The following is a 45227-nucleotide window of genomic DNA, read 5'->3' as shown; positions in this document are numbered from 1 at the left end:
CGTGCTGGAGTGGGCGCTGGAGCTGGCGGCCTCGCCGTGGATCTTCGTCGCGCTGTTCGCGTTCGCCGTCGTCGACGGGTTCTTCCCGCCGGTCCCCAGCGAGTCCGTGGTGATCGCGCTCGCGTCGCTCTCGGTGTCCACGGGGTCGCCCGCGCTCTGGGCGGTGGTCGTCGTGGCGGCGCTCGGGGCGTTCGTGGGCGACCAGGTCGCGTACCAGATCGGCACCACCGTGCAGGTGCGCCGGTTGCGCGCCTTCCGCGGCCGCCGCGGTCAGGCCGTGCTCGACTGGGCCGAGCGGGCGCTGCGCACGCGCGCCGCGTCCTTCATCATCGCCGCGCGGTACATCCCCGTCGGGCGCGTCGCGGTCAACATGACGGCCGGCGCGCTCGGGTTCCGGCGCCGCCGGTTCGTCCTGCTGACCGGGATCGCGGCCGTCACCTGGGCGGGCTACTCCGTGCTCATCGGGGTCGGCACGGGTGCGGTGCTGGGGCATGCGCCGCTCGTCGGCGTCGCCGTGGGGGTCGTGGGCGGGGTCGTCGTCGGGCTCGTGGTCGACTGGGCGCTGCGGCGTTGGCTGCGGCTGGACGACCCGCTGCCCGCCGTGGCGCCGGAGGCGGCCGTCGTGACGGTCGAGGCCTTCGTCGAGCCGGTGCCCGAGCCGGCGCCGAGGCGGGAGGGCACGGCCGCCTGACGTCTCCCCGACGGTGCCGCGACGACGCCCGGCGCTGTCGAGGTCACGATGACCTCACGATGTGCGACGTGTGACAACGATCCGGTATCGGCCGACCGGGTGACGCCGTCGCGGTGCCGCGAGCGGCTTACGCTCGAGCGCAGGACGACGTCGACGTCGTCCTCCCCGCACCCGCGAGGCCACGGCGCCGCCGGGGTCGGACCGTCGTGCCCGGGGACGGGAAGGGCGACGAGAGGCAGACGTGCGGGTGGCAGCGGTACGGGCGACGACGGCGCTGGCCGCCGTGCTCGTGGTGGCCGGCTGCGCCGCGACCTCGTCGTCGGACGGTTCGCCCGCCCCCACCGCCGAGGTGCGCACCGGGGCCGGGTGCCTCGACCCGGGCGTCCTGGAGGCCCTCGGCCTGCGGCTCGACGCGACGCTGCACACCGGTGCGCCGACCCCCACGTCCCGCGGCCTGCCGCCGGCCGGGTTCGTCGCCGACAGCGTGCTCGTGTGCGAGCGCGGCGAGACGCTGCGCGACTCCGCGGGGACATGGTGGTCCGTCACCGCCACGCGGCTCGAGGGCGACCTGACCGGGCTGGTGGACGACGTCACGGACGCGGCCGACGGAGCGGGGTGCGCCGACGGCGCGGACGTGCCGCAGGTGTGGCTCGTCGACGCGATGGGCTCGGCGGTGCTGCTGCCGCGTGACGCCGCGTGCGGCGGCGCCGACGGGCTTCCGGCGGCCCTCGAGACGCTCGAGGTCGTCGAGCGCACCGAGCACCCCGTCGAGCTCGCCCGGCCCGTCACGGCGCAGGCGTCCGCGCCCTGACGCTCAGATCTTGCGGAGCCGGACGCGCTGCACCGTGTGGTCCGGGCCCTTGGTGAGCACGAGCGTCGCGCGGCTGCGGGTCGGCAGGATGTTCTGCTCGAGGTTCGGTGCGTTGATGGAGTCCCAGATGCTCTCGGCACGGTCCGCGGCCTCGTCGTCCGACAGCGACGCGTACCGGTGGAAGTACGACTCGGGACGCGCGAAGGCCGTCCGGCGCAAGGACAGGAAACGGTCGACGTACCACTGGCGCACGTCGGACGTGCGCGCGTCGACGTAGATCGAGAAGTCGAAGAAGTCGCTCACGGCCAGGTTCGACGTGCCCTCGGGCGTCGGGCGCGCGGGCTGCAGCACGTTGAGACCCTCGACGATGAGCACGTCGGGCTGCCGCACGACCACCTCGGCGCCGGGCACGATGTCGTACGTGAGGTGGTCGTAGACGGGCACCGCGACCTCGGGCCGCCCGGCCTTGACCTTGGACACGAAGCGCAGCAGCGCGCGGCGGTCGTACGACTCGGGGAAGCCTTTGCGCTGCAGCAGCCCGCGACGCTCGAGCTCGGCGTTCGGGTGCAGGAACCCGTCCGTCGTGACGAGCTCGACCCGCGGCGTGGCCGGCCAGCGGGCGATCAGCTCACGCAGGATCCGTGCGGTGGTCGACTTGCCCACCGCGACGGACCCCGCGACGCCGATGACGTAGGGCGTGCGTCCGACGTCCTCGTGCAGGAACGTGCTCGTCGCCCCGTGCAGGCCCTGGGTCGCCTGGATGTAGAGGTCGAGCAGCCGCGACAGCGGGCGGTAGGTCGCGTCGACCTCCGCGAGGTCGATCGGGTCGCCGAGCCCGCGCAGACGCTCGATGTCCGCGTCGTCCAGGGGCTGGGGCGTCGAGGCGGACAGTCGCGTCCAGGCGTCGCGGTCGAGATCGACGTAGGGCGTGGCGGGGACCTGGGGCGGCACGACGACGATCATCGCGCATGGTCGGACCCCTGCGTGACCGCGCGGCCCTCCGCGTCGCCCCGGAGGGTGCGGCGGGCACCCACTACGATCGGGCCCATGTGTGGAATCGTCGGTTACGTGGGCAGTGCTCAGGCGAGCGACCGCCCTCTCGAGGTCGTCCTCGAGGGGCTGCGGCGTCTGGAGTACCGGGGGTACGACTCCGCCGGCGTCGCGCTCGTCGTGCCGGGCGGGCGTCTCGTGACCGCCAAGAAGGCGGGCAAGCTCGCGAACCTCGTCGCCGAGCTCGACGCGCACCCGCTCCCGGCGGGCACGGCCGCGATCGGGCACACGCGGTGGGCGACGCACGGCGGCCCGACGGACGCCAACGCGCACCCCCACGTGTCGGGGGACGTCGCGGTGATCCACAACGGCATCGTCGAGAACTTCGCGGTCCTCAAGGCCGAGCTGCTGGCCGACGGGGTCGAGTTCGTGTCGGAGACCGACACCGAGGTCGTGGCGCACCTCGTCGCGCGCGAGCACGCCCGCGTGGGCGACCTGACCGCCGCGCTCACGGCCGTCTCGCGCCGGCTCGAGGGCACCTTCACGCTCCTCGCGGTGCACGCCGACGCGCCCGACACGGTCGTCGGCGCCCGGCACGACTCGCCGCTGGTCGTCGGCCTCGGCGACGGCGAGAACTTCCTCGGCTCCGACGTGGCGGCGTTCATCGGCTCGACGCGTGACGCGCTCGAGCTCGGGCAGGACCAGGTCGTCACGATCACGCCGACCTCCGTGGCGGTGACGGACCTCGACGGCAACCCCGTCGAGGCGACGCCGTTCCGGGTGGACTGGGACACCGAGGCCGCCGAGAAGGGCGGCTTCCGGTCGTTCATGGACAAGGAGATCCACGACCAGCCGCACGCGGTGGCCGACACCCTCCTGGGTCGTACCGACACCGCGGGCAACCTCGTGCTCGACGAGCTGCGCATCGACGAGGCGGTGCTGCGCGCGGTCGACAAGATCGTGGTCGTCGCGTGCGGGACCGCCGCGTACGCCGGGCACGTCGCGAAGTACGCGATCGAGCACTGGTGCCGCATCCCGGTCGAGGTCGAGCTCGCGCACGAGTTCCGCTACCGCGACCCGGTGGTCGACGAGCGGACGCTCGTCGTGGCCGTCTCGCAGTCCGGCGAGACGATGGACACCCTCATGGCCGTGCGGCACGCGCGCGAGCAGGGGGCGACGACGCTCGCGATCGTCAACACCCACGGGTCGACCATCCCGCGCGAGTCCGACGCCGTGCTCTACACGCACGCGGGCCCGGAGATCGCCGTGGCGTCCACCAAGGCGTTCCTCTCGCAGATCACCGCCGCGTACCTGCTGGGCCTGTTCCTCGCGCAGCTGCGGGGCAACAAGTTCCCCGACGAGATCGCGTCGACGCTCGCGGAGCTGCGCGCGATGCCGGACAAGATCCAGGAGGTCCTGGACCGGTCGGGGCGTGTGCGGGAGATCGCGCGGTGGATGGCGGACACGCAGTCGGTGCTGTTCCTGGGCCGGCACGTCGGCTTCCCGATCGCGCTCGAGGGGGCGCTCAAGCTCAAGGAGCTCGCGTACATCCACGCCGAGGGGTTCGCCGCGGGCGAGCTCAAGCACGGGCCGATCGCGCTGATCGAGCCCGGTCAGCCGGTGTTCGTCGTGGTCCCGTCGCCGCGGGGCCGGCACTCGCTGCACTCGAAGGTCGTCTCCAACATCCAGGAGATCCGCGCGCGGGGCGCCCGCACGATCGTGATCGCCGAGGACGGTGACGAGGCCGTGCGGCCGTACGCCGACGAGGTGTTCTACGTGCCGCAGTCGCCGACGCTGCTCGCGCCGCTGCTGACGGTCGTGCCGCTGCAGGTCTTCGCGTGCGAGCTGGCCACCGCCAAGGGCCTCGACGTCGACCAGCCGCGCAACCTGGCCAAGTCCGTCACGGTCGAGTGAGCCGCGCGGGCCGCGCCCTGTGGGGCGCGTGGTGATCGTCGGCGTCGGGATCGACGTCGTCGACGTCGCGCGGTTCATGGCCACGCTGCGGCGCGTGCCCCGGCTGCGTGAGCGGCTGTTCACGCCCGCGGAGCGGGACCTGCCGGACGCCTCCTTGGCGGCGCGGTTCGCCGCCAAGGAGGCGATCGCGAAGGCGCTCGGTGCGCCCCCGGGGATGCGCTGGCAGGACGCGACGGTGCGACGCGTGACCGGTGCGCAGCCGGTCGTCGAGGTCACGGGCACGGTCGCGGCGCGCGCCGACGCGCTGGGCGTCGCGCGGTTCCACCTGTCGATCTCGCACGACGCGGGCATCGCGTCGGCGATGGTCGTGGCCGAGCGCGACGTCTGACCGACGTCGCGCCCGGCGCGCGCTCAGCGCAGGTGCGGGACGACCTCGCGTGCGAAGAGCTCGATGCCCGACCGGTCGTACGCGGCCTCGGCGAAGTACGTGATGGCGTACGTCATGCCCAGGCCCTGCAGCTCGCGCAGCGTCTCGACGATCTGGTCGGGCGTGCCGACGAGCGGGCCGCTGCGGAACTGCTCGGCGACCTCGGGGGCCTTGTCGGGCACCGTGGTCGCGTAGTGCTCCTCGACCCACGCGATGCGGTCGTCGACCTCGGCCTGCGTCGCGCCGATGACGACGTTGTAGTTGGCGGACCGCGTGATCTCGTCGAAGTCGCGGCCGATGGCCTCGCAGTGCCCGCGCAGGATCTCGGACTTGTGCGCGAAGCCCTCGGGCGACCCGTCGAAGTTCGTGTACTGCGCGTGCTCGGCGGCGATGCGCAGCGTCTTCTTCTCGCCGCCGCCCGCGATCCACAGCGGCGGACCGTCGACCTGCAGCGGCAGCGGCGAGAGCTGCGCGCCGTCGACCTGGTAGTGCGTGCCGTCGAGCGTCGCGGTGCCGTTGGTCCACATCTGCTTGAAGATCTGCACGCCCTCGTCGAGCATCGCGATGCGCTCGCCGGCGCGCGGGAACCCGTAGCCGTAGGCGCGCCACTCGTGCTCGTACCAGCCGGCGCCGATGCCCATCTCGACGCGGCCGCCCGAGATGACGTCGGCGGTGGTGGCGACCTTCGCGAGGTAGGCGGGGTTGCGGTAGGCCATGCACGTGCACATCTGGCCGAGCCGCACGCGCGACGTCGACGCCGCGAACGCGTTGATGAGGCTCCAGGCCTCGTGCGTGGCCTCGCCGTTGGGCTCGGGCACGGCGTGGAAGTGGTCGTAGACCCAGATCGACTCGAAGGCGTCGCCGTCGTCGGCCCACGACGCGAGGCCGTGCATGACCTTCCAGTGGTCGCGGGCGTCGATGCCCGTGAGGTCCTGCCGCCAGCCCTGGGGGATGAAGAGTCCGAAGCGCATGCCTCGCACGCTACCCGCGGGTCGGGCGCGCGTCCGGGTGGCGCGGCGAGCCCGTGCACCGGGTCCCCGCGACGTACGTGCGCGTCGCGCCCGCGGGCGGGCCCGGGCAGGATGGGCGGGTGCTGCTCTCGTGGGACGCCGCCGCCGTGCGCGCGGCCGAGGAACCCCTGCTCGCGGCCGGCGTGCCGCTCATGGACCGTGCGGCCTTCGGTCTCGCGACGCACGTCGCGCGCGTCCTGCGGGGCGTGCGCGGGCGCGTCGGCGGCGCGCACGTCGTGCTGCTCGTGGGCCCCGGCAACAACGGCGGCGACACGCTGCACGCGGGTGCGCGGCTCGCGCGCCGCGGTGCGCGCGTCACGGCCGTCCTCGCGTCGCCGCGCGTGCACGGCGACGGTCTCGCGGCGCTGCGGGCCGCGCACGGCCGGGTCGCCGTGGCGCACGACGACGCGGCGGCGGACGCGCTCGCGGGCACGGTGCTCGCGGCCGACGTGGTGCTCGACGGGCTGCTGGGCATCGGCGGACGGGGCGGTGTGCGTGGGCCGGGTGCGCGCCTGGTCGGTGCGCTCGCGGCCGCGGACGTGCGGCCGGTGGTCGTGGCGGTCGACGTGCCGTCGGGCGTGGGCGTCGACGACGGCACGCGCACGGGCGTCGTGGCGCGGGCCGACGTCACGGTGACGTTCGGCGCGTGCAAGCCCGCGCTGCTGCTGCCGCCGGCGGCCGACGCGGCCGGGCGCGTCGAGGTCGTCGACCTCGGCCTCGACCTCGCGGGGCCGCCGGCCGTGGCGCGGCTGGCGGGCACCGACGTCGCCGCGCTGTGGCCGGTGCCGGGGCGGACGTCCCACAAGTACGCGCGCGGCGTGCTGGGCGTCGTGGCCGGCTCGGACCGGTACCCGGGCGCGGCGGTGCTCGCGTCCGGCGGTGCGCTGCGTGCCGGCGTCGGCATGGTGCGGTACGTCGGCTCGGCCGGGTCGCAGGTGCTCGCGGCGCACCCCGAGGTCGTGGTGGGGGAGGGCCGCGTGCAGGCGTGGGTGGTCGGGCCGGGTGTCGCGCCCGACGACGACGCGCAGCGGGCCCGCGCGCGCGACGCGCTGGTGCACGCGCTCGCGCATGACGAGCCGGCGGCCGTCGACGCGGGCGCGCTCGACCTGCTGCCGGACCGCGTGCCGCCGCACGTCGTGCTCACGCCGCACGCGGGCGAGCTCGCGACGCTGCTGTCCGCGCGGGGCGCGGCCGTCGACCGCGCCGACGTCGAGGCGGCACCGCTCGCGCACGCGCGCCGCGCGCACGAGCTCACGGGGGCGACCGTGTTGCTCAAGGGCGCGACGACCGTGGTCGTCGGTGCGTACGGCGCGGTGTACGCGCAGGCCGACGCGCCCGCGTGGCTCGCGACCGCGGGGGCGGGTGACGTGCTCGCGGGCGTGCTCGGGGCGCTGCTCGCGGGGCGGGCGGCCGACGCGGTCGACGACCCGACGCTGCCGGTCGCGCTCGCGGCCGCCGCGGCCGCGGTGCACGGGCGCGCCGCGCACGCCGCGAACCCGGGCGGCCCGGTCACGGCGTCCGACGTCGCGGCCGCGGTGCCGCGCGTCGTCGCCGCGCTGGTGACGGCGTGAGCGGGGCCGGCGCGCCCGGGCCCGGCGGCGCCGCGGCGCCGGCGCCGAGCGGCACCGCCGGTGCGCGGGACCGGTCGGTCGCGCCGCCCGCCGTACCGCTCGCCGCCCCGCCCGCCGCGCCGCCCGTCGCCCCGCTCGCCGCACCGCTGGCGGACCGGGTGCGGGCGCTGCTCGCGCGCGGCGGGCGCGTCGTGCTCGGCGTCGCGGGCGCGCCGGGCGCGGGCAAGTCGACGCTCGCGGCGCAGGTCGCGGCCGCGTTCCCCGGCGTGAGCGTCGTCGTGCCCATGGACGGGTTCCACCTCGCGCAGACCGAGCTCGAGCGGACCGGCCGCGCCGGCCGCAAGGGCGCGCCCGACACGTTCGACGCCGACGGGTACGTCGCGCTGCTGCGGCGGCTGCGCGCCCCCGAGCCGGGCCGCGTGGTGTACGCGCCCGAGTACCGCCGCGACCTGCGCAACGGCGTCGCGGGGGCGATCGCCGTCCCCGCGGACGTGCCGCTGGTCGTCACCGAGGGCAACTACCTGCTGCTCGAGGACGACGGGTTCGGACCCGTGGCCGACCTGCTCGACGAGGCCTGGTTCGTCGCCCCGCCGGACGACCTGCGGCTCGCGCGGCTCGTGGCGCGGCACGAGCGGTTCGGCAAGGGCCCCGACGCGGCGCGCGCGTGGGCGACCGGCCCGGACGAGGCGAACGCGCGTCGCGTCGCGCCGACGGCCCGGCGTGCCGACGTGGTCGTCGGGTCCGAGCTGCTCGGCTGATCACCCCCCCGGCGTCCGCGCGCCGGCCCCGGTGTCGTCGCGCGCCGGTGCGTGCCGGTGCGTGCCGGTGCGTGCCGGTGCGTGCCCCGACGCCGTCGGCCGCGCGGGCGGCCGGGCGCGCCCGGGTGAGACACTGGCGCACGTGAACGACTTCCCCGCGCGCGCGGTCGTCGACCTCGCGGCACTGCGTGGCAACGTCCGCAGCCTCGCCGCGCACGCCCCGACCGCGCAGGTCATGGCCGTCGTCAAGGCCGACGCGTACGGGCACGGTCTCGTGCCGAGCGCGGTCGCCGCGGTCGACGGCGGCGCGACGTGGCTCGGCACCGCGCAGGTCTCCGAGGCGATCCACCTGCGGCGCGCCGGCGTGACCGGGGCGCGCGTGCTCGCGTGGCTCTACGCGCCCGGCGCGCCGTTGCGCGCGGCGATCGAGGCCGACGTGGATCTCGCGGTCGCGGCGCGTTGGGCGCTCGACGAGGTCGTCGCCGCGGCGCGCGAGGCGGGCCGCACGGCGCGCGTGCACCTCAAGGTCGACACCGGCCTCGGGCGCAACGGCCTCACGCCGGCGCAGCTGCCCGACGTGCTCGCGGCGGCGCTCGCGGCGCAGGCCGAGGGCGCCGTGCGCGTCGTCGGGCTGTTCTCGCACCTCGCGCTCGCGGACGACCCCGGGCACGCGACGGTCGCGGCGCAGGCCGAGGGGTTCGCGCGGGCCGTCGCGCTCGTCGAGGGCGCGGGTGCGCGCCTCGAGGTGCGGCACCTCGCCAACTCGGCCGCGACGCTCACGTCGCCCGCGCTGCACTGGGACCTCGTGCGGCCCGGCCTCGCGGTGTACGGGCTCTCGCCCGTGCCGCAGCTCGGCGGCCCCGAGCGCTACGGCCTGGTGCCCGCGATGACGCTCGAGGCCGAGCTCGCGACGGTCAAGCCCGTCCCGGCCGGTTCGGGCGTGTCCTACGGGCACGCGTACGTCGTGCCGGGTGACACCGTGCTGGGCGTCGTGCCGCTCGGGTACGGCGACGGGATCCCGCGCCACGCGTCGGGCACGGCCGACCGCTGGGGCGGTCCCGTGCAGGTCGGCGGCCGCCGCCTGGGCGTCGCGGGTCGCGTCTGCATGGACCAGGTGGTGCTCGACCTCGGCCCGGACGCGCGCGAGGCCGCGGGCGACCGCGTCGTGCTGTGGGGGGACGGGCGCGACGGCGGCCCGACCGCGCAGGACTGGGCCGACGTCGCCGGGACGATCTCGTACGAGCTCGTGACGCGTCTCGGCGCGCGTGTGCCGCGCACGTACGTCGACAGCGAGCAGGACCCAGGTGCGGCCGGGACGTCGGCCCGCCCCGGCGACGTGGAGGTGACCGCATGACGACCGAGGGACCGACCGACGGGACGCAGGTGCGCCTGCCCGACGCCGACGCGACGCGCGCGTGGGGCCGGGCGCTGGCCGACGTGCTGCGCGCGGGCGACCTCGTGGTGCTCACGGGCGACCTCGGCGCGGGCAAGACGACGCTCACGCAGGGGCTGGGCGCCGGTCTGCACGTGCGCGGGCAGGTCGCGTCGCCGACGTTCGTCATCGCGCGCGAGCACCCGCCGCTGCCGCGCCCCGACGGCACGCGCGGTCCCGCGCTGGTGCACGTCGACGCGTACCGGCTGGGCTCGCTCGACGAGGTCGACGCGCTCGACCTGGACGCGGCGCTGGACGAGGCCGTCACGGTCGTCGAGTGGGGCGAGGGCTGGGTCGAGGGCCTGACCGACGACCGGCTCGAGCTGCGGCTCGCGCGCCCGCACGGCGGTGTGGCCGACGACGTCGAGGACGCCGCGGCGGGCGAGCGCGTGCTCACGGTGCGCGCGGTCGGTGCGCGCTGGGAGGGTGTCGTGCTGCCGGGCGCCGACGCCGGGCACCCGACGGACGTGGACCTGACGGACGAGCAGCACGAGGGGCGTGGGCACTGATGCACCTGGGGATCGACACGTCGGGTGCGGTCGCGACCGCGCTGGTCGTCGACGCGCAGCATGGCGAGGTGCTCGTCGAGGACGAGCCGCGCCGGCACGCCGAGCGGCTGATGCCGCTCGTCACCGAGCTGCTCGCACGCCACGGCGCGAGCGTGCGGGACCTGCGCTCGGTGGTCGTGGGGACCGGGCCGGCGCCCTTCACGGGACTGCGGGTGGGGCTCGTGACGGCGCGCGTGCTCGGCCTGGCGCTCGGCGTGCCCGTGCACGGCGTGCCGAGCCACGACGCGCTGGCCGAGGCCGCGGCCGAGGTCGGTGCGGTCGCGGACGGCACACCGCTGCTGGTCGTCACCGACGCGCGGCGGCGCGAGGTGTACTGGTCGCGCTACGAGGTCCGCGAGGGCGTGCCGGTGCGCACCGCCGAGCCCGGCGTGGCCGCGCCCGTGGATGTGCCACGCGTCGCGGGCGAGGTCGTCGTGGGTGCCGGGCGCGACCTGTACGCCGACGTGTTCGGCGCCGCGGACGAGCGCGTCGCGTCCGGCATGCCGTGGCTGCGGGAGCCGAGCCCGTTCCACCTGGTGCGGATCGCGCAGCGCCGCCTCGCGGCGGGCGAGCCGCTGCCGACCGAGCCGCTGTACCTGCGCCGCCCGGACGCCGTCCCGTCGGCGGGGTCCAAGCGGGTCCTGGCGTGAGCGCGGCGGCCGTCGACGTGGCCGTGCGGCCCCTGACGGCCGCGGACCTGCCCGTGCTCGAGCGCCTCGAGGTCGAGCTGTTCGGTGCGGGCGCCTGGTCGGCCGCGACGCTCGCCGAGGAGCTCACGGCCCCGGGACGCACCTACGTGGGTGCGACGCTGCCGGACGGCGCGCTCGTCGGGTACGCGGGCCTGTGGTTCGACGGGTGGGACGCGCAGGTCATGACGGTCGGCACGGACGTCGCCCACCAGGGCCGGGGCGTGGGGCGCGCGATGCTGGGCGCGCTCGTCGACCGCGCGCGCGAGGTCGGTGCCGCGTCGGTGCTGCTCGAGGTGCGCGTCGACAACGCCCCCGCGCTGCACCTGTACGAGGCGCTGGGCTTCGAGCGGCTGGGCCGCCGCCGGGGCTACTACCAGCCCGAGAACGTGGACGCCTGGACGATGCGCCTGCCGCTGGGACCCGCCGCGTCCGACGCGCCGGGCGCCTGACCGACCGAGCACGCCCGAGACCGACCGACCGAGACCGACCGACCGAGCACGACCGACGACGAGGGGGAGCGGTGCGCAGCGACGACGACGTGCGGGGTGCCGTGCTGGTGGAGCCGGACGACCTGGCCCGGCTGCTGGCCGACGACGACGGGCCCGTGCTGCTCGACGTGCGCTGGGCGCTGGGGCGCACCGACGGCCACGACCGGTACCTCGAGGCGCACCTTCCGGGTGCCGTGTACGTCGACCTCGACACCGAGCTCGCGGCACCGCCGTCGCCCGCGGCCGGGCGGCACCCTCTGCCCGACGTGGCCGACCTCGAGCGCGCCGCGCGGCGCTGGGGCGTGCGCGAGGGCGGGTCGGTCGTCGTGTACGACGACGCCGCCGGCACGTCCGCCGCGCGGGCCTGGTGGCTGCTGCGCTGGGCCGGCGTACGTGACGTGCGGATCCTCGACGGCGGGCTGGCCGCGTGGACGGCCGCCGGCTACGCGGTCGAGCCGTTCGAGATCACACCCGAGCCCGGGGACGTCGTGCTCGTGCCCGGCGCCCTGCCGACGCTGGAAGCCGACGGCGCCGCCGCGCTCGCGGGCGACGGCGTGCTGCTCGACGCCCGGGCCGCCGAACGGTACGCAGGAAGGGTCGAGCCCGTCGACCCGCGCGCGGGGCACGTGCCGGGCGCGGTGAGCGCGCCGACGGCCGACAACGTCGACGCCGACGGGCGGTTCCTGCCCGCCGACGCGCTGGCCGCGCGGTTCGCCGCGCTCGGCGTCGCGCCGGGTGCCGCGGCCGCGCGCGTGGGCGTCTACTGCGGGTCCGGCGTCACCGCCGCGCACGAGGTCGCGGCGCTCGCGTCGATCGGCGTCGACGCCGCGCTGTACCCCGGGTCGTGGTCGCAGTGGTCGCACGACCCCGCGCGTCCGGTCGCGACGGCCTGACGGGCGCACCGCCCGGCCGGCACCGCCCGGCCGGCATCGCCCGGCCGGCACCGTCCGGCCGGCACGGCCCGATCCCGGGGACGGCGACGCCCTCCCGTCGCCCGACGGGGCGGCGGGAGGGCGTGCGGCGCTCCGGCGGGCGGAGCGGTCAGACCGTGCGCGCGGCCTGGTCCCACTCGAGGCGCGGTGCGCGCGGGCGGTCGGTGCCCTCGCCGTCGGGCCAGCCGACGTTGAGCACGGCGAGCGTGCGCCAGGCCGAGCCGGCGAAGAACTCGCCGTCGACGCCCGCGGCGTCCAGGCCCGTCATGGGACCGACGCCGAGGCCCGCGGCGCGCATGCCCACGACGAGGTAGCCCATCTGCAGCCACGCGTTGTCGCGCGACATGGCGGCGCGCACCTCGTGCTTGTCGGCGAAGCCCTCACCCGAGGTGGGCGCGTGCGGCACGAGCGTCGCCATGTGCTCGTGGAAGTCGACGTCGGTCGCGACGACGAGCGTCACGGGGGCGGCGAGCACGCGCTCGCGGTTGAACTCCGCGACGTGCGGCGCGAGGCGCTCGCGCCCCTCGCGGCTGCGCACGACGAGCAGCCGCAGCGGGCTCGTGTTCATGGCGGTCGGGCCCCAGCGCACGGTGTCGTACACCTCGCGCAGCAGCTCGTCGGGGACGGGGACGTCGAGGAAGCTCCCGACGGTGCGCGCGTCGCGGAACACGCGGTCCGCGGTCGTGGCGTCGACGCCGCGCGTGGTGCGCAGCGTCCGGATGTCGTCCATGAGGTCGCTCGTGGTCACGCCGCAGTCAACATCGATGCGTTCGCACCGATGCCCGCGCGGGGCTGTGACGCGTGTCACGCACCGCGCGCCGCCTATCCTGGACGCGTGAGCGAACCCCTCGTCCTCGGGATCGAGACCTCCTGCGACGAGACCGGCGTCGGCCTCGTGCGCGGCTACGAGCTGCTGGTCGACGCGGTCGCGAGCTCGGTCGACGAGCACGCGCGCTTCGGCGGGATCATCCCCGAGATCGCCGCCCGCGCCCACCTCGAGGCCATGGTCCCGACCATCGAGCGCGCGCTCGCGACGGCGCAGGTCACGCTCGACGACGTCGACGCCGTGGCCGTCACCGCCGGCCCCGGGCTCGTGGGCCCGCTGACGATCGGCGCGTCCGCCGCGAAGGCGCTCGCGGTCGGGCTGGGCAAGCCGCTGTACGGCGTGAACCACGTCATCGGGCACGCGGTCGTCGACGAGCTCGTCGACGGTGCGTTCCCCGAGCGCGTCATGGCGCTCGTCGTCTCCGGCGGGCACTCGTCGCTGCTGATGATCGACGACACCGTGAACGTCACCGAGCTCGGCTCGACGCTCGACGACGCCGCGGGCGAGGCGTTCGACAAGGTCGGGCGCCTGCTCGGCCTGCCGTACCCCGGCGGCCCGCACATCGACAGGCTCGCGCGCGAGGGCGACCCCGAGGCGATCCGGTTCCCGCGCGGCCTCACGGCCCCCAAGGACCAGGCGAAGCACGCGACCGACTTCTCGTTCTCGGGCCTCAAGACCGCCGTCGCGCGGTGGGTCGAGGCGCGCCGCGACGCCGGCGAGGACGTCCCGCTGCCCGACGTCGCGGCGTCGTTCGCAGCCGCCGTCGCGGACGTGCTCACGGCCAAGACCATCGCCGCGTGCCGGCGCGAGGGCGTCTCGACGCTCGTCGTCGGCGGCGGGTTCTCCGCGAACTCGCAGCTGCGCGACATGGCCGCGGCCCGCTGCGCCGAGGCGGGGATCGAGCTGCGGATCCCGCCGATCCGCTACTGCACCGACAACGGCGCCATGATCGGCGCGCTCGGCTCCGCCGTCGTGCGCCGAGGTCTGCCGCCCTCGCCGCTCGACCTGCCCGTCGACTCGACGATGCCGCTCACGCAGGTCCTGGTCTAGTCGCACCGACGGCCTGGACCGGACACGGCCCGACCGGGCCGTGCCGGGGCCGGTCGCGCCGGTCGCGCCGCGCACCCGTGACGGACGTCATGCCTCGACCGTGCGGCCGGGCCGCGGACCGGTGAGCGGACGCACGGGGTCGACGCCGCACCGGCCCGCAGGCTGGAGGCATGTTCGACAACGGCATCCACACCACGCTCTCCGAGCTCGTCGCGGGCCTCGACCCCGTCCTGCAGTTCCTCGCGATCATGGCGATCGGCCTCGTGCCGTTCCTCGAGTCGTACGTCGGCGCGCTCGTCGGCACGGTCACGGGCGTGCCGGTCGTGCTCGCGACCGGCGCCGCCGTGCTCGGCAACCTCGTCGCGGTGGTCGTCGCCGTCGTCGCGGGCGGCGCCGCCCGGCGGCGCTGGCGCGCGAACCGCACCGAGCGGCCCGTGAGCGCGCGCCGCCAGAAGGTCGTCGAGCGCGTCGACCGGTTCGGCGTGCCGGTCGCGAGCCTGCTCGCGCCGCTGGTCCTCGCGATCTCGCTGACCGCGTTCATCATGGTGACCGCGGGGCTCGACCGCCGTCAGGTGCTGGTCTGGCAGTCGGTCGCGGTGGTCGCGTGGGGCGCACTCTTCGCGCTCATCGGCACCGGTGCGCTCGCGGCGCTGGGGTGAGCGCCGCGGTCGTGGCCGGCGCCCCGCCCGTCCGGGCGGTCCGCGACGCCTGGCAGGCTGGTGCCGTGAGCACCACGACGCGCCCCGGTGGCCTGCTCGGCCGCTGGAGCGAGCCGCAGAAGTTCGACGCGTACACGCGCGGGTCGCTGTACCTGGTGTCGGCGAGCGAGCCGGTGCTGGTCGCGCTCGCCGTCGCGCAGCGGCCGGTCACCGCGGCGTGGGTCGTCCCGGCGGTCGTGCTGACGCTCGCGCACACCGTGGCGTGCCTCGTCGTGCTGCGCGCCGGGCTCGCGCGCGCGTCGGTCGGCACCGGGCCGTCCGTGCGGCAGGTCGTCGCGCTCGTCGCGCTGGGCGTCGCGACGGTCGCGGTGCTCGCGGGCACCGGCGGGTGGGGATCCGAGGGGCTGCGCGTCGACCCGCGCAGCGGTGCGGTCCTCGTGGTGGTCGTCGCGACGCTCGGCGCGCTGTCGCCGCTGCTGCGCACCGTGCCGCTGCTGGCGATGCTGCTGGGTGCCGTCGCGGCCGTGCTGGGTGTGCGGGCCGCCGCCGGCGCGACCTCGGACGAGGTCGTCCGCACGCTGCTGGTGTCCGTGTCCGCCGCTGCGGTCGTGCTGTCGTACCGCGCGTCGGCGTGGACGGTCGCGGTGGTCTGGGAGCTCGAGCGCGCGCGCGTCGCGCACGCGCGGCTCGCGGTCGCCGAGGAGCGGCTGCGGTTCTCGCGCGACCTGCACGACGTCGTCGGCCGCGCGCTGACGGCCGTCGCGGTGAAGAGCGAGCTCGCGGCCGAGCTCGCGTCCCGCGGGCGTGACGGCGCGGGCGGTCAGATGCTCGAGGTGCGCGACCTCGCGCACGACACGCTGCGCGAGGTGCGCGCGGTCGTCGAGGGGTACCGCGCCGCCGACCTCGCGGCCGAGCTCGTCGGCGCGCGGTCGGTGCTGCGCTCGGCGGGCGTCGAGGTGCGGGTCACGGGCGAGGGCGTCGCGCGCGGGCTCCCGGCGGCGGTCGCCGAGGCGCTCGCGTGGGCCGTGCGCGAGGGCACGACCAACGTCGTGCGGCACGCCGACGCGCGCACGTGCGAGCTCGCGCTGGCCGCGCAGGGCGGCGGCGACGTGCTGCTGCGCGTCGCGAACGACGGCATCCGGGCCCGCCCGGCCGGACCCGGGGGTGGTGCCGGGCTGCGGGGGCTGACCGAGCGGCTCGCGCCGCTGGGCGGTGCCGTGAGCACGACGACCGACGGCGACCGGTTCGTGCTCGAGGTACGGGTCCCCGCGGTCGCGAGGGAGGTGGTCGCGTGATCCGCCTGCTGCTGGCCGACGACGAGGCGCTCATCCGCGACGCGCTGGCGTCGCTGCTCGACCTCGAGGACGACGTCGAGGTCGTCGCGCGCGCCGCGTCGGCCGACGAGGCGGTCGACGCCGCCCGCGTGCACCGGCCGGACGTCGCGCTGCTCGACCTGCAGATGCCGGTGCGGGGCCGCACCGACGCGCCCGACGGCATCGACGCGGCCACGCGGATCCTCGCGGCGGACCCGCGGGTCGCGACCGTCGTCGTGACGAGCCACGGCCGGCCCGGGTACCTCAAGCGCGCGCTCGAGGCGGGCGTCCGCGGTTTCCTGCCCAAGACCGTGCCGTCGCGCGTGCTGGCCGACGTGGTGCGGCAGGTGCACGCGGGCGGCCGGTACGTCGACCCCGAGCTCGCGGCCGAGGCGATCGCGACGGGCGGCAGCCCGTTGACGGCGCGCGAGGCCGACGTGCTCGAGCTCGCGGCGGACGGCTCGCCCGTCGAGCAGATCGCCGCGCGCGTGCACCTCGCACCGGGCACGGTGCGCAACCACCTGTCGTCGGCCGTCGCCAAGCTCGGGGTGACGAACCGGCACGAGGCGGTCGCGCTCGCGCGCCGCAACGGGTGGGTCTGAGCCCAGCCGCGCCGGTCAGCCCCGCCGCAGCCGCCACACGCGCGCACCGAGCGCGAACGCGACCAGCGCGAGGCCCGCGCTCAGCGCGAGCGGGCCCCAGGTCACGGACGTCGTCATGGAGATCTCCTCGGCGGTGCGCGTGAGCGTCACGGGCGAGCCGAACCAGCTCAGCTCGACCGTGCCGCCGCCCATCGCGTCGACCGCGTCGAGCGCGCCCATCTGCCAGCCGAGCCACGAGTACAGCGGCAGCGCGAGGCCGACGACCGCGGCGAGCACGGCGCCGTCGGTCCAGCGCGGGCGCTCGTGCTCGAGCTCGGCGAAGTACCCGGCCGCGAGGCGGCGGGGCGACCCGAGGTCACGCAGCGCGGCGTCGAGACCGATGCGCGACGCGTCGTCGAGCACGGACGCGTGCAGCTCGCGGCGGATGCGGCGGGCCTCGCGGCCCGGGTAGTCCTGCATCGCGAGCTCGAAGCGCAGGAACCACCAGGACAGTCGCTGGCGGTCGCGCCAGGTGAGGCGGTGCGCGCCGCCGGTGGCAGGGGCGTCGGGTGCGGTGTCGTGGTGCGTGGTCATCGGGTCCCCTCCGGGTGGGTCGGCGCCGTGGCGGGCGCGGTGTCGGTGGTGGCGGTGCCGGCGGCTGCGGTCTCGGCGGCGGCGTGCAGGACGCGGTCGGCGGTCGCGACGAGCGCGGCCCACGCCGCGCGCTGCGTGCGCAGCGCGGCGAGGCCCGCGTCGCTGGGCCGGTAGTACTTGCGGGCCGGGCCGGACGACGAGGCGACCAGTCGGGACGTCACGAGGCCGTCGCGCTCGAGGCGCGTCAGCACGGGGTAGAGCGTCCCGGTCGACAGCTCGGCGAGGCCGGCCGCGCGCAGGGCCGCGACGAGCTCGTAGCCGTAGGACTCGTCGCGGGTGAGCGCGGCGAGCGTGAGCATGGGCAGCACGCCCTTGAGGAGCTGGGGGTCGCGGTCGCTGGTCACGCAGTCACGGTAAAGCCTGCTATCCGGCGATGCAAACTAGCGGGTGTGATCGCGTACCGGATGCGACGGGCGCACCCGTGCGGACGCGCGCTTCAGACGGCACCCCGACGTGCCGACGCACGGGAGGTGCGAGAAGCCCTGCCGGTCGTCGTCCTCGTCCTCGGAGCGGTGTACGTCCTCGCGTACCTGCCTGCCGGGCCGCTGTTCCGGTGGCGGCTGCGACGCCGGATGGTCCGGATGCTCGACCCGGGCCTGCCGCCGCTCGAGCGCGAACGCGCCGTCGAGGTCGTCCGTCGGACGATCCCGCTGCGGGGACGCGTCGCCGGTGCCGACGTCGAGCGGCTGCCGGCGCGGGCCGATCCGACCGAGCTGCGCGTCCTCGCCACCGTCCCTCCCACGCCGGACGGCTGCCCGGGGTTCCGGGTCTGGCTGCCGTGGCACTCGTCGCCGGCCGCCGACGCGGGCTCCGACGGCAGCAGGCAGGTGGTCACCGTGCACCTGGGCAGCGGCCGCGCGCTGCTGGTCGTCGTGCTCGGGCGCGTCGGGCGCGTCGACACCGGCACGGTGCTCGCGACCGCCGCGGACCGGCCCGCGCTCGGCCGGGCGCTGGGGGTGCACACCTACCCGGTCGGCGAGGTGCTGCGCGCGGCGACGGCGGCCGGTCCGGCATGGCGGCACACGTTCGGCGCGGGGTCGACCGTCGTCACCGACACCCACGTGGACCGCGACGGATGGGCCTTCGTCGTCGGCCTCGTGCGGCGCGACGGCGACCACGGCGTCGACGGGCTCGACGACGCCGTCCTCGCCACCTGGGAGTGGATCCCCGCGGACGGCCTCGCCGCGGACGGCCCCGCTGCGGACCGGGCTGCCGAAGACGGCCTCACCGCGCACCAGGCTGCTGCCGCAGGTCCCGCAGGTCCCGCCTGTCCGGGTGCCGCGGAGCCCGGCGCGGTGCCCGCCGCGCCGGTCGAGGTCGCCCTCGCCGACGAGCCCGGCAGCACGGCGGCCCGGTGCCGTGTGCCCTGCGCGCCGACCGCGGCCGGGGTCCCGGGCTCGCCGGGCACGTGGACCGCTGCGTACGTACGGCTCTCACCGACCGCGTCGCTGGTCGTCGCGGTCCACCCCGCCGACCCGGGCGTGCCGCCGCGCGACGCGCTCGCCGTCCCCGAGGTCGTCCCCTGGGGACCGGGCGCGACCCCGACCGGCGACGTGCGCGAGCGCACCGTGGCGGCGGGGACCGTCGCGACACGCACGTGGCACGTCGCCGGGCTCGTGCGCACCGAGGCCCGGCTCGACCGCCGCGGCCGCACGTGGCGGTGGCTGCTGACCTACGCGCCCGACGAGACCGCGGCGCTCGCGGTGCTGGAGGACGCGCTGCAGACGTGGCGGTGGGAGGACTGACGGGGGAAGGACTGACGGCGGGCGCCGACGGCCCGGGTCAGAGCGGGCGGCCTGCCGCCAGCTCGGCCACGAGGGACCGCACGACCGGCTCGAGCTCGCCCGCGTTCCGGCGCGCCACCGCGCGCTGACGTTGGTACGACGCGCCGCGCCGCAGGATCGTGCGCACCTGCTCGAGCTCGGCCGCGCACCCCAGCCGCTCCGCGACGGGCGCGAGCTCGACGAGCCACCGGCTCACCGAGTCCGTCACGAGCTCCTCGTCGCCCGCCGCGTTCGTGATGACGATCGCGTCCATGCCGTAGCGCGCCGAGCGCCACTTGTTCTCCTGGACGAACCACTGCGGCATGGTCGGCAGCGGCTCGCCCGCGTCGATCAGGGTCGAGAAGTGCTCGACGAAGCAGTGCGTGAGCGCGCTGATCGCGGTGACCTCGAGGAGGTTCGCGGCGCCGTCGGCGATCCGCATCTCGAGCGTGCCGAACCGCGGCGACGGGCGGATGTCCCACCGGACCTCGTCGACCTGGTCGATCACGCCCGTGTGCATCATGTCGCCCACGTACTGCTCGAGCTGCTCCCAGTGCTCGAGCTGCGGCGGCAGCCCCGCGGTCGGCAGCTGCTGGAACAGCAGCGCGCGGTTCGACGCGTACCCCGTGTCCTTGCCGCCCCAGAACGGCGACGACGCGGACAGCGACTGCAGGTGCGGGAAGACCGTGAGCATCGCGCGGCTCAGCGGCAGCACCTTGGCGCGGTCCTCGACGCCGACGTGCACGTGCACGCCGTAGATGAGCATCTGCCGGCCCCACCACTGGGTGCGGTCGATCAGCGTCGCGTAGCGCTCCTTGTCGGTGACGCGCTGCGCCGCCCAGCTCGCGAACGGGTGCGTGCCCGCTCCCATGAGCTCGATGCGCAGCGGGCGCGCGGCCGCCGCGACCTCGTCGAGCGCACGCTGCAGGTCCGCACCCGCCTCGCCGACGGTGCGGCACTTGCCCGACGACACCTCGACCGTGTTGAGCAGGAGCTCGGACGTGATGTGCGGGTGGTCGGTGCCGTCGGCGGGGCGCACGGCCTCGAAGATCGCCTGCGCGGCCTGCCGCAGGTCGCCCGAGTCGGCGTCGACCAGGCCGACCTCCCACTCGATGCCGACGGTCGACCGCTCGGACGTCGCGAACGGCAGCGCGACGGGCGCGGCCATCAGACGGGCTCCACGACGAGCACGCGCTGCTGGCCCGCGACGCGCGTGAGCACGACCGTGCCCTCGGCGGGGCCGCGCAGGTCGAGCTGGCGGCGCAGCGTCTCGGGCACCACGGCCGTGCCGCGCTTCTTGATGGTCAGGCGGCCCACGCCGCGCTCGCGCAGGTAGGTGCGCAGCCGCTTGAGGCCGAAGGGCAGGTCGTCGAGCACGCGGTACGCGGTCGCGAGCGGGTGCCACGCGGTGCGGTCCGCCAGGGCGTCGGAGGTCACGTAGGCGATCGTGGGGTCGATCAGGCGTCCGCGCACGCGGTGGGCGACCGTGCCCACGAGCCCCGCGCGGATCACGGCGCCGTCCGGCTCGTACAGGTAGCCGCCGACCGGTCCGACCGGGGGTGCGTCGTCGTCGCCGTCGGGGTCGGCGCGCAGCGTGTGCGCGGTGCCGTCGCGCAGCACGAGGGCCGTGCGGCCGGGACCGTCGGGTGCGAGCGGGCCGAACCACAGGCCGAGCTCGACGACCTCGCCGTCCGACGACACCCACTGCGCCTCGGCGTCCACGGGCAGGTCGCGGTGGGCCAGGCCCGGGCCGAGCTTGAGGCCGAGCGCCGGCACGGCGTCGCGGGTCGCGAGGACCGCGTCGAGCGGCGGGCTGTACGCGCGGGGGTCGAACACGCGCCGGCCCGTGCCGGTGCGGCGTGCGGGGTCGGCGTAGACGCCGTCGACGCCCTCGGCCGCCAGGTCCAGCGCGGTGCCGTCCGCCATGCGCACCTGCACCTCGGGGAAGGCGCGCAGGTTGACGGTCGCGAGCGCCGCGGTGGTCTCGTCGACGTCGGTGGCCAGGACGCGCAGCCCGACGCCCGCGAGCGCGAGCGCGTCGGCGCCGAGCCCGCACGTGAGGTCGGCGACGTAGGTGCAGCCCGCGTCCCGGTACCGGCGCGCGTGGTGGGCCGCGACCTCGAGGCGCGTGGCCTGCTCGAGCCCCGCGACCGTGAACAGCATGCCCTCGGCGAACTCGCCGAGCTTGGCGTGCGCCTTGGCGCGCAGCCGGGACTGCGTGAGCGCCGCCGCGACGAGCGCGGGGTCGAGGCCCTCCTTCTGGAGGCGTTCGGCGATCGGCATCGCGAGCCGCTCGTCGTACGGCGGCAGGGCCTGCAGCAGGGCCCACCCCTCCGGCTGCAGGAGCTTGACCAGCCCGGCGTCGTCCACGCGCCCAGCCTCCCACGCCCGTCGCGCGTGCACGCGCCACGCCCGCGCAGGGGCGCCGGCCGGTGCGGTCGTGCTGGCACTCGGGTTGACCGAGTGCTAACGCATTCCTAGAGTGAGGAACCGACGCACCCGTCAGGGGGCGTCGACCGCACAGGTGGCCCCGGCACCCGCGACGACGGCGGCGACGGTGCGGCTCTGACACTGTCTCAGAACCACTCACATGCGAAGGGGAGGTCCGCTGTGTCGGTCTCCATCAAGCCCCTCGAGGACCGCATCGTCGTCAAGGCCCTCGAGGCCGAGACGACGACCGCGTCGGGTCTCGTCATCCCGGACAGCGCCAAGGAGAAGCCCCAGGAGGGCGAGGTCCTGGCCGTGGGTCCGGGCCGGATCGATGACAAGGGCAACCGCGTGCCGCTCGACGTGGCCGTCGGCGACAAGGTCATCTACTCCAAGTACGGCGGCACCGAGGTCAAGTACGCGGGCGAGGACTACCTGATCCTCTCGGCGCGCGACATCCTCGCGATCGTCGGCTGACGACCACGCTGCACCCCGGGGCTCGTCCCCGGCAGCACGAAGGCCCCCTCCGGTGGAGGGGGCCTTCGTCGTTCCCGGGGCGTCCGGGAGGAGGTCGTGGGGGAGAGGGAGGCGACCGGGTCCGACGGCGTTGTCGGCCCGGACGCGCTCGGGTGCGTCGCCGGTCGGGGTGGGTCAGGCGGTGACGCGGCGGCCGGCGCGCTCGGCGAGGACCGCGGCGCGCTCGTCCTCGGACAGACCGCCCCACACGCCGTAGGGCTCACGCACGGCCAGCGACTGCTCGCGGCACTCGTTCAGCACGGGGCAGGTGGCGCAGATCGCCTTGGCTGCCTCGGCACGACGACGACGGGCCGAGCCGCGCTCGCCCTCGGGGTGGAAGAACAGGTCCTGGTCGGCGTCGCGGCAGGCGCCCTCGAACTGCCACTCCCACAGGTCCATCACCGGTCCGGGCAGACGCGAGATCTCAGCCATGGGGGTCCTCCTCGGTTCGTGCGGTGCGTCCGCGGCTCGTGACCGGGACGAAAGTCGGTCGCCCCCGACGGCTGGACCGTGGTGGCGTGCCGCAACCGTACAACCGCTTCAGAAGTTGTTCAAGACCCTCTTCGCTGGCGCGATCTGCTGAATCGATCGTGGAGCGTCCCGGGTCTCCGCGGGGCTGCGCGCCTGCTCTCCCGCCGCCGTGGCGGTCGGTTCGACGTGGGGCGGCGGGTGCACGGCTGGCACAATCGCGTCATGGTCGCGGCAGCCGAGGACGGGCTCGAGGGCGTGGAGGCGTCGGCGGGCCCCGTCGACGGTCCCGACGGGCACGCGGAGACCGGCGCCGACCGGCCCGCCCTGACCGTCGCCGCCGTGGCCCGGCGGCTCGGGGTCGCGCCCGCGACCCTGCGCACGTGGGACCGGCGCTACGGCCTCGGTCCCTCCGAGCACCACGCGGGCGCGCACCGGCGCTACGCACCGGCCGACCTCGAGCGGCTCCTCGTCATGCGGCGCCTCACGATCGACGGCGTCGCGCCGTCGGAGGCGGCGCGACTCGCGCTCGCCGCCCCGGTCGGTGCGAGCCCGGCGCCGGCGCCCGGCAGCGACGACCTCACGGCGCGGCTGCCCACCGCGCGCACCGGCGGCGGGGCGGCGTCCCCGTCGGTCGAGGCCGCCGCGGGGCGGCCCGCCGGCACCGGTGGCGTGGTCGCGCTCGTCGACGCCGCGCTGACGGGACGCGCCGAGCGCTGCGCGGCTCTGCTCGGGCTCGGTCCGGGAGACGACGTCACGACGTGGTGGCAGGGGCTCGTGCAGCCCGCGGTCGTCGCGCTCGCGCGGCGCACGGTCGTCGAGCGCCCGGGTGTCGACGCGCGCGCGACGCTCGCCGGAGCGGTCCTCGCCGCGCTGCGCGCGCGCACCGCGGCGCCCCCGGGTGCGGGTGCGGCCGTGGTCCTGCTGCTGCCCGTGCCGGGCGAGGCGCGCCCCCTGCTCGCGCACGCCGTCGCCGCGGCGCTCGTCGACGGCGGGGTCGACGCGCGCCTCGTCGCCGGTCCGGTCTCGCCGCGGCACGCGGGGGAGCTCGCGCTGATGACGCGCGCCCGCGCCGTCGTGACGATCTCGGAGGCGTCGGCGCCTGACCTGTCGGTCGTCACCGCGCTCGCCCGGGAGCGCGAGGACCTGCCGCAGTTCGTCATGGTCCCGGAGGCGGCCGGGGCGCGCGTGCCGCTGGACCGCACGGTCCACCGCGCCCGGACGTTGACGGGGCTCGTGCACGAGATGCTCGCGGTCGTCGCGCAGGCCGCACCGCTGTGACGCGCGTCTCACCCAGGGTCGACGTGCTGGCCCGATAGCGTGACGGCATACCACGCGGGAACCGTCATCCGTGAGGAAACGGCGTGCGGATTCCCGGTGGTCGGCCGTGAAGGCTAACGTGACGCACCGGTAACGCCGATGCAGGCATGGACCCGTGCACGCATGTGGTGTCGGGATCGGCGCGAGGAGGAAACCCATGGCTGGAGTCGTGGTCTGCCACGGCTCGGCGACCGTCCGCGAGCGGCTCGTCGTGACATCGATCGGAGTGCCGTCGTTGGCGCCGGTCCGGGCGGCGGCGACCGCGGACGAGCTGCTGGCGCTCGCGCGCCGCATCGCTCCCACCGTGGTCCTGCTGGACGCCCACCTGCCGGGCGCAGGCCCGACGGAGGCGATCCGCCGGCTGCGCGCCGTCGCGCCGTCGACGGCCGTCGTGCTGCTCGCCGGGCCGGAGGACGGTGAGGCGCTCGACCGTGCGCTCGCGCTCGGTGCGCGGGGCTTCCTCGCGCCCGACGTCGGCCGTGCCGAGCTGGCCGCCGTCGCCGCGCACGTGCAGGCGAGCCCCGTGACCGGTGGCGCCGTCGTCCCGGGTGTGCCCCACCCGGCGAACCCGCTGCAGGAGAGTCAGGTCGTGCGCGCGGACACCGGTGTCGCCGCACGACCGGCCGAGCCCACGCCCGTCCTCACCAAGCGCGAGATCGAGGTCCTGGTCGGCATGAGCCACGGCCGCTCGAACGCGCAGATCGGGCAGGAGCTGTTCCTGTCCGAGGACACGGTGAAGACCCACGCGCGCCGGCTGTTCCGCAAGCTGGGGGCGTCCGACCGCGCGCAGGCCGTGGCGATCGGGCTGCGGCGCGGCATCATCGACTGACCTCACGGGTCGGGCGTGGACGTCCGTCCCGTCACGTGCTCGGGCACCGGCGCCCGACCGGTGTCCGGCACGCGGGACCCGCCGTCCGGGCCACCTCCGCGGCCACGTATCCTGGGGCGATGACGGAGCACGACGTCCCCACGTCCCCGACGGACCCGTTCGCCCGTGTCGGCCTCACCTACGACGACGTCCTGCTGCTGCCCGGCGAGACCGACGTCATCCCGTCCGAGGTCGACACCACGTCGCGGCTGACGCGCGAGATCAGCGTGCGCGTGCCGCTGGTGTCGGCGGCCATGGACACGGTCACCGAGGCCCGCATGGCCGTCGCGATGGCGCGGCAGGGCGGCGTCGGGATCCTGCACCGCAACCTGTCGATCGCCGACCAGGCGCACCAGGTCGACGTCGTCAAGCGCTCCGAGTCGGGCATGGTGTCCGACCCCGTGACGGTCGGCCCCGACGCGACGCTCGCCGAGCTCGACGCGTTGTGCGGCACCTACCGCGTCTCCGGGCTGCCGGTCGTCGACGACGAGAACCGCGTGCTCGGCATCATCACCAACCGCGACCTGCGGTTCGTGCCGCCCGCCGAGTTCGCGACGCGGCGCGTGCGCGACGAGATGACGGCGATGCCGCTCGTGACCGCGCCGGTCGGGATCGCGCGCGAGGACGCCGCGGCGCTGCTCGCCAAGCACAAGGTCGAGAAGCTGCCGCTCGTCGACGAGCAGGGCAAGCTCGCGGGCCTCATCACCGTCAAGGACTTCGTGAAGTCCGAGCAGTACCCGCACGCGACCAAGGACGCCGACGGGCGTCTCGTGGTCGGCGCGGCGATCGGCTTCTTCGGCGACGCGTGGGAGCGCGCGACGGCACTGGTCGAGGCGGGCGTCGACGTGCTCGTCGTCGACACCGCGAACGGCCACGCGCGGCTCATGCTCGACATGGTGCGGCGCCTGAAGTCCGACCCGGCGACCCGGCACGTGCAGGTCATCGGCGGCAACGTCGCGACGCGGCCCGGGGCGACCGCGCTCGTCGAGGCGGGGGTCGACGCCGTCAAGGTGGGTGTCGGACCGGGCTCGATCTGCACCACGCGCGTCGTCGCCGGTGTCGGCGTCCCGCAGGTGACGGCCATCCACGACGCCGCGCAGGCGTGCCAGCCGGCCGGCGTGCCCGTCATCGGCGACGGTGGCCTGCAGTACTCGGGCGACATCGCCAAGGCGCTCGTCGCGGGCGCCGACACGGTCATGCTCGGCTCGCTCCTCGCGGGCTGCGACGAGTCGCCCGGCGACCTCGTGTTCGTCAACGGCAAGCAGTACAAGCACTACCGGGGCATGGGCTCGCTCGGCGCGATGGCCTCGCGCGGGCGCGTGTCGTACTCCAAGGACCGGTACTTCCAGGCCGACGTCGCGACCGACGAGAAGATCGTCCCCGAGGGCATCGAGGGCCAGGTGCCGTACCGCGGCCCGCTGTCGGCCGTCGCGCACCAGCTCGTGGGCGGTCTGCACCAGTCGATGTTCTACGTCGGCGCGCACACGATCCCCGAGCTCCAGGAGCGCGGGCAGTTCATCCGGATCACGCCGGCGGGGCTCAAGGAGTCGCACCCGCACGACATCCAGATGACCGTCGAGGCGCCCAACTACACCGGCCGCTGACCGGACGGCGGGCCGGCGACGGCCCGCCCGCCGGTAGGCTCGTCCGGTGAGCAGCGAGATCGAGATCGGACGGGGCAAGCGAGGACGCCGGGCGTTCTCCTTCGACGACATCGCGGTGGTGCCCTCGCGGCGCACGCGCGACCCGGAGGAGGTCTCGGTCGGCTGGCAGATCGACGCCTACCACTTCGACCTGCCGATCCTGGCCGCGCCGATGGACTCCGTGGTCAGCCCGGCGACGGCCGTCGCGCTCGGTCAGGCCGGCGGCGTCGGGGTCCTCGACCTCGAGGGCCTGTGGACGCGGTACGACGACCCGACCACGCTGCTCGCCGAGATCGCGACGCTCGACCCGGCGCGCGCGACCGCGCGCATGCAGGAGATCTACGCCGCGCCGATCCGCCCCGAGCTGATCCGTGCGCGGCTGCAGGAGATCCGCGACGCGGGCGTCGTCGTCGCGGGGGCGCTCAGCCCGCAGCGCACGCAGGAGCACTGGCGCACGGTCGTCGACGCGGGCGTCGACCTGTTCGTCATCCGCGGCACCACCGTGTCCGCCGAGCACGTGTCGGGCCGCGCCGAGCCCCTCAACCTCAAGCGCTTCATCTACGAGCTCGACGTGCCCGTGATCGTCGGCGGCGCGTCGACCTACACGGCCGCGCTGCACCTCATGCGCACGGGCGCCGCGGGCGTCCTCGTCGGCTTCGGCGGCGGCGCCGCGCACACCACGCGTGTGTCGCTCGGCATCCACGCACCCATGGCGACGGCCGTCGCGGACGTGGCGGCCGCGCGCCGCGACTACCTCGACGAGTCCGGCGGCCGGTACGTGCACGTCATCGCCGACGGCGGCGTCGGTCGCTCGGGCGACCTCGTCAAGGCCGTCGCGTGCGGCGCCGACGCCGTCATGCTCGGCGCGGCGCTCGCGCGCGCGACCGACGCCCCCGGACGCGGTTTCCACTGGGGCTCCGAGGCCCACCACCCGCAGCTGCCGCGCGGCGAGCGCGTCGAGGTCGGCACCGTGGGCACGCTCGAGCAGATCCTCTTCGGCCCCGGCCACACGGCCGACGGCACGCTCAACCTCGTGGGTGCGTTGCGCCGCGCGATGGCGACCACCGGGTACTCCGACCTCAAGGAGTTCCAGCGCATCGAGGTCGTCGTCTCGCCCTACCAGCCGCGCTGACGTCCGCACGCAGGGCCGGGCGCGTGCCCGGCCCTGCGGCGCGCCCGGCGCCGTGCGCTGCGCACCGGCGCAGGTGGGGGAGCGACGGCGACGCCGTCGTCGGTCGCGGCGCGCCCCGGCGAGCGCGACCGATCACGAGGTCGCGCGAGGACGAGCCGGGAGCCGGCTCAGCCGACCCGCTGCGCCGCGGGCGCCTCGGCCGCCGGTGCGGTCGGGCGGTCCTCGCCGTCCGTGGCCGGGTCGCCGTGCGCGTGGTGCCGGCCCACGGGCAGCACGAGCGGGCAGCCCGAGACCGGGTCGGGCACGACGCGCGCGGCCATGCCGAACACGTCGCGCACCATCCGCTCGGTGACGACGTCGGCCGGGTCGCCCTGCGCGTACAGCCGGCCGTCGGTCAGCGCGACGAGGTCGTCGGCGTACCGCGCGGCGAGGTTGAGGTCGTGCAGCACCATGACGATCGTCGTGCCGCGCTCGCGGTTGAGGTCGGTGAGCAGGTCGAGGACCTCGACCTGGTGCGCGACGTCGAGGAACGTCGTCGGCTCGTCGAGCAGCAGCACGTCGGTCTGCTGCGCGAGCGCCATGGCGATCCACACGCGCTGGCGCTGCCCGCCCGACAGCTCGTCGACCGGGCGGTCCGCGAGGTCGAGCGTGTCGGTCGCGACGAGCGCCTGCTCGACGACCGCGTCGTCCTGCGCGGTCCAGCGGCGGAACCAGCCCTGGTGCGGGTACCGCCCGCGGCCGACGAGGTCGGCGACGGCGATGCCCTCGGGACTCACGGGCGTCTGGGGCAGCAGCCCGAGCACGGTCGCGACCTCGCGCGAGGGCATCGTGTCGATGGGTGTGCCGTCGAGCAGCACGCGACCCGTGCGGGCCTTGAGCAGCCGGGCCATCGCGCGCAGGAGGGTCGACTTGCCGCAGCCGTTGGCGCCGACGATCGCCGTGATGGCGCCGGGGGCGACCGACAGCGTCATGTCGTGCACGACGACGCGGTCGTCGTAGCCGACGGTCACGGCGTCGACGGCCAGCGTGTGCACGGCGGGGGAGTCCGTCACAGGGAGCCTCCGGAGCGGTTGGTCCTGGCCAGCAGCCAGAGCAGGTAGGGCGCGCCGAGCACGCCCGTGACGACGCCGACCGGGAACCGTGCGGGCAGCAGGTGCTGCCCCACGAGGTCGGCGCCGAGCACGAGCACCGCACCGACCAGGCCGGCGGGCACGAGGAGCCGCCCCGTGCCGCGCAGCAGGCGGTGCGCGATCGGCCCGGACAGGAACGCGACGAACGCGATCGGCCCGGTCGCGGCGGTTGCGACCGCGATGGTCGCGACGGCGACGACCAGCAGCGCGAGCCGCGAGCGGTCCGGTGCGACGCCGAGCCCGGCGGCCGCGTCGTCGCCGAGCTGCAGCGCGGGCAGGCGACGCGCGAGCACGAGCAGGGTAGGCACCAGCAGCGCGAGCGACCCGGCGAGCGGCCCGACCGTGGCCCAGAAGGCGGAGTTGAGCGACCCCGTCAGCCACCGCAGCGCCTCGTTCGCGTCGTAGATCCCGGCGCGGGTCATGGCGTAGGCGATGACGGACTGCAGCATGGCGCCGACCGCGATGCCGATGAGCACGAGCCGCGCGCCGTGCACGCCCCCGCGCCACGACAGCGCGTAGATCACCACCGCGACGGCCAGCCCGACGACCACCGCGACGGCCGACAGCGCGGGGCCGGACAGGCCGAACATCGTGATCGCGACGACCGCGGCGGCGCTCGACCCCGCGCTCACGCCGATGATGTCGGGGCTCGCGAGCGCGTTGCGCAGCATGGTCTGGAAGACGGCGCCGGCCGTGCCGAACGCGACGCCCACGAGCGCGCCCGTGAGCACGCGCGGGGCGCGCAGCACGCCGACGTTGAACGACGCGCCCGGCACCTGCTCGCCGAGCAGCACGCGCAGCACCTCGAGCGGCGTGTACACCCGCTCGCCGACGCACAGCGTGACGACGACGAGCGCGGCGACGAGCAGCGACAGCACGGCGACCACCGTGCGGCGTCGGCGGGTGCGCGCACGGCGGCCGCGCGCGACGACCGCACCGGTCGCGGCCGGCGTCCCGCCTGCCGCGCGGGCGCCCAGCAGCGCGGTCACAGCTCGCGCACCTTGTGGCGGCGGATGATCGCGATGAACACGGGCGCGCCGAGCACGGCCGTGACGATGCCGACCTCGACCTCCTGCGGGCGGGCGACGACGCGCCCCACGACGTCGGCCGCGAGCAGCAGCGACGCACCGAGCACGGCGCTGTACGGCAGCAGCCACCGGTGCCCGGGGCCGGTGAGCACGCGCGCGAGGTGCGGGACGACGAGCCCCACGAACCCGATGGGGCCCGCGGCGGCGACGGCCGTGCCGCACAGCAGCACGGCGGCCACGCCCCCGGCGGCGCGCACGAGCCCGACGCGCTGCCCGAGCCCGACGGCGACGTCGTCGCCGAGCGCGATCGCGTCCATGCCGCGCGCGCTGCCGACCGCCAGGACGGCACCCGCGACGAGGAACGGCGCGAGCTGGCCGATCTCGGCGAGGGACGCGCGTCCCAGCGAGCCGACCTGCCAGAACCGGAACGTGTCGAGCACGTCGGTGCGGCTGAGCAGCACCATCGAGATCGCCGAGCTCAGCGCGGCGGTGGTCGCGGCGCCCGCGAGCGCGAGCTTGAGGGGGGTCGCGCCCTCGCGGCCGAGCGAGCCGATCGCGTAGACGAGCAGCGACGTGAGCGCGGCCCCCGCGAACGCGAGCCACACGTACTGCGTGAGCGTCGACAGGCCCAGCAGCATGATGCCGAGCACGACCGCGAGGGACGCGCCCGAGCTGATGCCGAGGAGGCCGGGGTCGGCCAGCGGGTTGCGCGTCAGGCCCTGCAGCACGGCGCCGCCGACGCCGAGCGCCGCGCCGACGAGCAGGCCGAGCACGGTGCGGGCGACGCGCGACTGCACGGCGGCCTGCGCGATCTGCGAGGTGTCGGGGTGCAGCACGCCCGCGACGACGTCCTGCCAGCCGACGACGCGTGCGCCGAACGCGAGCGAGGCGAGGACCGCGAGCAGCAGGGCGACGACGCCGACCACGAGGCCGACGGTGCGGCGTCGGCGCAGCGACGCCGGCCGCACCCGGGTGGGTGCGGCCGGCGTGGCGGCGGTGGGGGTGAGCGTCACCCGACCTTCTCGGCGGCGGCCTGGAACCGGTCGAGGTAGTCGTCGAGGGCCCAGGGCAGCGACAGCACGGTCGGGCCGGACGTCGCGGCCGAGATCGGGTCGGTGTTGCCGAGCACGACGACCGAGCCGCGGGCGACGGCCGGGATCTTGCTGAACAGCGGGTCGGCCTGCAGCGTCGCGAGCATGGAGTCGTCGCCGTACGTCACGAGGATGTCGGCGTCGGCGAGCGTGTCTGCCTGCTCGGACGCGAGGTTGACGTAGAACTGGTCGGTGTCTCCCGCGAGGTCGACGACCGACGGCGCGTTCTCCAGCCCGAGGTCGGCGAGCAGCTGCACGCGCGCGTCGAGCGGCGTGTAGACGCCGATCGTGCTGGGGTTCGACGGGTCGAACCAGGCGTAGGCGACGGTCTTGCCCGCGACGTCGGGGCGCTCGGCGAGCGCGGCGTCGATCTGGGCGAGCACGTCGTCGACGAGGTCCTGCGCCTGCGCCTTCTTCCCGATGGCCTCGCCGTCGATGAGCGCCATGTCCTTCCAGCTCGTGCCCCACGCGAACTTCGGGTACGACACGGTCGGCGCGATCTGCGAGAGCGTGTCGAAGTCCTCGCGGGTCATGCCCGAGTAGGCGCCGAGGATGACGTCGGGCTCGACGTTGTTGACGGCCTCCATGGGGATGCCGTCGGTCTCGTCGAAGAGCGTGGGCAGGTCGTCGCCCGTCGCGCCGAGACCCTCGAGCGCCTCGTACGTCCAGGGCAGCACGCCGTCGCCGTCGTCGTCGCCGTAGGTCTGCTTCGCGAAGCCGACGGGGACCACGCCGAGCGCGATCGGCACGTCGTGGTTGCCCCAGTTGACGGTCGCGACGCGCTCGGGCTGCGACTCGATGGTCGTGTCGCCGAACGTGCTGGTGATCGTCACGGGGAAGTCGCCGGACGCGCCGGCCGACGAACCGCCCGTGGGGGTGCCGGCGGGGTCGCCCGTCGAGCAGGCGGCGAGCAGGAGTGACGCGGCGGCGGCGGCGACGAGGGGTCGCAGGGCGCGGCGTGCGGGCGCAGAGCGCATGGTGTCCTTCGCGGAGGGGCGCGGGGCCGGGGCCCGTGCGGGCTCGTCCGGGCGGCCCGCGGAACGGGTGCTAGGTGAGCCTTACCTTACGGCATCGCCGGCCGCGTGGGCGAGGCGCGGGTGGGGCGACGGCGGCGTTCGCGTGGTGCGCCGCGCGGACGCGCCTCGTGCCGATGGCCCGTTCCCACATCGAGCGGCGCCCGTTCGGCACCGCTTGTGTGGGAATCTGTTGACATCCCCGCCCTGACTCGGTCATTCTGGACACGACGCGGGGGCACGTCACCCCGCGCGAGGGACGGCCGACGACGACGTCCGCCCGGTGCGACGTCGCACCGGGGCGCCCGCCGCGGCCTCGAGCGCATGCTGCGAGGAGAGCGATGAAGGTCTTCCGGTTCTACGCACCCGGTGACGTCCGTCTCGAGGACGCCCCCGAGCCCGAGGTGGCCGCGGGGGAGGTGAAGATCCGGGTCCGTGCGTGCTCGATGTGCGGGACCGACGTCAAGATCTCGACGTCCGGGCACCAGCGCATCGTGCCGCCGCGCGTCATGGGGCACGAGATCGCCGGTGAGGTGGTCGAGGTCGGCGACGGCGTCGACGGCTGGGCGCCGGGCGACCGCGTGCAGGTCATCGCCGCGATCCCGTGCGGGCGGTGCGCGTGGTGCACCCGGGGGCTCGAGACGATCTGCCCGCACCAGGTGTCGATGGGCTACGACTACGACGGCGGGTTCGCGCCGTTCATGATCGTGCCCCCGACCGTGCTGGCCGTCGACGGGCTCAACCGCATCCCCGACGGCGTCGGTTTCGCCGAGGCGTCGGTCGCCGAGCCGTTCGCGTGCGCGATCAACGCGCAGGAGATCGCCGACGTGCACGACGGCGACACGGTCGTCGTCGTGGGCTCCGGCCCCATCGGGTGCCTGCACGTGCGGCTCGCCCGGGCACGCGGCGCGTCGGCGGTCTACCTCGTCGAGCTCAGCCGCGCGCGGCTCGACATGGCGGCCGACGTGGTCAAGCCCGACGCCGCGGTCTGCGCGTCCGAGCAGGACCCCGTCGAGGCCGTCCTCGAGCTCACCGGCGGTCGTGGTGCCGACGTCGTCATCACCGCGGCCGCGTCGGGCGCGGCGCAGGAGCAGGCGCTGCGCATGGTCGCGCCGCGCGGACGGATCAGCTTCTTCGGCGGTCTGCCCAAGGACCGCCCGACCATCACGCTCGACTCCAACCTCGTCCACTACAAGGAGCTGACGATCGTCGGTGCCAACGGGTCGAGCCCCGCGCACAACCGCACGGCGCTCGCCATGATCGCCGACGGCTCGGTGCCCGTGAGCGACCTCATCACCCACCGGCTGCCGCTCGAGCAGGTCGCCGAGGGCATCGACGTCGTGCGCTCGGGCGCCGGCATCAAGGTGACCATCGAGCCCTGAGGCCCCGCCCCGGCCGGCCGCGCCCCACCGGCGGCCGGCGGGGCGACGGTCCGCACCACCCGCCGTGGGCAGCGGCGCCGCACCACCCGCACCCGAGCACCACCCGCACCACCACAGAGCAGCACCGCACTGCAGCACCGATCAACGACGATCACGGCCGGCGGACGTGCGCCCCGGCCCGACCTAGCGGAGCGTGACCCGGCCATGACCACCACCGCACCAGCCGCACCGAGCCTCGCGCGCGGACGGACCGCCCAGGTCCGCCTGCAGCGCTTCGGCGCCTTCCTCACCGGCATGATCATGCCCAACCTCCCGGCGTTCCTGGCCTGGGGGCTCATCACCGCCCTGTTCATCTCGGTGGGCTGGCTGCCCAACGGGGTCCTCGGCGGGTTCGGCAACGCCGACGTCGCCGGTGCCTGGCAGGGCGCCGCCACGCAGCTCGTCGAGGCGGACGACGGCACGACGTTCCAGCAGTACCTCGGGCTCGTCGGCCCGATGGTCACCTACCTGCTGCCGCTGCTCATCGCCAACGCCGGCGGACGCATCGTGCACGGCGAGCGCGGCGGGGTCGTCGCGACCATCGCGACGCTCGGCATCATCGTCGGCAGCACCGTGCCGATGTTCCTCGGCGCGATGATCGTGGGCCCGCTCGCGGCGTGGGTCATGAAGCTCGTCGACGGCCTGTGGGAGGGCAAGATCCGCCCGGGCTTCGAGATGCTCGTCAACATGTTCTCGGCGGCCATCGTCGGCGGCGCGCTGTCGGTCGCGGCGTTCTTCGGCATCGCGCCGGTCGTCACCCAGATCAGCACGTGGCTCGGCTCGGTCGTGGGCTGGTTGGCCGACAACCACCTGCTGCCCGCCATGGCGCTCGTCGTCGAGCCGGCCAAGGTGCTGTTCCTCAACAACGCGATCGGCAACGGCGTGCTCGTGCCGCTCGGTGCGCAGCAGGTCGTCGCCGACGGCAAGTCGCTGCTCTACCTCGTCGAGGCCAACCCCGGGCCGGGCCTGGGCATCCTGCTCGCCTACGCGCTGCTCGGCGTGGGCGTCGCGCGTTCGACCGCACCCGGTGCCATCGCCGTGCAGTTCCTCGGCGGCATCCACGAGGTCTACTTCCCGTTCGTGCTGATGAAGCCGATGCTCATCGTCGCCGCGATCGCGGGCGGGGCCACGGGCATCGCGACGAACGTCGTCTTCGGCAGCGGGTTGGTCGGCCCGGCGGCGCCGGGCAGCATCTTCGCGGTGTACGCCCAGACCGCGCGGGACAGCTACCTGGGCGTGACCCTGTCGGTGCTGCTGTCGGCGACGGTCTCGTTCCTCGTCGCCGCCGTGATCCTGCGGGCGACGCGCAAGCGCGACCTGGCCGCGGGCGAGAGCGGCGACCTGGCGGCGGCGGTCGCGCAGACCGAGGCCAACAAGGGGCGGTCCAGCGCGGCGCTCGGCGCGCTCGTTCCAGGCGGGGCTCCCGCGGTCGACGGCGCAGCCGGGAGCGGCGAGCAGGACGCGGACGTCGCACCCGTGCGGCTGATCGTGTTCGCGTGCGACGCCGGCATGGGGTCGTCGGTCATGGGCGCGGCGGTGCTGCGGGACAAGCTCCGCAGGGCCGGCGCCGACGAGGTCACGGTCGTCAACAAGGCCGTCGCGACGCTCGACGACTCCGCCGACCTCGTCATCAGCCAGCGCGAGCTGACCGCGCGCGCCCGGCTCCAGGCGCCCTCCACGCGGCACCTGTCGGTCGACAACTTCATGAGCAGCCCGGTGTACGACCAGGTGGTCGCCGAGGTCCTCGCCGCGCGGGACGGGACGGTGGCCCGATGAGCGACGCGCACGACGGCGGCGAGGTGCTGACCCGCGAGCTGTGCGTCGCGGACGGCCGTGCGACGACGTACGAGGAGGCCGTGCGCGAGGCCGGGGCGCTGCTGGTGGCGGCGGGCGCCGTGGCCCCCGAGTACGTCGAGGGCATGCTCGAGCGCGAGCGGACCATGACGACGTTCATGGGCAACGGCCTGGCGATCCCGCACGGCACGCTCGACGCGACGCCCCACATCCGCCGCTCGGCCGTCTGCGTGGTGCGCTACGCCGACCCGATCGACTGGAAGGGGTCGCCCGTGCGCGTCGTGGTCGGGATCGCGGGGGCGGGCGGCGAGCACCTCGAGGTGCTGTCGCGCATCGCGCTCGTGTTCGCCGACCCCGACCAGGCCGACGCGGTCGCCCGCGCGACGACCGCGGACGAGCTGTACGCGCTCGTGGGGCGCGTGAACGCGACCTGAGCGCCCCGCCGCGGTCGGCGCGGCGCTCGCGAGCCCCGGGCCCGGTGCATCAGCGCCGGGCCCGGGGCGCATCCGGGCAGCTCGATGCCCGGACCGGACATCGACCGACCTGCGGCGATGTCTGTCACCACAGAAGCGGATGTTGATTCACTTCCGAACATGCCCGTTTGGCATTGACAGACGTGGCGGACGGGGTGATCCTGGGACGCAGCCGCCACCTCGGCGGCACGGGACGACGGAGTCGATGTGTACGCACCGGAGCGACACCAGCAGATCCTCACGCGCGCGCGGGCCGACGGCCGCGTCGACGTCACGCGGCTCGCTGCCGAGCTCGACGTCACGGCCGAGACGATCCGCCGCGACCTCACCGCGCTCGAGCGGCACGGGCTCGTGCGGCGCGTGCACGGCGGCGCCATCCCGGTCGAGCGGCTCGGCTTCGAACCCGGGCTCGCCGACCGCGAGGGCCTGCTCTCGGGCGAGAAGGAGCGCATCGCCAAGGCCGCGCTCGACGAGCTGCCCGACGGCGGCGCGATCATCCTCGACGCCGGCACCACGACCGTCCGGCTCGCCGAGCTGCTGCCCACCGACCGCGAGCTCACGGTCGTGACGCACGCGCTGCCCGTCGCGACCGTCCTCGCGACGCGACCCGGCACCACGCTGCACCTCGTCGGCGGCACGGTCCGCGGGCGCACGCTCGCGGCCGTCGGGTCGTGGGCGCTGCGCGACCTCGCCGAGATCCACGTCGACGTCGCGTTCCTCGGCGCCAACGGCATCACCGCCGAGCACGGCGTCACGACGCCCGACCTCGCCGAGGCCGCCGTCAAGCGCGCGCTGGTGACCGCCGCCCGCCGCACGGTGGTCCTCGCCGACCACACCAAGGTCGGTCGCGTCGACCTCGCGCACGTCGCGGCGCTCGCCGACGTCGACACCCTGGTCACCGACGGCGCGGTCGAGCCCGAGCTCGCCGACGAGATCGAGGCCGCGGGCACCCGCGTGGTGCGCGCATGATCGTCACCGTCACGCCCAACCCCAGCCTCGACCGTGCGCTCGACGTCGAGCGGCTCGAGGTCGGCGAGGTCAACCGCGCGCACGCCGCGCACGTGCACCCCGGCGGCAAGGGCATCAACGTGGCCCGGGCCCTCGCACGGCACGGCCTCGCCGCCGTCGCGGTCGTGCCCGCCGGCGGCGCCGACGGCGCGCGGCTCGTCGCTCTGCTCGGCGAGCACGGCGTGCCCGCCGTCCCCGTGCCCGTCGCGGGGGACACGCGCACCAACGTCACGCTCGTCGAGGCCGACGGCGTCACCACCAAGGTCAACGCGCCCGGCCCGCGGCTGTCCGACGCCGAGGTCGACGCGCTGCTCGCGGCCGTCGAGGACCAGCTGACGTCCGCGCCCCGCGCGGTCGTCGCCGCCGGCTCGCTGCCCGCCGGCGCCGGCGACGCGTTCTTCGTCCGGCTCGCCGGGCTCGCCGGGCGCCACGGCGTACCGCTCGTGCTCGACACCTCGGGCGCCCCGCTCACGCGGGCCGTGCGCGCCGGGGGCCTGAGCCTCGTCAAGCCCAACGAGGACGAGCTCGCCGAGCTCGTCGGCCGCGACCTCGTCACCGTGGGCGACGTCGTCGAGGCCGCGCGCGAGGTCATCGCACAGGGCACCACCGCGGTCCTCGTGAGCCTCGGCGCGCACGGCGCGCTGCTCGTGCGCGAGGACGGCACGTGGTGGGCCGGCGGCCCGCCGCTCGTGCCCCTGTCGACCGTCGGCGCGGGCGACTCCACGCTCGCGGGCTACCTCGCGGGCACCGGCTCGTGCGCCGACCGGCTGCGCACCGCCGTCGCGTGGGGCCGCGCCGCCGTCCTGCTCCCGGGCACCGAGGTGCCCGGCCCCGACCAGCTCGACCTCGACGCCGTGCGCGTCGTCGAGACCCCCGACCCCCACCTCGCACTGAAGGAGCTGTGAGCCCCGTGAGCACCACCACCCCGCTGATCACCGCGGACCTGGTCGCCGTCGACCTCGCCGCGACCGACCGGACCGACGTCACGCGTCGGCTGATCGACCTGCTCGCGGCCGCCGGCCGCGTCACCGACGCCGACGGGTTCGCCGCCGACGTCGCGGCGCGCGAGGCCCAGATGGCCACCGGCATGCCCGGCGGCGTCGGGCTGCCGCACGCGCGCTCCGAGCACGTCGTCGTCCCGAGCCTCGCGGTCGGCAAGCTCGCGCAGGGCGTCGACTGGGGCGCCCCCGACGGGCCCGCGCGCCTCGTCTTCCTCATCGCCGCGCCCGCCTCCGGCGACGCGGACCACCTGCAGATCCTCGCCGCCCTCGCGCGTCGCCTCGTGCACGAGTCCTTCCGGACGTCGCTGCTCGAGGCGCCCGACGCCGCGACCGTCGCGGCGATCGTCACGCGAGAGGTCGTGCCGTCGTGAAGCTCGTCGCCGTGTCCTCGTGCCCCACGGGGATCGCCCACACGTACATGGCCGCCGAGGCGCTCGAGCAGGCGGGCAAGGCCGCCGGCCACGAGGTGCACGTCGAGACCCAGGGCGCCGCGGGCTCGACCCCGCTCGACCCCGCGCTCATCGCCGCCGCGGACGGCGTCATCTACGCCGCCGACCTCGAGGTCAAGGACAAGCAGCGGTTCGCCGGCAAGCCGTTCGTCGACGTCGGCGTCAAGAAGGCCGTGCACGACGCGCCCGGCGTCATCGCCGCCGCGGTCGCCGCGGTCGAGGCGGGCGTGCCCGCCGGCGCCGCCGCCGCTCCCGCCGCGGCGCCCGCGACCAAGGTCGACCGCGACGCCGGTGCCGGCACCAAGGTGCGGCAGTGGCTCATGACGGGCGTGTCGTACATGATCCCGTTCGTCGCCGCGGGCGGCATCCTCATCGCGCTGTCGTTCATGCTCGCGCAGGTCGCGTGGGGCGGCGCCGAGGGCGCGATCGAGGTCACCAAGGTCGACGCGGCCACGGTGGTCGCGGCGTTCGACCCCGCGTCGCTGCAGGACTGGTCGGTCGTGCTGCTCAAGACCGGGCAGCTCGCGTTCGGGTTCCTCGTGCCCGTGCTCTCCGGCTTCATCGCGTACGCGATCGCCGACCGCCCCGGCCTCGTGCCCGGGTTCCTCGGCGGCGCGGCCGCCGGGTTCGTCGGCGCCGGGTTCCTCGGCGGCCTCGTCACGGGCTTCCTCGCCGGTGGCGTCGCGCTGTGGATCAGCCGCTGGAACGTCCCCAAGGGCGTGCGCGGCGTCATGCCGGTCGTCGTCATCCCGCTGCTGTCGTCGGCCGTGGTCGGGGTCGTCATGCTCGTGCTCATCGGGAGGCCGATCGCCGCCGCCATGGACGGGCTGACGAGCTGGCTCAACGGGCTGTCGGGCACCAGCGCGGTGCTGCTCGGCCTGCTGCTCGGCGCGATGATGGGCTTCGACCTGGGCGGTCCGATCAACAAGGTCGCCTACACGTTCGCGGTCACGGGCCTGGCCACCGAGGGCCTGGCCGCGGACGCGACGCAGTACCGCGTCATGGCCGCGGTCATGGCCGCCGGCATGGTCGCGCCGCTCGCGATGGCCCTGGCCACCACGGTGCGCAAGCGGCTGTTCACGCACGCCGAGCAGGAGAACGGCAAGGCCGCGTGGCTGCTGGGCGCGTCCTTCATCTCCGAGGGCGCCATCCCGTTCGCCGCCGCCGACCCGTGGCGCGTCATCGTGTCCTCGGTCGTCGGCTCGGCCGTGACCGGGGCCCTGGCCATGGCGTTCGGCTCGACGCTCGTCGCGCCCCACGGCGGCGTGTGGGTCCTGCCGCTCATCGGCAACCCGCTCGGGTTCGTCGCGGCCGTCGTCGTCGGCACGCTCGTCAGCACCGCGCTGGTCGTGCTGCTCAAGTCCCTCGCGCACGACCCCGTCGTCGCCGCCGAGCGGGCCGCCGAGGAGCAGCGCGACGCGACCCTCGTCGGGCAGCCCGCCTGAGCCTGGCGCCCGACCGTCCCGCCCCCACACCCCCGCACCACCTCGAAGGAGAGCCACCATGGCCGAGCGCACCGTCGCCGTCGCGTCCCGCGTGGGCCTGCACGCCCGCCCCGCGATGCTGTTCACCCAGGCCGTCGCCGCCTCCGGCGTCCCGGTCACGATCGCCCGCGCGGGCGGCGCGCCCGTCGACGCCGCGAGCATCTTGTTCGTCATGTCGCTCGGCGTGCCGCACGGCGAGGAGGTCACGCTCGCGGCCGACGGCCCCGACGCCGACCGCGTGCTCGACGAGCTCGTGACGCTGCTGTCGACCGACCTCGACGCCCCCGAGACCGAGCCGGCCGGGGGCGCGTCGTGACGACGACGTCCGCCCCCGCCGGGACCGCGCTGCGCGGCGTCGGCGTGGGGCGGCGCGCGGTCGTCGGCCCGGTCGCCCAGGTGCGGCCGGCGCCCGACGTCGCACCCGACGAGCCGCTCCTCGTCGACGGTGCGCCGGCCACGCCCGCGCACGTGCGCACGGTCGTCGAGCGCGCGTTCGCCGACGTCGCCGCCGGTCTGCGCGCGCAGGCCGAGACGGCGGCGGGGACCGTGCGGGACGTGCTCGCCGCGACCGCGCAGATGGCCGACGACGCCGTGCTGCGCGGCCAGGTGCTCACGCGCGTCGACGGCGGCGAGCCGCCCGTCGCCGCGATCGACGGGGTCGTCGGCACGTTCGCGGCCATGTTCGAGCAGGCCGGGGGGTACCTCGCGGAGCGCGTCACCGACCTGCGCTCGGTGCGGGACCGGGTCGTCGCCCGCGTCGTCGGTCTGCCCGAGCCGGGCGTGCCGCACCTGGAGCAGCCGTCGGTCGTCGTCGCGCGCGACCTCGCGCCCGCCGACACCGCGGCGCTCGACCTCACGAACGTGCTCGCGATCGTCACCGAGCTGGGCGGCCCGACGGGGCACACCGCGATCATCGCGGGCCAGCTCGGCCTGCCGTGCGTCGTGCGCGTCGACGGCGTCACCGACCTCGCGGACGGCACGGTCGTCGCGGTCGACGCCGCCGCCGGCACCGTGACACCGGACCCCGACGACGCCGTGCGCGACGCGTTCGAGCGTCGCCGCGCGGCCGACGCGGCGCTCGCCCAGGACACCGGACCCGGTGCGACCGCCGACGGGCACGCCGTCGCGCTGCTCGCGAACATCGGCACGGCCGCCGACGCCGAGCGTGTCGGCGCGGGCGCCGAGGGCGTCGGGCTGTTCCGCACCGAGGTGCTCTTCCTCGAGCGCACGCAGGCCCCGACCGTCGACGAGCAGGCCGACGCGTACGCCGCGGCGCTGCGTGCGGTCGACGGGCGCAAGGTCGTCGTGCGCACGCTCGACGCGGGCGCCGACAAGCCGCTCGCGTTCGCGACGCAGCCCGACGAGGAGAACCCCGCGCTCGGCGTGCGCGGCTACCGCCTGGTCCGCTCGCACGCCGAGCTGCTCGACACGCAGCTCGCCGCGCTCGCCCGCGCGCAGGAGGCCACGGGGTCGACGCCGTGGGTGATGGCGCCGATGATCGCGACGCCCGACGAGGCTCGCGACTTCGCCGCCCGGGCACGTGCCGCGGGTGTCGCGACCGTGGGCGTCATGGTCGAGGTCCCGGCCGCGGCCCTGCGGGCGCGCGACCTGCTCGCCGAGGTCGACTTCGTGTCGATCGGCACCAACGACCTCGCGCAGTACACGATGGCGACCGACCGGCTGCGCGGCGAGCTCGCCGACCTGCTCGACGTGTGGCAGCCCGCGGTGCTCGACCTGGTCGCCACGACCGCGCGCGCGGGGCTCGAGGCCGGCAAGCCCGTGGGCGTGTGCGGCGAGTCCGCGGCCGACCCGCTCATGGCGCTCGTGCTCGTGGGCCTCGGGGTCACGAGCCTGTCGATGGCCGCCGGGGCGCTGCCCGCCGTGCGGTACGCGGTGCGGCACCACACGCGCGCGACGTGCGAGGCGATCGCGGGCGCCGTGCTGCGCGCCCGCACCGCGGCCGACGCGCGCGCCGCCGCGCTCGCGCTCGTCGACCCCGACGTCGCGGCGACGCTCGCGCTCTGACGTGCCCGTGCTCTGACGTGCGCTTGCTCTGACCTGCCCGAGCCCTGGAGGGCTCGGGCTCCGAGACGGCCCCACCGTGAGACGCGTGGTGCGCGAGACCGGGCGTCGTCCCGTGGGGCGGACACCGATCGGTCGGATCCAGGTCGTCCGGGCGGCACCGGCGGGTTGCGGCGGGTCGCGGCCGGCTCGCCGGGCCCCGGCGTAGATTGGCGTGATGGCGCACGAGCATGCCGACCTGCACGACCCCGAGACCGACCCGCTCGCGACGTACGTGCTCGAGCCCGACGACGTGCGGCCGCTCCTCGCGCACGTCGTCGCCGGCCCGGGCCACGCGACCACCACCTCGACGGCGCCGTTCACGGGCAGCCCCGTCGCCGCGGTCCCGCTGACCTCGGTGGACGACCTGCCGGAGGCGGCGCGGCGGGCGCGCGCTGCGCAGCGGACGTGGGCCGCGCGACCCGTCACCGAGCGCGCCGCGGTGCTGCTGCGTGCGCACGACCTGCTGCTCGAGCGGCAGTCCGACGTGCTCGACCTGCTGCAGGTCGAGACGGGCAAGGCGCGCACGCACGCGTGGGACGAGGTCGGCGACGTCGCGAACGCGGCGCGCTACTACGCGTTGCGCGCGCGTCGCCTGCTCGCGCCCCGCACCGTGCGGGGGCTGTTCCCGCCGTTCACCTCCGCGCGCGTGCTGCGTCACCCCGTGGGCGTCGTCGCCGTGATCACGCCGTGGAACTACCCGCTGTCGCTGGGCCTGGGTGACGCGCTGCCGGCCCTCGTGGCGGGCAACGCCGTGCTGCTGCGCGCCGACCCGCAGACCGCGCTCACGCTGCTGTGGTCCGCCGAGCTGCTCGCCGACGCGGGCCTGCCGGACGACCTGCTGCAGGTCGTGGTCGGCGGCCCGGACGTCGGCATGGGCCTGCTCGAGCACGTCGACCACGCGGGGTTCACCGGGTCGACCCGCTCGGGGCGCGTGGTCGCCGCGCGGGCCGGTGAGCTGGGCGTGCCCGTGACGCTCGAGCTCGGCGGCAAGAACGCGATGTACGTCGCGGCGGACGTCGACGTCGAGGCCACCGCCGAGGGCGCCGTGCGCGCGTGCTTCGGCTCCGCGGGGCAGCTGTGCGCGAGCGTCGAGCGGATCTACGTCCACGAGGACGTGCGCGAGGCGTTCGTCGACGCCTTCGTCCGGCGCACCGCCGCGCTGCGCCTGGGCGCCGGGCTCGACTACCGCGCCGACATGGGGTCGCTCGTCGGCCCCGCGCAGCTCGCGCGCGTCGTCGAGCACGTCGAGGACGCGGTCGGCCACGGCGCGACCGTCCTGGTGGGGGCCGAGCAGCGCCCCGACCTCGGCCCGTACTTCTACGAGCCGACCGTGCTGGCCGACGTGCCCGACGTCGCTCGCCTGCACCGGGAGGAGACGTTCGGGCCCGTCGTCGCGGTGTACCCGGTCGCGTCCGACGACGAGGCCGTCGCCGCGATGAACGACTCCGACCTGGGCCTGGTCGCCGCGGTCTGGACGCGGTCGGCCGCGCGCGGGGCCGCGCTCGCGGCACGTGTGCACGCCGGTGCGGTGGCGGTCAACGACACGCACCAGCTGATCTGGGGGACCGTCGGCGCGCCCGTCGGCGGCGTCGGGGCGTCCGGGTACGGGCGGCGCCACGGCCGCGAGGGCCTGTGGGAGACCACGTGGACCCAGACGGTCGTCGCGCAGCGCGGCGTGCACACCGGGCGTGGCGTCGGCATGCGGCAGCTCGAGGCGCTCGGCTCCGAGGTGCGCGCGAGCGTGCTCACGCGGCTGCTCGCGGTCGAGCGAGCGGTGCGGCTGCCCTGACGCACCCGGGTCCGCCGAGCGTCGTGCCGGTGACGTGCAGCGACCACGTCACCGGTCGGTGCGGATGCGCCACAGCAGCCACAGGAAGTACGGCGTGCCGATGAGCGACGTCACGAGCCCCGCGGGCAGCTGCGCGGGCGCGATCGTGGCGCGGCCCACGAGGTCGGCGACCACGACCAGCGTGGCGCCCAGCAGCACCGTGAGCGGCAGCAGCAGCGCGTGCCGCTTGCCGATGAGCAGGCGCGCGGCGTGCGGCGCGACCAGCCCGACGAACGCGACGACGCCGATCGACGCGGTCGCGGCGGCGGTCAGCACGATCGCCAGGGCGACGTGCAGGAGCCGCGCGCGCGGCACCGCGACGCCCAGCACGCGCGGGGTGAGGTCGTCGAGCTGCAGCACGTCGAGGTCGCGCGACGTGCGCGCGAGGACGGCCGCGGCGAGCACCAGCACGACGACCATCGGCAGCTGCTGGACCCACGTCGCGCCGTAGGTCGAGCCCGCGAGCCACGTCATGGCCTTGTTCTGGTTCCACGGGTCGGAGCGCACCAGCAGCAGCGTCGTCAGCGCGCTGCTGAACGCGCCGATGCCGACGCCGACGAGCACGGTGCGCACCTGGTCGCCGCCGCGCGTGCCGCCCAGCAGGACCACGGCCGCGACGGCCGCGCCCAGCAGCGCGCCGCCGAACAGCGTCGCGAAGCCCGCGGCCGGCACCGCGACGATCGTGACGACCGCGCCGAGCCCCGCGGCCGAGGACACGCCCAGCACGCCCGGGTCGGCGAGCGGGTTGCGCGTCACGGCCTGCACGAGCGCACCGGCGAGCGCGAGGCACGCGCCCGCGAGCAGCGCCGCGAGGACGCGCGGCATGCGCGAGTCGAGGATGATCTCGAGCCGCACCGACGCGGCGCCGCGCAGCCACAGGTCGACGTCGCCGAGCAGCAGCGCGCGGTCGCCGAGCAGCACGGCCGCCACGAGCGCGGCGAGCAGAGCCGCGCCGGCGAGGGTCAGCACGAGCCAGGGCGCGCGCCGCCCGAGCGCGGTGCCGGCGCGCATGCCGGCGAGCGCCTCGCCGGTGTCGCCGCTGCGCAGCCGGCGTGCGAGCACGATCAGGAACACGGCGCCGAGCGCGCTCGTCACGACGCCCGTGGGCACGGTGACGCCGGCGACCGACCCGAACACGGCGCGCAGCAGCACGTCGGCGGTGAGCACGAGCGCGACGCCGGTCGCGGCGCTCGCGAGGATCAGCACGCGGTGCCGCGTGAGCTGCCGGACGCGCCGCGCCGCGAGGCGCACGAGCAGCGGCGCGCACAGCCCGACGAACCCGATGGGCCCGGTGACGGACACCGCGGACGCCGCGAGCAGCACCGCGACGACCACGACGACGACGCGCGTGGCGCCGACCCGCATGCCGAGCGACCGCGCCGCGTCGTCGCCGAGCTGCAGCACGTCGAGCCGCCGCGCGAGCAGCAGCAGCGCGACCACGCCTGCGGCGACCACGGGCAGCACGCGCACGACCGTCGCGGAGCCGTTCTGGCTCAGGGACCCGGCGCCCCACGCGAACATGCCCTGCACCTCCCACGGCAGCAGCAGCATGACGACCGACGTGATCGACGCGAGACCCATCGTGACGACCGAGCCCGCGAGGACGAGCCGCACCACCGACACGCTGCGCCCGCTCGACAGGCCGATCACGAGCGCGGCCGCGGCGATGCCGCCGACGAACGCGACGCCGACGCCCGCCAGCGGCGCGAGCGTCGTGCCGAACGCCGAGGCCAGCGTCAGCGCGAGGTAGGCGCCCGCGTTGACCGCCGTGGTGTCGGGCGACGCGAGCGGGTTGCGCGCGACCGCCTGCATCGCGGTGCCGGACGCGCCGAGCGCCGTCCCGACGAGCACCGCGGCGAGCAGCCCCAGGTAGGCGAGCTCCTGCGTGCGCTCGTCGAGCGCGCTCGCGTCGCCGAGCACGACGCCCACGCGCACCCACACACCGAACTGCTCGGGGGTCTC

44 protein-coding genes are annotated in these 45227 nt (G+C 75.9%); 31 read left to right on the top strand and 13 right to left on the bottom strand.

The genetic code is table 11. The features are described 5' to 3' along the window. The first annotated feature begins 1 nt into the window (after nt 1). The gene (locus tag ATM99_RS09360) at nt 2-691 is read left to right on the top strand and encodes a DedA family protein (RefSeq protein ID WP_150118222.1); all 690 of its coding nucleotides are present in this window, start codon (nt 2-4) and stop codon (nt 689-691) included. Nucleotides 692-938: 247 nt separating this feature from the next. Beyond that, a complete protein-coding gene (locus ATM99_RS09355; protein WP_062102652.1) occupies nt 939-1502 on the top strand; it encodes a hypothetical protein in 564 nt (187 codons plus the stop codon). A 3-nt stretch (nt 1503-1505) separates the two neighbouring features. On the opposite strand, the gene coaA is transcribed toward ATM99_RS09355, so the two are convergent. Next, nucleotides 1506-2465 carry a type I pantothenate kinase gene (gene coaA, locus ATM99_RS09350; protein WP_062102650.1) on the bottom strand — a complete coding sequence of 320 codons (960 nt, stop codon included), beginning with the start codon at nt 2463-2465 and terminating at the stop codon, nt 1506-1508. An 84-nt stretch (nt 2466-2549) separates the two neighbouring features. Here coaA and glmS point away from each other — a divergent pair, with 84 nt between their 5' ends. Both glmS and ATM99_RS09340 read left to right on the top strand, forming a co-directional pair. After that, nucleotides 2550-4406, top strand: a complete 1857-nt coding sequence (gene glmS / locus ATM99_RS09345; RefSeq protein WP_062102648.1) for a glutamine--fructose-6-phosphate transaminase (isomerizing) — start codon at nt 2550-2552, stop codon at nt 4404-4406. A 31-nt stretch (nt 4407-4437) separates the two neighbouring features. After that, nucleotides 4438-4794: a holo-ACP synthase gene (locus ATM99_RS09340; protein WP_062102665.1), complete on the top strand. Its 357-nt coding sequence runs from the start codon at nt 4438-4440 to the stop codon at nt 4792-4794. Nucleotides 4795-4817: 23 nt separating this feature from the next. On the opposite strand, the gene ATM99_RS09335 is transcribed toward ATM99_RS09340, so the two are convergent. Beyond that, nucleotides 4818-5804 (bottom strand): LLM class F420-dependent oxidoreductase, encoded by a 987-nt coding sequence (locus ATM99_RS09335; RefSeq protein ID WP_062102646.1) that lies wholly within the window; start codon nt 5802-5804, stop codon nt 4818-4820. Between the two features lie 119 nt (nt 5805-5923). Here ATM99_RS09335 and ATM99_RS09330 point away from each other — a divergent pair, with 119 nt between their 5' ends. From ATM99_RS09330 to ATM99_RS09300, 7 genes are all read left to right on the top strand, one after another. Further along, entirely contained in the window at nt 5924-7414 is a 1491-nt protein-coding gene (locus ATM99_RS09330) for an NAD(P)H-hydrate epimerase (RefSeq protein ID WP_062102664.1), read from the top strand. Between the two features lie 146 nt (nt 7415-7560). Beyond that, nucleotides 7561-8172, top strand: a complete 612-nt coding sequence (locus tag ATM99_RS09325) for a nucleoside/nucleotide kinase family protein (RefSeq protein WP_062102663.1) — start codon at nt 7561-7563, stop codon at nt 8170-8172. 142 nt (nt 8173-8314) lie between these two features. Next, the gene (gene alr / locus ATM99_RS09320; RefSeq protein WP_082659496.1) at nt 8315-9526 is read left to right on the top strand and encodes an alanine racemase; all 1212 of its coding nucleotides are present in this window, start codon (nt 8315-8317) and stop codon (nt 9524-9526) included. Then, on the top strand, nt 9523-10113 hold the full coding sequence (tsaE, locus tag ATM99_RS09315; protein WP_062102644.1) for a tRNA (adenosine(37)-N6)-threonylcarbamoyltransferase complex ATPase subunit type 1 TsaE: 591 nt from the start codon (nt 9523-9525) through the stop codon (nt 10111-10113). The genes alr and tsaE overlap by 4 nt, the downstream gene beginning before the upstream one ends. Next, a complete protein-coding gene (gene tsaB, locus ATM99_RS09310; RefSeq protein ID WP_062102642.1) occupies nt 10113-10802 on the top strand; it encodes a tRNA (adenosine(37)-N6)-threonylcarbamoyltransferase complex dimerization subunit type 1 TsaB in 690 nt (229 codons plus the stop codon). Before tsaE ends, tsaB begins: the two co-directional genes overlap by 1 nt. Next, nucleotides 10799-11290 carry a ribosomal protein S18-alanine N-acetyltransferase gene (gene rimI / locus ATM99_RS09305; protein ID WP_062102640.1) on the top strand — a complete coding sequence of 164 codons (492 nt, stop codon included), beginning with the start codon at nt 10799-10801 and terminating at the stop codon, nt 11288-11290. Before tsaB ends, rimI begins: the two co-directional genes overlap by 4 nt. A gap of 71 nt (nt 11291-11361) precedes the next feature. Then, the gene (locus ATM99_RS09300; protein WP_082659487.1) at nt 11362-12222 is read left to right on the top strand and encodes a sulfurtransferase; all 861 of its coding nucleotides are present in this window, start codon (nt 11362-11364) and stop codon (nt 12220-12222) included. A 148-nt stretch (nt 12223-12370) separates the two neighbouring features. Here ATM99_RS09300 and ATM99_RS09295 read toward each other — a convergent pair whose 3' ends face one another. Beyond that, nucleotides 12371-13009, bottom strand: coding sequence for a malonic semialdehyde reductase (locus ATM99_RS09295; RefSeq protein WP_223304933.1), 639 nt, complete (start codon nt 13007-13009; stop codon nt 12371-12373). Nucleotides 13010-13096: 87 nt separating this feature from the next. Between ATM99_RS09295 and tsaD the strand changes: the two genes are divergently transcribed. The 4 genes from tsaD to ATM99_RS09275 all read left to right on the top strand — a co-directional run bounded on the left by tsaD (nt 13097) and on the right by ATM99_RS09275 (nt 16711). Continuing rightward, the gene (tsaD, locus tag ATM99_RS09290; protein ID WP_046528951.1) at nt 13097-14137 is read left to right on the top strand and encodes a tRNA (adenosine(37)-N6)-threonylcarbamoyltransferase complex transferase subunit TsaD; all 1041 of its coding nucleotides are present in this window, start codon (nt 13097-13099) and stop codon (nt 14135-14137) included. A 170-nt stretch (nt 14138-14307) separates the two neighbouring features. After that, the gene (locus tag ATM99_RS19305) at nt 14308-14796 is read left to right on the top strand and encodes a hypothetical protein (protein WP_046528950.1); all 489 of its coding nucleotides are present in this window, start codon (nt 14308-14310) and stop codon (nt 14794-14796) included. A 65-nt stretch (nt 14797-14861) separates the two neighbouring features. After that, nucleotides 14862-16091: a sensor histidine kinase gene (locus ATM99_RS09280; RefSeq protein ID WP_190278811.1), complete on the top strand. Its 1230-nt coding sequence runs from the start codon at nt 14862-14864 to the stop codon at nt 16089-16091. Next, nucleotides 16088-16711, top strand: coding sequence for a response regulator transcription factor (locus ATM99_RS09275; protein ID WP_046528949.1), 624 nt, complete (start codon nt 16088-16090; stop codon nt 16709-16711). The genes ATM99_RS09280 and ATM99_RS09275 overlap by 4 nt, the downstream gene beginning before the upstream one ends. Nucleotides 16712-16726: 15 nt before the next feature. Here ATM99_RS09275 and ATM99_RS09270 read toward each other — a convergent pair whose 3' ends face one another. Together ATM99_RS09270 and ATM99_RS09265 are read right to left on the bottom strand one after the other, a co-directional pair. Then, entirely contained in the window at nt 16727-17284 is a 558-nt protein-coding gene (locus ATM99_RS09270; protein WP_062102636.1) for a hypothetical protein, read from the bottom strand. After that, complete coding sequence (locus tag ATM99_RS09265; protein ID WP_150118220.1) at nt 17281-17688, bottom strand: PadR family transcriptional regulator; 408 nt, start codon at nt 17686-17688, stop codon at nt 17281-17283. The genes ATM99_RS09270 and ATM99_RS09265 overlap by 4 nt, the downstream gene beginning before the upstream one ends. 126 nt (nt 17689-17814) lie before the next feature. On the opposite strand from ATM99_RS09265, the gene ATM99_RS19300 reads away from it, so the two are divergent. Then, the gene (locus ATM99_RS19300; protein ID WP_062102634.1) at nt 17815-19089 is read left to right on the top strand and encodes a hypothetical protein; all 1275 of its coding nucleotides are present in this window, start codon (nt 17815-17817) and stop codon (nt 19087-19089) included. Between the two features lie 37 nt (nt 19090-19126). Here ATM99_RS19300 and ATM99_RS09255 read toward each other — a convergent pair whose 3' ends face one another. Together ATM99_RS09255 and ATM99_RS09250 are read right to left on the bottom strand one after the other, a co-directional pair. Continuing rightward, a complete protein-coding gene (locus ATM99_RS09255) occupies nt 19127-20275 on the bottom strand; it encodes a glutamate--cysteine ligase (RefSeq protein WP_062102632.1) in 1149 nt (382 codons plus the stop codon). Continuing rightward, on the bottom strand, nt 20275-21477 hold the full coding sequence (locus ATM99_RS09250) for a hypothetical protein (RefSeq protein ID WP_062102630.1): 1203 nt from the start codon (nt 21475-21477) through the stop codon (nt 20275-20277). The genes ATM99_RS09255 and ATM99_RS09250 overlap by 1 nt, the downstream gene beginning before the upstream one ends. Before the next feature lie 240 nt (nt 21478-21717). Here ATM99_RS09250 and groES point away from each other — a divergent pair, with 240 nt between their 5' ends. Then, nucleotides 21718-22011, top strand: coding sequence for a co-chaperone GroES (gene groES, locus ATM99_RS09245; RefSeq protein ID WP_062102628.1), 294 nt, complete (start codon nt 21718-21720; stop codon nt 22009-22011). A gap of 174 nt (nt 22012-22185) precedes the next feature. Here groES and ATM99_RS09240 read toward each other — a convergent pair whose 3' ends face one another. Further along, nucleotides 22186-22482: a WhiB family transcriptional regulator gene (locus ATM99_RS09240; RefSeq protein ID WP_046528944.1), complete on the bottom strand. Its 297-nt coding sequence runs from the start codon at nt 22480-22482 to the stop codon at nt 22186-22188. A 261-nt stretch (nt 22483-22743) separates the two neighbouring features. On the opposite strand from ATM99_RS09240, the gene ATM99_RS09235 reads away from it, so the two are divergent. The 4 genes from ATM99_RS09235 (at nt 22744) to ATM99_RS09220 (ending at nt 27481) form a co-directional block, all read left to right on the top strand. Further along, entirely contained in the window at nt 22744-23799 is a 1056-nt protein-coding gene (locus ATM99_RS09235; RefSeq protein WP_062102626.1) for a MerR family transcriptional regulator, read from the top strand. A gap of 196 nt (nt 23800-23995) precedes the next feature. Then, nucleotides 23996-24667 (top strand): response regulator transcription factor, encoded by a 672-nt coding sequence (locus ATM99_RS09230; RefSeq protein ID WP_062102624.1) that lies wholly within the window; start codon nt 23996-23998, stop codon nt 24665-24667. Nucleotides 24668-24786: 119 nt separating this feature from the next. Then, complete coding sequence (gene guaB / locus ATM99_RS09225; protein WP_062102622.1) at nt 24787-26310, top strand: IMP dehydrogenase; 1524 nt, start codon at nt 24787-24789, stop codon at nt 26308-26310. Between the two features lie 46 nt (nt 26311-26356). Next, a complete protein-coding gene (locus ATM99_RS09220; RefSeq protein ID WP_062102620.1) occupies nt 26357-27481 on the top strand; it encodes a GuaB3 family IMP dehydrogenase-related protein in 1125 nt (374 codons plus the stop codon). 167 nt (nt 27482-27648) lie between these two features. Here the strand turns inward: ATM99_RS09220 and ATM99_RS09215 are convergent, their stop codons facing one another. Genes ATM99_RS09215 through ATM99_RS09200 form a run of 4 tightly spaced genes read right to left on the bottom strand, consistent with a single transcriptional unit; the run spans nt 27649 to nt 31707 of the window. Further along, the gene (locus tag ATM99_RS09215) at nt 27649-28533 is read right to left on the bottom strand and encodes an ABC transporter ATP-binding protein (RefSeq protein ID WP_062102618.1); all 885 of its coding nucleotides are present in this window, start codon (nt 28531-28533) and stop codon (nt 27649-27651) included. Further along, a complete protein-coding gene (locus ATM99_RS09210; protein WP_082659485.1) occupies nt 28530-29600 on the bottom strand; it encodes an iron chelate uptake ABC transporter family permease subunit in 1071 nt (356 codons plus the stop codon). The genes ATM99_RS09215 and ATM99_RS09210 overlap by 4 nt, the downstream gene beginning before the upstream one ends. Beyond that, nucleotides 29597-30652, bottom strand: coding sequence for an iron ABC transporter permease (locus tag ATM99_RS09205; protein ID WP_062102616.1), 1056 nt, complete (start codon nt 30650-30652; stop codon nt 29597-29599). The genes ATM99_RS09210 and ATM99_RS09205 overlap by 4 nt, the downstream gene beginning before the upstream one ends. Beyond that, nucleotides 30649-31707 carry an iron-siderophore ABC transporter substrate-binding protein gene (locus ATM99_RS09200; protein ID WP_062102614.1) on the bottom strand — a complete coding sequence of 353 codons (1059 nt, stop codon included), beginning with the start codon at nt 31705-31707 and terminating at the stop codon, nt 30649-30651. The genes ATM99_RS09205 and ATM99_RS09200 overlap by 4 nt, the downstream gene beginning before the upstream one ends. Nucleotides 31708-32084: 377 nt before the next feature. Between ATM99_RS09200 and ATM99_RS09195 the strand changes: the two genes are divergently transcribed. The 10 genes from ATM99_RS09195 (at nt 32085) to ATM99_RS09150 (ending at nt 43226) form a co-directional block, all read left to right on the top strand. Continuing rightward, complete coding sequence (locus ATM99_RS09195; protein WP_062102612.1) at nt 32085-33125, top strand: zinc-dependent dehydrogenase; 1041 nt, start codon at nt 32085-32087, stop codon at nt 33123-33125. A gap of 204 nt (nt 33126-33329) precedes the next feature. Further along, nucleotides 33330-34940, top strand: a complete 1611-nt coding sequence (locus ATM99_RS09190) for a PTS mannitol transporter subunit IICB (protein ID WP_062102610.1) — start codon at nt 33330-33332, stop codon at nt 34938-34940. Further along, on the top strand, nt 34937-35392 hold the full coding sequence (locus ATM99_RS09185; protein WP_062102608.1) for a PTS sugar transporter subunit IIA: 456 nt from the start codon (nt 34937-34939) through the stop codon (nt 35390-35392). Before ATM99_RS09190 ends, ATM99_RS09185 begins: the two co-directional genes overlap by 4 nt. 246 nt (nt 35393-35638) lie before the next feature. Continuing rightward, a complete protein-coding gene (locus ATM99_RS09180; RefSeq protein ID WP_046528934.1) occupies nt 35639-36400 on the top strand; it encodes a DeoR/GlpR family DNA-binding transcription regulator in 762 nt (253 codons plus the stop codon). Continuing rightward, entirely contained in the window at nt 36397-37344 is a 948-nt protein-coding gene (gene pfkB, locus ATM99_RS09175; protein ID WP_062102606.1) for a 1-phosphofructokinase, read from the top strand. The genes ATM99_RS09180 and pfkB overlap by 4 nt, the downstream gene beginning before the upstream one ends. 5 nt (nt 37345-37349) lie before the next feature. Beyond that, complete coding sequence (locus ATM99_RS09170; protein WP_082659492.1) at nt 37350-37811, top strand: PTS sugar transporter subunit IIA; 462 nt, start codon at nt 37350-37352, stop codon at nt 37809-37811. Beyond that, nucleotides 37808-39334, top strand: coding sequence for a PTS fructose transporter subunit IIC (locus tag ATM99_RS09165; protein ID WP_062102604.1), 1527 nt, complete (start codon nt 37808-37810; stop codon nt 39332-39334). The genes ATM99_RS09170 and ATM99_RS09165 overlap by 4 nt, the downstream gene beginning before the upstream one ends. Nucleotides 39335-39392: 58 nt before the next feature. After that, on the top strand, nt 39393-39689 hold the full coding sequence (locus ATM99_RS09160) for an HPr family phosphocarrier protein (protein ID WP_062102602.1): 297 nt from the start codon (nt 39393-39395) through the stop codon (nt 39687-39689). Continuing rightward, on the top strand, nt 39686-41398 hold the full coding sequence (gene ptsP / locus ATM99_RS09155; RefSeq protein WP_190278810.1) for a phosphoenolpyruvate--protein phosphotransferase: 1713 nt from the start codon (nt 39686-39688) through the stop codon (nt 41396-41398). The genes ATM99_RS09160 and ptsP overlap by 4 nt, the downstream gene beginning before the upstream one ends. A 214-nt stretch (nt 41399-41612) precedes the next feature. Next, a complete protein-coding gene (locus ATM99_RS09150; protein WP_062102600.1) occupies nt 41613-43226 on the top strand; it encodes a succinic semialdehyde dehydrogenase in 1614 nt (537 codons plus the stop codon). A gap of 48 nt (nt 43227-43274) precedes the next feature. On the opposite strand, the gene ATM99_RS09145 is transcribed toward ATM99_RS09150, so the two are convergent. Next, on the bottom strand, nt 43275-45227 hold a 1953-nt coding region (locus tag ATM99_RS09145; RefSeq protein ID WP_062102598.1), incomplete at its 5' end, for an iron ABC transporter permease.

The organism is Cellulomonas sp. B6, from assembly GCF_001462455.1.
Lineage (GTDB): Bacteria > Actinomycetota > Actinomycetes > Actinomycetales > Cellulomonadaceae > Cellulomonas.
Note: the sequence above shows the minus strand (reverse complement) of the source record. Positions and strands in the feature narration are given on the sequence as shown.

Bases quoted from the DNA above. Each gene is read 5' to 3' on its own strand.
- ATM99_RS09160 (WP_062102602.1), top strand. From the start codon at position 39,393: ATGGCCGAGCGCACCGTCGCCGTCGCGTCCCGCGTGGGCCTGCACGCC.
- ATM99_RS09240 (WP_046528944.1), bottom strand. From the start codon at position 22,482: ATGGCTGAGATCTCGCGTCTGCCCGGACCGGTGATGGACCTGTGGGAG.
- ATM99_RS09195 (WP_062102612.1), top strand. From the start codon at position 32,085: ATGAAGGTCTTCCGGTTCTACGCACCCGGTGACGTCCGTCTCGAGGAC.
- guaB (WP_062102622.1), top strand. From the start codon at position 24,787: ATGACGGAGCACGACGTCCCCACGTCCCCGACGGACCCGTTCGCCCGT.
- ATM99_RS09270 (WP_062102636.1), bottom strand. From the start codon at position 17,284: ATGACCACGCACCACGACACCGCACCCGACGCCCCTGCCACCGGCGGC.
- ATM99_RS09200 (WP_062102614.1), bottom strand. From the start codon at position 31,707: ATGCGCTCTGCGCCCGCACGCCGCGCCCTGCGACCCCTCGTCGCCGCC.
- ATM99_RS09235 (WP_062102626.1), top strand. From the start codon at position 22,744: ATGGTCGCGGCAGCCGAGGACGGGCTCGAGGGCGTGGAGGCGTCGGCG.
- ATM99_RS19305 (WP_046528950.1), top strand. From the start codon at position 14,308: ATGTTCGACAACGGCATCCACACCACGCTCTCCGAGCTCGTCGCGGGC.
- ATM99_RS09190 (WP_062102610.1), top strand. From the start codon at position 33,330: ATGACCACCACCGCACCAGCCGCACCGAGCCTCGCGCGCGGACGGACC.
- coaA (WP_062102650.1), bottom strand. From the start codon at position 2,465: ATGATCGTCGTCGTGCCGCCCCAGGTCCCCGCCACGCCCTACGTCGAT.
- tsaB (WP_062102642.1), top strand. From the start codon at position 10,113: ATGCACCTGGGGATCGACACGTCGGGTGCGGTCGCGACCGCGCTGGTC.
- glmS (WP_062102648.1), top strand. From the start codon at position 2,550: ATGTGTGGAATCGTCGGTTACGTGGGCAGTGCTCAGGCGAGCGACCGC.
- ATM99_RS09255 (WP_062102632.1), bottom strand. From the start codon at position 20,275: ATGGCCGCGCCCGTCGCGCTGCCGTTCGCGACGTCCGAGCGGTCGACC.
- tsaE (WP_062102644.1), top strand. From the start codon at position 9,523: ATGACGACCGAGGGACCGACCGACGGGACGCAGGTGCGCCTGCCCGAC.
- ATM99_RS09185 (WP_062102608.1), top strand. From the start codon at position 34,937: ATGAGCGACGCGCACGACGGCGGCGAGGTGCTGACCCGCGAGCTGTGC.
- pfkB (WP_062102606.1), top strand. From the start codon at position 36,397: ATGATCGTCACCGTCACGCCCAACCCCAGCCTCGACCGTGCGCTCGAC.
- ATM99_RS09230 (WP_062102624.1), top strand. From the start codon at position 23,996: ATGGCTGGAGTCGTGGTCTGCCACGGCTCGGCGACCGTCCGCGAGCGG.
- ATM99_RS09150 (WP_062102600.1), top strand. From the start codon at position 41,613: ATGGCGCACGAGCATGCCGACCTGCACGACCCCGAGACCGACCCGCTC.
- ATM99_RS09335 (WP_062102646.1), bottom strand. From the start codon at position 5,804: ATGCGCTTCGGACTCTTCATCCCCCAGGGCTGGCGGCAGGACCTCACG.